Origin of the sequence: Burkholderia sp. Bp8998, from assembly GCF_003854235.1 — a bacterium.
In the GTDB taxonomy this organism is placed as follows: Bacteria; Pseudomonadota; Gammaproteobacteria; order Burkholderiales; family Burkholderiaceae; genus Burkholderia.
Genome location: NZ_QTQF01000022.1, coordinates 57,672 through 115,342, shown reverse-complemented (window position 1 = coordinate 115,342; position 57,671 = coordinate 57,672). Strand labels below are relative to the sequence as shown.

Below are 57,671 nucleotides of genomic sequence, written 5' to 3'. Positions count from 1 at the left end.
TCGAAATGCTCGTCGATTGCAGGTAGGTCCTTGAGAAAGGCCTCCGTGCGGCTCTGCTCCAGCGCGAGGCGCAGTTGCGCCTGTTCTTCCGCGAGCGTGGCGGGGGGCCGCAAGTCGGTAAAGGTTCGCGAAGGCGCTGCGTGCGATGACGCATTTGCAGTTAGCCGCGGCACGTGGACCGGCGGCCGGGGCCAGTCGATGTGCAGCTGTGCGAAGACCGAGTCACGGGTTGGCGGCATCGGCGCAGATGGCGACGCCGGGCCTGCGGCCGCAAACATCCGACTCGCGGCAGTCGCTTCGGCTGGAGGGCGTCGAATCGAAACCGCGGCAATCGCCGATGTCGCGGCGCCCGGACGCCCAGGGCGCAGCAGTGGCGCGGACAGCGCGCTGCGCTGCCGCGCAACGGCATCGGTGGCAGCGCGGGGCGCTGGCGCAGCGAGGCCGGCAAGCGGGCCGGCCGGCCGGTGCGTCGTACGGACGGTACGCGCGATCGCGTGCGCCTCGTGCATGGCCTCCAAGACCGGCAACAATGCACTGGTGATTCTGTTGACCATCGACGCTCCCCACCTCAAGATTTTCAGGCCGACCGGTTCCCGTCTTCAAAACAGTATCGAGCCGCTCGATACGAAAGGTAAGCACGCGCGCGTGCCGATACAATGCAAACCGCGACACCGGATCGTATTGCTTCGCAACCCGAAACATTGCTTCGCCGAGATTGCCATGTGCCCGGTGAGCGCCCCGATCCGCGTTCGGTCGAAACCACGCCGCGCGAATGCCGGCACCGGCGGTACGGCTCGCGCATACGTGCGGCCCGGCCGCCGATGCGCATGACGCGCGGCCGGACCGCGTCCCCGTCAGCCGCGGCCTAGCGCGCCGGGCGCAACGCGAAGCCTGCCAGCGCGCCGACGATGCACAGCGCGCCCACATAAATCTCCGGCGCCTGCGGGTTCGATTTCAGCATCACGGACACGAACACCGGCGTCAGGCCGCCGAACAGCGCATACGCGACGTTATACGAGAACGAGATCCCTGAAAAACGCACGACCGGCGGAAACGCCTTGACCATGGCTACCGGAATCGCCGCCACCGCACCGACGAAGAAACCGGATATCGCATAGAGCGGCAGCAGCAATGACGGATCGACGGCGAGCTGCCGGAGCATGAAAAAATACGACGCGCCGAGCAGCAGGCAGCCGCAAAAAATCGTGCGGGCGGTGCCGATGCGTCCGGCCACCGTACCGGCGACGATACATCCGATCGTCAGGCAGAGCGTCGCGGCCGAATTGGCCTGCAGCGCGAGCGCCGGCTCGATATGAAAACGCTTGGCGACGAGCGTCGGCGTCATCAGGATCACGACGACGATCGCGGCGGTCAGCGTCCACGTGAGCATCATCGAAACCAGCACGGCCCTGCCGTGATCGCGCAGCACCGCCTTCAACGGCACGTCGCGGGTCAGCGCCCGGCTGCGCTTCATGTCGATGAACACGGGCGTTTCATGGAGCCAGCGTCGCAGAAATGCGGACAGGGTCCCGAACAGCCCGCCGGCCACGAAAGGAATCCGCCATGCATACTCGCCGATGGCGGCATGCGAGTAGTGCTGGTTGATCCCCGCCGCGATCAGCGAGCCGAGCAGAATGCCGAGCGTGAGGCCGCCCGTCAGCAGGCCGCACGCATAGCCGACATGGCGCGGCGGCACGTGCTCGGACACGAACACCCACGCGCCGGGCACCTCGCCGCCCACCGCCGCGCCTTGCAACACGCGGCACAGCAGGAGCAGCACGGGCGCGGCCACGCCGATGGATGCGTAGGTCGGCAGCAACCCCATCATCAACGTCGGCAGTGCCATCAGCATCACGCTCATCGTGAACATGCGCTTGCGGCCGACGAGATCGCCGAAATGCGCCATGATCACGCCGCCGAGGGGGCGCGCGAGATAGCCGGCCGCGAACACCCCGAACGTCTGCACCTGGCGCAGCCAGTCGGGAATCGACTGCGGGAAGAACAATTGACCGATGACCGTCGCGAAAAACACGTAAATCACGAAGTCGTAAAACTCTAGTGCGCCGCCCAGCGCGGCAAGCACCAGCGTTCGGTGGTCGCCGCCTGTCAGCGGACGGGGCGGTACAGCCGGAATAGAAAGCGAGTCTGTTGAGTTCATCTGGAGGAGGTCTGGAGTCACGGACGGCGCGTCAAGCCAAGGACGTGCTACTTGCTCAAAACACCCGCGCGACTCATTTCATTCCGTCTTGCATCGATTTGTCGACGCGGCCGACGTCGCATCCGATCGAGACCGCGCTGTGCCAGCGACCTCGCAGCGCACGCGCGCTGGCATGGAATTCGCGCTCCGTGTGACGGCTTCGCGCCACGACGGACCGCCTCCGGGCGGACCGAGTAATAAAGAGGCAATTGCGCCGCAAATGGGCAGATGTGCTCTGCCCTTCCGGCTCGTTACACCATGCCATCACTTGAAACATCAACCGGATCTTCAGGGACACATGAAAGTCAATTCGTCGAATTCGGCTCCGTCAGTCGATGACGGGCAGCCCCGCCAGACAGGCACCGAAATGAACAACCGCCTCCAGATCATCGGGAGGAAATCGAACGGGCTTGCGCCCGCGCTAACGGGATTGGCTTCGAGGAGCCGCAAAATCGCACTAACGGAACGGCCATCTGCTTCGACCTCTCACGGCACTGCGTTTCACGCACCAGAACAGAATCCATTCCTGCAACCGGCGCATCGCGACCTGTTGAAATCGGCCACTGCCGAAATAGCTCACACCCTCGAAGATCTTGGCACCGGTCTGCTTGTCCATGGCAGCAAGCCGGGATGGTTTATCGAGCGGCACGATGAAAATTCGGGCTATACCGCCATATCGTCGCTGATGGAAAGTCCCCTACTGACGCTGCGTGATGGATTCACCCTGATTCGACTCGAATCGTCACCCGGATCATCCCGGGGCTTCTTCCTCATCAACAAAAAGAACCTGCACGACCTGGCAAACGAACCCCAAGCATATTCGTATTTTATTGATACTTTGTGCCCCGGTCAGAGACCAGCGCCGCATCGACTAGTAGACGAACACATCATTCCGGCGATAGCGCCCAGCGTCCTCGGTGACAGCGCGAAAGGTGAAGCGTTAATGGGTGTGGTGCTCGGCTTTGGTGTATCCAGCGCCCTCCAATTCAATTCGTTCACGCCAGAGGCGAAATTACAACGCTTGAAATGGCTAACCGGCAAGACTGCAGAATCGCACGCCAACCTTCAGAAAATGTCCGCTCTTCACAGAGTTTCAAACAAGCTGGTAAACAACACGGTGGTGCCACCTCATGTTCCATTGTTTATTCCAGCGGACGACCCCGTCACGACCGCCCTCGTCGACAAATATCACCAGGAAAGTGCCGCGCTGTACGACCACTGGAAATCGTTGAAGAAGACACCGCCATACAATGACCTGAAGAAGAACGAAATGATTGCCGCCGATTTTCTGGGACGCCTGTTCAAGGCCGTTCCCGCCAATGGCGAAGCGTCTGGCACGCGACCGAACATGGGCGCCTCGCGGAGGTAACCCGCCGCGAGGCCGGGAATAAACGGCGACAGGAGCGTGTTCTATATGGATACAAAGTCCCAACGGGCCTATCGCACGCGTGCACTTGCATCTGCCGCTGGGCGAGATGCCGCATCGCGACGCGTTGCGCGAAACGATGTGCGCGATCGTCGCCGAATGCGTCGCCGTCGCCGCGGCCGAAGGCGTGCATGTCGACGACGATCCGGCGGATATCGTCGCGCAGATCGAAGCGACGATTCCGCCGGGCCAGTATTCGTCGACAGCGCAGGATCTGGCGCGCGGCAAACCCTGCGAAATCGACTACCTGAACGGCGCGGTCGTTCGGCGCGGTCGGGCCGCACGCATCGGCACGCCGGTCAATCAGACGCTCTATCTGCTTGTGAAGATGCTGGGAGCGAAGGCCGCGGCGCGATCGTGACGTCCGACGATCGCGTGGGGCCGGCCGGGGCAGGCAGTCCCGTCGCATCGGTCGGCCGATCCGTGACGCCGGCCTCGAGATCGTCTGTCGGCCGCTGCCGCCGCGGCGACGCGCTCGCCGCACCGACGAAAGCCGGCAGCATGAACCCGATGGCCAGCGCGGCCAACACATTGGTCACCAGCGCGGCGTCTTTCGGACCGAGCTTCGCAGCCGGCCCGACCTGGCTGATCGCGCCTATCAGACCGAACAACGCGACGAAAAGCGATTGGCGTCCGAGCATGGCCCCCATCGCCTTGTCTGCGAAATCCTCCCGGCTCGCGCGGCCGATCGTGCGATCGTTCGGTCGATCGTCGCGGGCATTCGCGACAAAGGGAAGGTGCAGGTTGGCCGTCAGCTCGAGGTTCCCGACAGCCCGCATCCCCTCCTGCACGCCGCTCTTCAGCGTCGGGGCGACATCGAACTTGTCGAAAAATGCGGTGAGCGCGGGATAGCACAGCGCGTCCATCGTCTCGCCGAATGCGTTGGCGGCGGAAAAGGCAAGCAGGGAAGGCGTCGCGTGCGCGACCGATCCGGACACCGTCGCCGCGCTTGTGCCGGAGTGCGATGTGCCCACGCCCTGCAATGTATTGACCACGAACTGATTGATGCAATAGATCGCCGCGTCCGCCAGCACGGCGTTCCTGTTCGGCGCGATTTTTCCCGGGTCCCGATTGTCGCCGAGACGGACGAACACATTCAGCATATCGCGAGAGATCGGATACACCGTCGCCTTCGCCAACAGCGCAGCCGCGTCGCCGAATCCGCCCGTGGTGGCGGCAGCGACGCCGGCGCCCGATAGCCACATAACGTTGCTCGCCTGTCCAAACTTCGTCCAGGCATTCGTCCGCCCGTCCCTGCGTTGTTTCAAAAACACCAGCGCGTTAAGCAACGCAGTGGCGCCGAGAATCGTGCCGGATATCGCGATCTTGGTGGACTGGGGCGAATGCTCGAGCGATTTCGCGACCTCATGCCCACAGACTTCACGGAGATAGGTCGTCAACAGGGTAATGGTCCCTTCGCGCACAATTGCGGTGCCGATGTTGGTCGTCATGCGCCGAAGCGTCGGAAGAAGCTCTGCCGACAGCGCATGTTCCGCTAGTGACGGCGGCAGCGACTGCGCAGACACCGACCTCGTCAACGTCGACCCGGTCGACGGAGATGGCTGCCGCGTCGGTGACGCCTGCGGGGTGTGCGCTCGGGCCGGCGGTGATTCTGCGATCGTCTCCGACACGGACTCGCGCGCGTGTTGGGAAGAAACCGTCCCGGCCGGCTCTGCCGCCGATTTCGCCCATTCCGGCACGATGGGGACCGGGATGCCGGAAGGACCGCGCGGGTCGCGCGATCCGGCCGGCAGCAGTACCGCCGTCCTAGGCGGACGCTCGTCACCTTCCATGCGCTCGTTACGCTTTTCTGCACGCGGCTTGTTCGGCAATCGCGCAAAGCGATTCGGATGAAGTTCGCGGGTCCGCGGCGCCAAAGGCGTACTTCGGTCACGCTCGCCGCCGAGGCTCGATGTCTGCGGACGGTTTTGCGACAGTTCAGACAAGGCGGACGAGACACGACTGTCACGTCTCACCGACCTTTTGCCGGACGGACTCGGAGTGGTCGCCTCGTCCGAGTGTGCATCGACAGAAGCCGCGAACGACTGCGTCACATCAGCAGGTCTCATTGCAATGCCCCCCAAAATTGCCGCGTTGTCATGGGATTCAGCGAACAAACCGATCTGCGCCAGAACCGTCAAACCATGTCGGCACCGGTCGGCGCCGAGCGTCGCGGCTGGCCGTTTGCAACGTCGGCGATGGCTCCTGGTATGCGTGCGACGACGTCGCTGATTGGCTGTAGCACATGCGCCTGTGCTGCGCCGGGCAGTGCCTGCGCGGCCTGCCCGAGCGCGTGCAAATATTGCACACCGCGCCCGGCGCCCGCTGCCAGCAACCCCATCGCGCCGCCGAGCACCAACGTGACGCCATAACCGATTTGGGCATTGATCTCGCCAGCGGGCCGGGCGATCCGGTCGAGATCGGCGAGCGACGTGCTCTCCGATTGCGAAATCTGGCGCAGCATGCCGCTTTGCTTGGCGCGGTCGGTGGTAATCCACCCGTCCACATGGTTGGGCCCGCTGCCCACCCACCTTTCGGTCACCATCGAGGACAGCATGCTGATGACCTCGGTCGGCGTCGAGTACATCAGCGTAATGAGCTGTTCGATCGAGCTCGGGATGGTGCCCCTGTATTCGAGAACGGACAGGAGCGCCCCGAGCGTTGCGGCAATTTCGCCGCCGGTGGCCATCGAACGGATCGACGACCCGGTTCCACGGGCCGCGCGCAAGGTATTGAGCGCTTCGTCCTCGACGTGCTTGCGCGCATCGTTCGCGGCCGGCCGCGGAATCGTGTCGGCCCGGATCATGGCCATCTTGGCCTCGACCAGTTCATCTAGCTTCTTCTTGACTTCCAGCGGGACCATCGCGCCGGACGTCCATGTCGCGAGCAAGTTGGTGCCTTGTTTCACCGCCAGCAGAGCGAACGCAAGACCATGATTGCCGCTGTCTCTCGCCTCGATAGCCGCCTGGCGCACGACATTGTTCGGAATCGAACCGATGGCCGCGATCGAACCGGAATAGGCCGCGCCCTTCAGGTCGCCCAACGCCGTGGCCAGGTCGGGCGGCAGGAAGCGACCGCCCTCCATCACCGCCATCAGCCGCTGGATGACTATCGAATCGAAAGTTTCGGCGACCAGCGGTGTCAGCGAATCGAGGTAGGCGCCCCCTCGTGCCGCGGGTTCGCGACCTATGGCCTTCTTGACGCTGTTCCAGATGCCATAGTCGAAGGCCGCGCCGATCCCGCCGGTGCCGGCCAGGCTGGCGACCAGGCCATACGTCAATTCCTTGTTGAAGTCCTTGTTGGCAGCAAGCGACAGCAACGACATCGCGCCGAAATCGTGGCGGAATTTCGTTACCCGTGTGTTCCGCTCCGAATCGTCGGGCGGCGCCGTCAGCACGGATTGCAGACGGGCGCCCAACCCGCTATCCGGCGTCACATGAATGCGCAAGCCGATATTGCGCAGGAATTCGCTCGGGTGCTGGTTCGCCTCCGGCACGCGGGCCCCGGGCGTAAATGCGTCCTCCCGCTTGGCAATGGCATCGCGCAACAGATCAATGGCCAACAGCGGTTTGCCGCCTGCAAATTTCATGAACAGGCCCATCTTGTCCATCAGGTTCTCGTCCCATTCGACCTGGATGCGAGCCCCGTGCGGGGGCGTCAACCCGTTGACAGAGGGATCCAGGTGGGCGATGAGTTCGAGCATGCCCTGCACGCCCTGGTCGTCATCGCAACGCAGGTTTCCGTCCGTACCGACGCTCAGCGTGCCGCCGCACGGCGACGGCATCTTGAACGTGATCTCGTCGTCGCTGGATTCGGTGCTCGAATGAGAACGAGCGGCAGAGGGCGCGCGAGAGAGACTGCTCATTTCGATCGGCGATTCGACGTCGTGCACGCTCGTCGCATCGGCAGCGCCGTGCCGTCCCGTCGACGTCGAGCGACGCCTGGCGGGCGACGCGTTGCGGCGGCCGGCGCCGACGGTCGATGACGACAGTTGCGGGCTGCGCGACGGCAGCCTCGACAACGGCGATGACGCAATCTCCGGGCTCTTGTCCGTGGAGCGCCGTGTATCAGGCTGATGCGACGGCGCGTGCGATGCGTCACCATCTTGTACGAAATCGTGAGGGGTCGAGGCAGAGCGAATCGACGATGGCATGGCGAATGCACCTTGATGGAAGGATCGGAATCGATGGTGCGGATGCTACGTAGGCTGCCGTCGGCGTCGCGTCGGGCAGACGAAGCGGGATATCGATGCGCGAACGTCCGCCAACGAGAAGCGGCAGAATGCAGTAGATGCGCAGGCATCCAGCCGAAGCCGCCACCACGCCGGTTCGACGACCGACCAGCGCGTGGTTCGCACTGCCGACATTCGCCGGCATCTCGTTCGCATGGAACTCACCCGCTTCGCAAGCGTTTATCGAATCGCGGCGATGTTGGCTAGATTGTCGATGCGTACATCCGCCTGAAACACGGCAGGTTCGCACCTTTCCAACTCCAGTGAGAATGCCATGTCCGTCGAAATGCCCAATACTGCCAATACTCCGAACGTCGATGACTGGAACAAATCCATCTCGAACGACGCCAACAAGTACGGCGACAATATTCGGAAGTTCATTGACGACAATGTCAAGAAATACTCGAAGCAATTCACCGACGACATGAAGAACGCGATGACGCCGGGTGAAAACAACCCGCAGTACCAGTCGGCGCTGAAGGATTGGAGCAGCAAGAATCCGGACGCCGCCAAAAACTTCGACAAGAGCGCCAACGATCCGAAGCAGAAGAAGCAGGTCATCAATCAACTGCAGATGGCGATCAACAGGGGCGAGATCACGAAAGACCAGGCATCCAAACTGTTGACGCAAGGACCGGCGGCGCACGAGTACGATTTCTCGTCGAAAGGCCACAACGGTACGTCCGCCGGGGCTTACGCGATCGCGCATGAAACCGGCGGTGCACTCGACGGAGACTCCTCCGATCCGAAGAAAGCGGGCCGCGAATATATTGCGTCGCAAGTCTTCTCGTTCGGCGGCGCGTTCAAGAACCCGCTCAGTGTTGCGCTCGATCCGACCGAGAGCCATTCGGCCCAGAACATCATGAGCCCGTGGATCAGTCCGTTGAGCATCGGGGGACAATGGCTGGGCCAGTTCGACTGATAAAGCATGACGCTCGCGCGCGGTGCGCGCGAGCGTGCCTCCCCGAACGCACGACAGGGGCCGGCATGTTCGACGCCGGCCCCTCTCTACAGCACTCACGCGCTCCGCACGAACCGGATTCTCACGCGCTGGTGCCGCGTGCTTCTTCCGCGATCCGACGCTCGACGATCCGGCGTGCGCGAATCGCGCCTGCGTCGGTGGCGAGCAGTACCGGCCGCTGCGCCCAGAAATCCGTTACGCCCAACGCCGCTTGTTGCGCCTCGAGCATCGGCAGATCTTCATCGCGGAACGGCACCATCAGCCCGGCGACCGCGTAATCGACCAGCGCGCGCGCCGCGGGACCGAGCGCCTTCGGCAGACCGAACGCGAAGAAATAATGCGTGCTCGCGGCCGTCTCGGGCGTCAGCAGATGCGCCGAGCGCGATACCCGCCCGTGGGCCGCGCCGCTCGGGCACACCGCGACGTCGATCGCGAGCAGGGACGGCGGATCCCAGCGCACTTCCAGATGGCGATCCGCTCGCACGCCATCGGGCACGCCGAAGGCACGCGCCACGAACGCCGGCAACCGTTCCGCCTGCGTTCGCCTCGACGAGCGCACCGTGTCGCCGTCCTGCTCGACGCGGCCCGGATCGCGTGCGATCGCGTCGCTGCCGAGCGTGTCTGGATGCAGATACTGGAAATGGCTGAGGTCGAGCAGGTTGTCCACGCTCAACTGATAGTGCGCCCGCGTCAGCAGATAACCGGTGCTCACTTCGTTATCCTCTGGATCGATGAACGAGAAATCCGGCAAGGACGCACCCGCGTCGGCCAGCGCGGCGTCACCCATCCAGATCCACACTGCGCCATGACGCTCGATCACCGGAAAGCTGCGCACGTGCGCGGCAGCCGGAATGCGGCCGTCGCCGTGCGGATTGTGCGTGCAACGGCCCGTGCCGTCGAAGCGCAGGCCATGATAGGGACAGCCCACCGTCCCGTCGCGGACATCGCCCTTGTGCAGCGGCGCGAAGCGGTGCGGACAACGGTCCGACAGCGCGCGCGCACCATGCTGGGCGTCGCGAAACAGCATCACGGGGTCACCCAGCAGCGTGCGGCCGAACCCCTTGTCCGTCGACAGCTCGTGGCTCCATGCCGCGATATACCAGGCATTTCGAATGAATGTCATGTTTCTGGTCCTCTTGTCGCGAAGCGCGGCGGGCACTACCGCAAGCGCCGCGCGCTGTTTACGCTCACGGTTCGAATTGCGCCGGTCCGCCGCCCCATCGCGTCAACGTCTGCTGAATCCGGCGCACATAGGCATCGCGCAGCTTCGGCGTTTCGGAGTGGTAGGCGCCCACCGCTTCCCAGGTGTTGCCGTGCTTGAGCATCTGCTTCTTCAGTTGCCAGGCGGCCACGTAGATGTTCACGCACTCGTCGCGCAGCGACTGCGCATCGATGCCGAAACCGGCCAGCTCGCGCAGATGAATCGAGTTGATCTGCAGTTCCCCGATATCGATCGAGCCGTTGACGTTGCGATGCTCGGCCGCCGGGTTGCCGCGCGATTCGACCCAGGCAATCGCGCGCAACACGTGAGCACTGACGCCCTGATAGTTCGCCGCCGCGTCGAAGCAATCCGCGAACGCGCACGGGGTCAGGCAACAGGACAGCACGGCGGCGGCCATGCCGCGTGCGATGGTGTGACGGCCGCCGCGAGTCCATTGCCGCGACGGCAGGAAATATCGACGAGTCGTGTTGGATCCGATGGGTCGAATGGTCGGCATGGGTGCACGGCGCGCGCGCAGTCCGGTCCATGTCCGGTCGGCGCGCACGGACAACACACGCACCGTGCACCGTCGCCGTGCCGGATGAAAAGTAACCACGGCCGTGATCGACGTCCATCGCGCCACCGCCGCAACGTGCCGTGCGGTTCGGATCGGCGCGTGTCGCTTCGCGCACTCGAAGCCGCGAGCGGTGCTCGCCGCGACTCGATGGCCCGCCGTTCGGGTGACGCCACGAGACTTCGTCCCGCCGACACGACGAGCGGCCACGCGGGGCTATAACCGCGACACCCCTTTCCTGCGCTGGGAGAATCACGTGGCATCCATCAGAACCGTATCGCCGTCGCCCGGTAACGCCGAATCCATCGGGGACCATTCCAGACCCGGTAGTGCCGATCATTCGGACGGCGCCCCGCGATCTCCGCGGTCGCGATCGCAATCCATCTCGTCAGCGCTGATGAGCCTTCAACATGCACGAGCGGACAGCCCTTCGCGCAGCCGGATATCGGTGCGCCCGTTTCCGGCTGGCCGGGCAAGATCACTTGGCCCGTCGACGCCGGCGAACGACACACCTTCGATCGCCGCGCCGCGCCCCGTAAGGGCCAGCGACGCGGTTTCCTTGCAGGGCCTCGGGCATTATCATGCGCCTTCGCCCATGCGTCTGCGGCCGACGTCGGCACCTCCGAGGATGGACGCGGAATCGTCATCGATAGCCTCCGATCCGCCGCCAGCCTACACGCCGGCCTCGCCGCACCCGCCCGGAGAAACCGGGATCCGCTACGGTCCGCCACCGGGGTCGCCGCCGGGGTGGAAGGCCGAGTTCGATGGCGCTCAGCGCGACGGTCCGTCACCGGGGCGGCCGCCGGGGTGGAAGTCCGAGTTCGATGGCGCTCAGCGCTACGGTCCGCCGCCGGGGCGACCGGCCGAATCGCATTGGATGCCGCGGCGGTTATCGCAACTCGTGAACATGGGAGGCCAGATCGCCGACATCGCCCTGTCGACTTTCAACGCAATCCTGCAAATCCTGGTGAAGGGCGCACACAAGATCGAGGAGCTTTCGAAGAGGTAAGCATGCGCGACGCATCACGGATGCTTGGCGGGTGGCGCGTGGTGCCACGGCCACCCGCCGCGCTCGTTCGCGGCGTCGGAGCGGCCAGCCAACGGTAACAGAACGTCAAAGATCGCAGAGCACCCGGACCCCGGGTGCAACGATGTACTCGACAAATGACTGTCATCCGTTCGCACCTCAACCGCTTTTCCGACAGGAGCACGCCATGCTGTCCACCCTCTATTTCGCTATCGCATCGGCCTTGTCGTCGGCAGATACGTCGTCGACGTTCTGTACCAAGATGTTCGCGGGCCAGTTCCTGGATGCAGCGAACCTCGCCGCCCATCGCGCCGACACGGAACGGCCAGCGGGCGCGCCGGACGTCGAAGCATTGCAGGCGTATGCGGACGTCCAGCTCGTGCTGGGGCGCCATGAAGACGCGGAAGAAACGTATCGTCGAGTGCAGAAGGCGCTGACTGGCGAGCGCGTCGCGATCCGGGCGGCACTGAGCCGCAATGCAGCCTGGCAGGCACTGTTTCGCAACCGTTTCGGCACCGCGCTGATGTGCTTCAAGCGCATTGCCGACGAAGCGTCGCCGACGCAACGTCTCGAAAGCCTCGTCGGCGCGACGCTCGTGCTGTTCCATCTCGGCCGCCTCGACGGCGCACGCACGCGCCTCGACATGATGTCGGAGCTGGCCGTCGCCGCGCCGGACAAGCGCTGGCGCCGGCTGGTGGATGCATTGCGCCGGGATCTGCTCGCGCAATACCACCTGCGCGCTTGCGAGCCGATCGCCGACCACATCTACTGGCACTCGGGGCATCCGGTCGCCCTCGAGCCGGCGGCGAACGAGGTCGGCGGCGGCATGTCGACGTTGTCCGACGAACAGACGCCGATGATCGCCGTGCTCGCGCAGCGCGCCGACTATCTTCAGCAGCTGCAATCGCTCGCGCGCGGCAGCGAGGCGGTGCTGGAGCGCATCGAGGTGTATCTGCGCTGGAGCGTCGGGGCCGGACTGCACGACTACCATCGCGCGCTGCGCCTCGAAGTCGCGCTCGCCGCGCTGGCCGGCAACGCGACGCGGATCGCCGAAACGATGCTGCGCATGTTCAACGACACGTCGATGCCCGGCAACCAGCATGCGCGCTGGTATCTCGAGTACCTCTATTGCCAGTCGAAGGTTCGTCAGCAGCAGGGGCGTCTGCAGGACTATTCGCAGCTGTATGGCCGGTATGCGCTGCTCTCGATCAAGCACGTGCGCGAGGACGGCTCGCTGCTGTCATCCGCGTCCGGCGAGCGCGCCGAACCCGTCGCGGACGACATCAGCGCACGGTTGCCGGGAAAATATCGCCGCGCGTACCGCTACCTGACCGAATGTCTCGATCGCCCGGATCTGTCCGTGCGCGAAGTCGCCACGCATATCGGCGTCACCGAACGCGCGCTGCAGCTCGCGTTCAAGACCCATCTCGGCATCACGCCGAGCGAGCTGATCCGCCGCCAACGGATGGAGCACATTCGCGATGAACTGATGGCGGACGACACGCTGGCCCCCAGCGTGCTGCAAATCGCCAACCGCTGGGGCGTGCAACATCGTTCGACACTCCTGAACGGCTACCGGAAGATGTTCAAGGAAACGCCTTCCGAAACCTTGGCGCGCTGACGCGGGGCACGGCATGAATACCTTCTGTCCGCCGACGATCATCGAAACCGACGCGCTCCGCTTGCGGCCGTTTGTCGATGCCGATGCCGACGCACTCTTCCACGCGTTGCTCGGCGACCCCGCCGTCACGGAATGGCTGCCGTTCCCGACGCATCGCAACGTCGCGCAAACGCGCGCTTTCATCCGCCATTGCCGCCTCGGCTGGTCCAGCAAGACGCGCTTCACCTGGGCGATGGAGGACTTGCAGACCGGCCGCCTCGTGGCGGCGATCGATCTCGCGCCCGCGCCGCCGCGCGCCGAGATCGGCGTCGTCACGAGCCGCTGCGAAGGCCATCGGCGGCGACGCGCGGGGCTGGCCGCGCTGTTGATGCTGATCGACTGGCTGCTCACGCAGCCGCAGCTGTACCGTATCCACGCGTATTGCGCGCCCGAAGGCCCCGCGGCCAGCACGATGTCGCGGCTCGGATTCACCCTCGAGGCGAGGCTGGCCAACTGGGAGCCGCGCCCGAATCGCAACCTGGCCGCCTGCGACGCGCTGCTGTTCGCCATCACGCGTGGCGCCAACGATACGTCGTCGCGCATCGCGCGGCGACTGGCGTTGCGGCACGCGCCGTTCCCGGTCGTTCAGGACCGCCCCGAACCATGAGCGGCATCGCGTGTCGCGCGGAGCGGCGTGCTCACCGGCTCGTTCGTCGAAAATCCCATCGCACATGAGAACATCACCGCCCGCACAAGCCGATGCGATCGCGATCGGCGTGCCGGCCGCCGACGCCGAGCAGCGCGCGTCCCGATCCGTTTCTCGGCCGTCACGCGCCGATTCCCCCCCACACCTCGGAGGTCTTCAGCGACAACGACGCGAGACGTCGTCGCCTGTTTCGCCGGCTGACGACGCGCATGCCGCGCCGGCACCGCGCTCGAGCGCGGCTGCTGCATTCGCGCGGCCCGCAGGAATCAATCGATTCGCCGGTGCGAAACAGAAGCTCGCCGGATTGCGGAGCCGGATCGCCGAGCGGGTCAGCGGGTCGTCGGTGAAGCGTGGAATCGGGGATTGCGTCGACTTCGGGATGCTGCAACCGAAGATCAGTAACGGTCGAGGGAACGACGGCGCGACGACGATTACCGTCGGCAAGCGACATTTTTTCGTCCGGACGATGGCGCTTCAGTCCGCCGACGGGAAAGTGGATCGTATTCGGGTGATCGCCGAGCGCGCCGCCGAAACCGGAAAATCGGCCACATTCAGCGGGTTTCATCCCGTCACCGCGAATCTCACGCCCGATACGACGATCGAGCTTTTCAGTACGTCGAACGGCGAATGGGCCATGTTCGGTCAGCAACCCGCCAAGACGTCGGCCAACTGGCTCGCCGCGGACGCATTCGACGCGCTGGATCAGCCGGCCCGCTCCTCCGGGATCGTACGGATCGGGACGCGCGAGTTCTGCCAGGCCCGGCTGATGACCGTACCCGCCATCGACGGTCCGTGCGCGCCGGTCGTGGTCGAGCGGGTCGTCGGCACGAAGGCGGCCGCGGATCGGTATCGCTTGTTGGGCGCCGGTCTGAGCGCGGGCCGGACGATTCAGCTTGCCGGCCACGCCATCTCCGCCGATCCGTTCGAAACGGCGATCGTCGCGCAACTCGAACACCGCTGGGGCGGCTCGAACGGCCTCGATTCCGTGAAGGCCGCCGCGATCCATGCGTTCCGCGCCGGCATGCCCGCGCAAGAAGCGGTCGTGCTCGCCGAGCAGCTCGCGTCGGACCCGCGGACCGATCTCGGCGCTGACGGCCCGGCTGGCTATGCCGCGGCCGGCGCAAGCGCCGGATTGACGCGACGGGCCGGGTACGACCCGGCCACGGCGGCGCACGTCGCGCAGGCAGTCGTGCGCACCGCCGAATCGATGCATTCGCCCGGTCAGGATCATGCGACGGCCGGACGACTCGGCGCAATCGCGCAGGCTTACGACGACGCCACGCAGGGTCTCGCGAGCATGCGTGAAGCCGTCAAGGCCATGGACAGACGCGCACTGGGGCCGGACCTCACGGCAATCAACACGGCTGCCCGGGAACTGTTCATCGAGAAAATTCCCGCCGCGGACATCGCGAAGGCCGCGGATGCGGCAGCACGATGCGCGATCCAGACGCTGCGAGCCAACGCGAGCTGGACCGAAGCATCGCTCCGAAAAGCGGAAGCCGAGCTCTCTCGCGCGCACGCACAAGTGGCTGCCGTGGTGGCCAAGCAGCCGCAGGAGCAGCCCACGTCCCGCCCGAGTTGGCTGCCGCGTGCGCTGGCAGGCTGGCACGCGCCCACGATGTCGGCGGAGCGGCAGGATCGTCAGCACGTCGCGTACGAGAAGCGTCTCCTCCAGGAACGCATCCATCTTCTGAACGTGCAGGAAGCTTACGAAAAGGTACGGAAAAGCCACGACAACGCCGCGACGCAGGTCGCGCTCGTCGGTGACGATAACGAGCAACGGCTGCGTCGCGACGTCATCGTGCAGGCCCTGACCGACGCCCGCAACTCCGCGCCGAATCGGCACGGCGCCGCGATGGTCGCGGCGCGCGCGGCATGTGAAACGTTCGGCGCGGATGGCGACCAGGCAATGGCTCGCCGCGCGGCCGCGACCGCGCATCTTGCCGCGCTGGGCGGCGCAACGGATGAGGGTTCGCTGGTCGCCGCGCACCTGCTGGCGGCGCGCCGGGGTGCCGGATCCTCCGAACCGGCTGTTGCCCCGGCGCGGCAGCTGGCCTACGCGCAGGTGGCGAGCGCAGGCATCCCCGCCCCCGGCACACGGCCGGCCTGGACACTGGCGGCAAGTGCCGCGGCCGCCTTTCTCGGCGAGCATGGCACCGACACCAACACGGCGGCCTTGCTGATGGGCAACACCGTCACGCAACCCGGGCCGCTTCCGTCCACCAAGCCGACCGGCAACGATGCGCTCTATCGCATGATCGATTTGCCTTCCGCACTACCCGGGCCTGCTGTCGCACGGCCCACCTTCCCGGCGCACTACGAGGCGATCGAGTCAACGTTCGATGCGCGCACGGCCACACTGGTCAACGAGTGGAACCACGCCAGGATCAGGCAGATCGGCGATTCGGGGTTCCATTCGGAATCCGGATTGAATACCACCACCTACATCATCGAGGTGACGGGGGAGCGAGGAAACTACTGGACGAATTTCGAATGGTCGGCGAATGCCAACCAGCTCTATGGCGAGGTCACCGGTCGCGGTACTCGACGAGATCCGCAAACTGGTCGATTCTCGCGACGACGAACTGGCCATGACCCGGCTGCCCTACAGCGGCAAGGACAGCGGTTACATGCAGAACGTGGTGCCTGATTTCGAACGCAAGGTGGAAGAACAGGTTCGCCTATTCGTTCAGGGGCGTCTCAGCAAGCCGAGATTCATCAAGGAGATGGCGGGTCGCCACATCGACATGGCGGACAAGCTGGAACACGATCGCAGCCGGAAGAAGGCAATCATCCGGCATCAGATCGATTCCGCCGTGCGAATCGCTTCAGTTCTGGTAGGAACGGGCCTGGGCACCGCACGGGTCGCGGGCGCGTTCTAGTGAGCCATCGTGCCGGGCATCCGATGCCCGGCGACGCGTTCGGGGCAGATACGCCCCGCTGCCGTCAATGCCGCGCGTGAGGCGCCGCCAGCTCGCGAATCTGCTCGCCGATATGCACGAGCGCCACCTGGTCGCGCACCTCGCCGATGAACGTGCCGATCAGCAGCGCGATCGTGAGCACCGCAATCCCGCCCTTGACCGGCTGCGCGAGCGACACGAGATCGAGCTTCTGCGCGGTCTTGCTGACGAGGTTAATACCCACGTCGACGAGCAGCAACAGCAGCAGCGCGGGCGCGGCGACCTTCGCGACCGTTTCCATCAGCGAATCGGTCTGCTGCATCACGAACATCTGCACCATCGCGGCGGGCACGGGCGTCATGCTGTCGAGCGGCCACAGCCGATACGACTCGAACAGCGCACCGAGCAGCAGGGTCATCCCGCCGAGCGTCCAGAACGCGACGGACGCGCACTGGCTCATCAGCGTCGCCATCAGCGAGCTTTGCTGTCCCTGGCTCGGGTTCGACATCTGCACGTTGTTGTAGCCGGTCAGGTCGTCGATGTAGGTGCCGACCGATTCCGCGACCCAGAACACGGGCGATGCGACGAACGCCATCACGAGCCCGATCAGCGCCTCCTTCGCGCCGAGCAGCACGAGATGCCAGCCGCTCAATGCGGGCATCAGCGCCTGCTGGCCGAACGCGATGTACGCGCCCCAGAGCATCACGATCGCGTTGCGCGTCGTCCCTTGCAGAACCTGGTCGGACGTTGGCGGAAAGACGATCATGATGACCAGCAGGCGCACGCCGCACAGCCCGACCAGCGTGAAGAACTGCAGCAGCACGCCGCCGAATTGCGGAATACCGCTCTCGAATACGTTCATCCCTGTCTCCGCGTCAATGCATCGGGCCGCGCGCGCCGCCGCGACAGCATGCGTGCCACCACACCCTCTTCGGTTTCCTCGTCCAGCATGTCGTCTTGGTCCCGCTGGGCTTGCGCGTGCAGCGCGGCAAGACGCTGCTTGCAAAGCGTGATACGGGCGTCGTTGCGGACGATCGCCGCACGCGCCTCTACGACCTCTTCGTCGATGCGTGCAATCTCGTCGTGCAACGCGTTCCGCGTCACCTGCATCGAATCATGCTCGGCGGCGACGCGCGAACGCTGCTCCTGCCAGCCGAGCAACTCATCGATGCGCACGGGCCCGCCGCCGCCGACCAGGCGCTCGATCCGCTCGTCCTGACGCGCCAGTTCGTCGCGCACGCGCGCCATCGCGTGCTGATGCTCGTCGAGGCGCAACCGCGCGTCATCGAGCAGGTCGATGCGTGCGCGCAGTGTTTCGCGCAAGGTTGCGTCGAGGCGCTCGAGACGCCCCACCACGATCCGAAAGGCCCTGCTGCTTCGATCCTGCATCGTCCGCGCTCCATTCGATGGCCGGCCGTCGGCCGGGTCAATCCATGTACAGCTGACGCAGCGCATCGAGCGTGTCCGCCTGCCGGCTCGGCTCGTCGGTCCGCTGGCACAGGAACGCGTGGATCGCGTCGCGCTTGCGCACGGCCTCGTCGGCCAGCGGATCGCCGCCCTCGCGATACTCGCCGAGCTGCAGCAGCGTTTCGATGTCCCGGTATTTCGCCATCAGCTTGCGCACGTGGCCCGCCGCCTCGCGATGTGCCGGGTCGGTCACCTGCGGCATGACGCGCGACAGGCTGGCGCCGACGTCGATCGCCGGATACTGGTTGCGCGCGGCGATGTCCCGCGACAGCACCATATGTCCGTCCAGAATGCCGCGCACCTCCTCGGCGATCGGATCGCTGGCGGATTCGTCTTCGGCCAGCACCGTGTAGAGCGCCGTGATCGAGCCGCGCTCCGACAGGCCCGCGCGCTCCAGCAGACGCGGCAATTCGGCAAAGATCGATGGCGGGAAGCCGCGACGCGCCGGCGGTTCGCCGGCGGCCAAGCCGATCTCGCGCTGCGCGCGCGCGAACCGCGTCAGCGAGTCCATCATCAGCAGCACGCGCTTGCCCGCGTCGCGGAAATACTCCGCTATCGCGGTCGCCGCGTACGCGGCCTTCACGCGTTCGATCGACGATCGGTCCGACGTCGCGCAGACGACGATCGAACGGGTCATGCCGGCCGTACCGAGAATCTGCTCGACGAACTCGCGCACCTCGCGCCCGCGCTCGCCGATCAACGCGATCACGTTCACGTCGCAGTCGGTGCCACGCGCGAACATGCCCATCAGCGTGCTCTTGCCGACGCCGGCTGGCGCGAAGATGCCCATGCGCTGCCCTTCCCCGAGCGTCATCATGCCGTCGACCGCGCGCACGCCGGTGGCGAGCGCACGCTCGATCAGCGGCCGGCTCATCGCATTGGGCGGGGGCGCATAGATCGGCCGGAACGCGTTCGCATCGATCGGCCCGCGGTGATCGAGCGGCGCCCCGAGGCTGTCGATCACGCGACCGAGCAGCGCGTCGCCCACCGGTACCTCGAGCGGGCGGCGCAGCGCCACGACGCGCGTCTCGCGCGACAGGTCCGCAAGCTGCCCGAACGGCGACAGCAGCGCCGTGTCGCGTGAGAAACCCACCACTTCGGCGAGTTGCATCAACACGCCGCGCGGGGTCTGCAACTCGCACAGCTCGCCGAGCCGCACATCGATGCCACCGACCCGGATCAGCGTGCCGATCGCCTCGAGCACCTTGCCGCTCGGCCGCGCGGCGCCCTCGCCAAGCTCCTGTGCGAGCGAATCGGCGAACGTGTGCAGCCGCGCGAACTCGTCGGCGTCGTGCCCGAACGCCGTGTACGCGCCGTCGGGCTTCATGCGAACTCCCGTTCGGCGTCGGGCTGCGGTTCGCCCGCACCGTACGACGGATCGTCGCGCAACGGATCGTCGCGCATCGGGTCATCGGCCTCGACGTCGGTCCCGGCATCGGCCCGCTCCTCCAGCCCTTCGGGAACGGCGGCGGCCTCGTGCGTCGGTGCGCCGGCGTCCTCCGTGCGCTGCAGCGCGCGCGTGACCGCGAGGCGCACCGCGTCGATCTGCGCGCCGAGGCTCGCGTCGATCAAGCCGATGTCGGTTTCGCACACGCAGGCGCCGGGCTCGAGCGCGCGGTCGGCGATCACGGTGATCGGCACGGGCCGGCCGCGTTCGTGCCAGCCGGCCGCCGCCCGTTCGAACGCGGCGGCCGCAAGCTCGCGCTGGTCCGGATGGACGCGCACGCGCAGATGGCAGCTCGCGTCGACGATGCGATCGACGGAATCGGCCGCACGCGCGAACAGCGCCTCCGGCCGCTCGCTCGCGACGATATTTTCGACGGCCAGCACGACGATGTCCGCCATGCGCCGGCGCAGCGACATCTCGAGATCGCGGCGCCGCGCGAGCGATTCGGCCGTCTCCCGGTACCACTGCGCGAGCGCGTCCTGACGGCCGGCTTCATAACCGCGCCGCTGGCCGGTATCGAATTCGTCCTGCGCGCGGGCGCGGATCGCGTCCGCCTCGGCGCGCGCCGCCGCGACGATCCGCCCGGCTTCGTCACGCGCGGTCGCCAGCACATCGCGCTGCCGTTCGCGCAGCCTTGCATGGCCATCTTCGAGATCGACCAGCTGCGCGAACGCCTCGCGCCGCACGATGTCGCCGTCCACGCCGATCGCCTGCGGCGCGGCCTCGGCAGCCGCTTCGTCGTGCGCATTTCTCAACCAGATGACCATGTCTGCTCCTGATAGAAGTCCGGAAGACGGGCAACGACCTGCATCGCGTCGTCACGGTGCCCGGCCGCGTCGCATGCGCCCAGCCACACCGGCGGCTGCGCATCCCGGCGCCACACGAAGCGAAGCAACGCGAGCGGCGACGACGCATCGCACCAGCCGGCGTGCGCGAACAGGCAGAATCCTTCCCACGCGAGGGTCGGCATGTCGAGTTCACCGAGCGGCGCCATACCGTGGTCGCGCATCAGCCGATCGATGCCCGGCGGATTGCCGACTTCGATCAACCATCGCAATGCGGCGAACCCGCGGCGCCCGAGCCAGCCGGCGATCTGCTCGCGGCTGTCGCGATCGACCCAGTAGCGCAATTCCGCGCGGCGAAAATGCAGCGCTCGCAAGCACAGCGCGCCCAGCGCGTCCTCGATCGGCAACGCCGCGAGCGCGGCGCTCTCGCAGCGAAACGCATCGAGCGGCGGCGGCGGGCAACCGGCCGCCGCGAGCCACGCATGCGCGATCCGCGACGTGTGCGGACTCGCTACGCCGCGCGCGTCTCCCAGCATCGCCAGCGCATCGTGCAGCCAGCCCGGGTCCATCCATGCGAACAGCGCGCCGCGATTGCGCTCGTAGCCCGTCAGCCGCGCCGCGAGCGTCGTCGCGACGCTGCCGTAACGTTCGATGTCGCGCATGGTCTGGTCTCGCGGGGAAAGTGGCATGGTACGCGCCGCGTCAACGCGACGTCCTGCCCGGCATGGCCTGCCTGAGCAGCCCGCCGATCGCGGAGAGCGGCCCCGCCTTCGCCGGCGCATCGCGGCTCGCGCCGGTCGCGCCGGTCGCGCCATGCTCGGTCTGAGCCGCTGCAACCGACACGCGGCGCCGCTTCGTCACGACGAGCACCGCCCCGCCCGTCACGAACAGGCCGGCGGCGAGCGCGATCATCGCCAGGTTGCCGGACGTCTTGTCGACGGCCACCGCCTCCATCGGATCGGCCGGCACCGACGTGACGCTCACCTGCTCGTACGACAGTCCCTCCACGCTGTGCACGACCAGATTCTTGATCTGCGGCGTGAGCGTCCCGAGGTTGGCGTCGGGCCGATACTTGATGAAGACCGACGCGGACGACGGCTTGACCTTGTTCGACAGCGGATCGTTGTCCGGCAGCACGATATGCACGCGGGCGATCACGACGCCGTCGATCCGCGACAGCGTGTCGGACAGTTCCTGCGACACCCCGTAAATGAATCGCACGCGCTCCTCGATCGGCGTCGACACGAGGCCGTCCTTCTTGAACAGCGCGCCAAGGTCGTCGTAGCGCCGCGACGGCAGGCCGTGCTCGCGCAGCACGTCCATCGCGTGCACGATATCGCTCTCTTCCACCTTCGCGCTCCAGGTCTTGCCGCCGTCGGCGCTCACCTTGTGCGCCCCGACGCCGGCCTGCATGAGCGTCGCGACGATCTCGTTGCAATCGCGTTCGGAAAGATTGCCGTACAGCTCCTTCTCGCATCCGGCAAGCGACATCGACAGGACCAGCATCGCGCACAGCGCGGCGCCACGCATCGACCGGCGTTTCGGTTCGGCACCCAGGTTCATGTCATTGATTCTTCATCAGGGTTTCGATCGCATCCTTCGAGGACGTGACCACACTCATCTTCATCTGCATGTCGACCTGCAGGCTCGCGGCCTCGATCTGCAGCTGGACCACCGAGGCCGTCAGTTCCCCGGGCGACATCGCGTCGACGTTGTGGATCATGTACAGCATGTCGTTCGACACGGTCTGGAACGCCGCGTCCTCGCCGCGCACGATCTCCGAGATCATCGTGCCCGCGCTGTCGCCCGTGCCCGACGACGGGCCCATCACGCCGCGCTGCATCATCGCCTCGAAGCTGTCGGCAACATGCGCCGACACGGGCGCAACGTGGACGTCGGGCTGATGCGGGATCGAAGTCGGCTGGATCCGCATCATGTCGAGCATCAACGACGATAAAGCCTGATTCATCGCATTCTCCTGTGCAGGCCATCAAAGGCGCAGATACTGCCCGTCGAACATCGGCGGTTCTGTCGCAGCCGAACCCGATGCCCCGTTTCCCGCTTCACCCGACACCGACTCCGCCCGCAGCTGCCTGAGTGATTCGGGCTCGACGAATTCGCCGCTGGCGAGCGCGTACTCGCCCGCCTGTTCGACATCGTTGCGGGCCATCACCGCATGAACGAGCATGCGCGCTTGCGGCGTCACGCCGTCGTCGTCCAGCAGCTGGTTCGCGACGATGCGCCAGTCGGCGTCGCCGCTCGAACTGAGGCAGTAGATCAGCATCGCCTTGCTGCCGGGCAAGCCTACCGACTGGTCGACGAGCGCGCGGAAGATCGCGGTCGCCTCCCGCCAGTTGCCGCGCACGACGTGCACGAAGCCGTCGAACAGGTGGAGTTCCGGCAGATTCGGGCGCATCACGTGCAGCGCCTCGAGAAGATGCTCGACGTCGTCGACATCGATGCGCGTGGTCGGGAACTGGTCGACGACCGACATCCTGACGATCTCGACGAGTGCACCGAACAGTTCGTGCGTGCATGTCGGGTACTGATGTATCTGGTTCATGTTGGCGTTCCGGTGAATAAGCGGTCTGGATCGCGGCCTGGGCCGGTGGAGACGAAAGTAGCAAACGCGGCAGGGTTTGCCCGGTGCCGGAGGCGAAGCGAGCGGAACGCATGCGAAGCGCGGCGGCGGCGAGATCGATCGGCCGCCGCGGCGCGCGCGCGGATGAAGCGCGGCCCGTGCCGCACCGTGCCGTGCATTCGGCGGGCCGCTTCGCGGCTGCCGGCGCGGCTTCGCTTTCGCGGTTCGCTCACCGCGCGGCGACGACTATCGTGCGTGCCATTGCCTGAACGGGCCGCACGAATCGACGCGACGATGAGCAACAAGACGGAAAAACCGACAGCCAAGCGACTGAAAGATGCACGCGCCAAGGGTTCGGTGTCGAAGAGCACCGATCTGGTCGGCGCCGCGTCGCTGCTGGCCATGCTCGTCGCGTTCCACACCGCCGGCTTGTGGCTGTTCGATTCGCTGCGCGAGGCCGTTCACGCGGCGCTTGACTTCACCGCGACCGATCGTTCGCCGCAAGCGCTCGACTCCGCGCTGTTCCACTTGTTCGGCATCGGCGTGTCGATCTGCGTCCCGCTTGCGGCCCTCGGCATGCTGGCCACCGCGCTGGCTTCCGCGATGCAGGTGGGTCTGAAGGTGTCGCTGGAGCCGGTGATGCCCAAGCTCGATGCGATCAGCCCGGCGGCCGGCATCAAGCGGATCTTCTCGAAGCGTTCGCTGATCGACCTGATGAAGATGACGCTGAAGGCCCTGGTACTGGGCGCGGTGCTGTGGAAGACCATCGCCGGCATCTTGCCGCTCGCTGCCGCAGCCTTCTACGAACCGCTCTACCGGCTGTCGGCCGTGTTGTGGTCGGCGCTCCTGACGGTGCTGTCGGTCGCGTGCGTGACGTATCTCGTGATCGGCATCGGCGACTGGAAACTTCAGCACGTGCTGTTCCTGCTCTCGCAGCGCATGACCAAGGACGAGGTCAAGCGCGAGCACAAGAACCAGGACGGCGATCCGAAGATCAAGCAGGAGCGCCGCAAACTCGCGAAGCGGATGATCAATGGCGATCCGCGACCAGCGGCCGTCGCGGGCGCGAACGTGATGGTGGTCAACCCGACCCACTATGCGGTCGCGCTGCGTTACGCGCCCGCCGAACATCCGTTGCCGGTGATCGTCGCGAGCGGTGTCGATGCCGACGCCGGCGAATTGCGCCGGCTCGCCAGCCTGTACGGCGTGCCGATCGTCGCGAATCCGCCGCTCGCACGCACGCTGCACCGCGTCGGCGTGAATCATGCGATTCCCGAGGACCTGTTCGAGGTGGTCGCGGCCGTTCTGCGCTGGGTCGGCTCCGTGGGCGCCGCGCACCCGCCGGATGACGGCGCATCGTCCGACACCTGTTCCCGTTCCTGATCCTGCCCCGGAGGTCTTCCATGCTGAAATCGCTCAAACTTCCCGCCAGCGGCGAAATCGGCATTGCCGCGCTGATCGTCGCGATCATCTCGCTGATGATCCTGCCGCTGCCGCCCGACATCATCGACGTGCTGCTCTCCGTCAATATCTGCCTGAGCGTGACGCTGTTGATGGTGACGATGTACGTGCCGACCATCACGTCGCTCTCGTCGTTTCCGTCGGCCTTGCTGTTCACGACGCTGTTCCGGTTGTCGCTCAACATCGCGTCGACCAAGTCGATCCTGCTGCATGCCGACGCCGGTCACATCATCGACAGTTTCGGCGAGCTGGTGGTGGGCGGCAACCTGATCGTCGGGCTGGTCGTGTTCGTGATCATCACGACGGTTCAGTTCATCGTCATCGCGAAAGGCTCGGAACGCGTGGCCGAAGTCGGCGCGCGCTTCACACTCGATGCGCTGCCCGGCAAGCAGATGAGCATCGACGCGGACCTGCGGGCGAACCTCCTGACGCCCGAGGAGGCGCGCCGCAAACGCGCGCGGCTCACGGTCGAAAGCCAGCTCTACGGCGGCATGGACGGCGCGATGAAGTTCGTGAAGGGCGACGCGATCGCGGGCCTCATCATCACGCTCGTCAACATGGTCGCCGGCATCGCTGTGGGCGTGGCCTATCACTCGATGAGCGCCGCCGACGCCGCCAACCGCTTTTCGATTCTGTCGGTCGGCGATGCGATGGTATCGCAGATCGCATCGCTGCTCATCTCGGTCGCGGCCGGCATCATGATCACGCGCGTGTCCGACGAAACCTCGGAGGGCGGCGGCCGCTCGCTCGGCGACGAGCTGATTCGCCAGATGGCCGGCAACGCCCACGCGATGTGGTTCGCCAGCGTGCTCCTGCTCGGCTTCGCGATCGTGCCCGGCTTCCCGTGGCCGCTGTTCCTGCTGCTGTCGGCAATCCTGGCGTTCACCGGCTACCGGATTCATCGCAAGGGCGCGCACGACGAGCAGAGAGGCGAGAAGGTCGCCGCGCTGCAACGTGCGGGAGCAAAAGGTGACGCGCCGAGCATCCTGCCGCGCGCGCCCCAGTTCGCGAGCGCGATCGGTGTGCGGCTCGCGCCCGATCTGGTCGCCCGGTTGTCGCCCGCCGCCCTCAACCTCGCGTTCGAGGCGCGGCGCGCGCGCCTGCAGGAGGAAATCGGCCTGCCGTTTCCCGGCATCACGATGTGGACCAGCGACGCGCTTGCCGCGCATACGTATGAAATCCTGTTGCAGGACGTGCCCTACGCGCGCGTGCAGATGCCGGCCGGCAAGGTGATGCTCGCGCAGGCGCCCGCGGATTCCGCACTCGCGTCGCACTGCGAAACGGCCGGGCCGGCCGGCGGGCACGCACAAAGCCACTGGCTCGCAGAACGCGACGTGCCGCCGAACACGACGATCTGGCGCACCGAGGAAATCGTGGCCAACGAGACCGTCGATCTGCTGCGCACGCACGCGCATCTCTTCGTCGGCATCCAGGAAACCCAATGGGTGCTCGACCAGCTCGGCGCCGACTACCCGGGCCTCGTCGCCGAAGTCCAGAAGGCCCTGCCGCTGCAACGCATCGCGGACGTGCTGCGTCGCCTGCTCGAGGAGCAGCTGTCGATCCGCAACGCGCGCGGCATCATGGAAAGTCTGGTCGTGTGGGGACCGAAGGAGAAGGACACGCTGATGCTGGTCGAATATGTACGCGGCGACCTCTCCCGCTACATCGCGTACCGGGCGAGTCGCGGCGCGCCGGCGCTCGATGCGGTGCTGTTCGGCAACGACGTCGAACAGTTCATTCGCCAGTCGATCAAGCAGACGCCGACCGGAAACTTCCTCGCGCTGTCGCCCGACCAGATCCAGCAGCTCTGCACGAGCATCGCCGAATACGCGGGCGAGCTGCCGCGCGACGGCATCGCGCTCGTCACGTCGATGGACATACGCCGCTACGTGCGCCGCATGATCACCACCCGCTTCGCGTGGCTGCCGGTCTACTCGTATCAGGAGCTGGCCGAACACGTCGAACTGCGTCCGCTCGGACGGATCACGCTATGACGGAGGCGCGGTGACCCCTCCGATTGTCAACCCACGCATCATTCCGGCGCCCGACGCCGACGAGATGCCGGCGCGCCGGCCCGCGCCGGGCGGGCAGCGCGCCGGTATCGACTATGCCGCGCTGGTTCGCCGCGCGCGGCTGCGCGGCGAAGACCGTGCGGGCCGCGGCGCCCGCACGCCGCACGACGTGCCGCCGGACGCGGCCCGCGAAGCGCCGGCCGAAAGCCAGGCGCGCGACGTCGACGACGCCGCGCCGCCCGATCGCACGGCGCCGGCACCGGTCGACGCGCAGGCCGACGCGCTGCGCGAACGTCATCTCGACGCACTGGCCGCGCCGTTCCTCACGGCGCTGTCCCGGCAAGAGGCGCGCGTCGCCGGCCTGATGCATTTCCTCGCCGACAGGATCGCCGATTTCTGCACCGACGAGGCCGTGACCGCGCACGGCAACTGGTCGATTCACCTGCGCATCGACCCATCGCTGCTGCCGGAATGCACGTTGCATCTGACGCTTTCGCATTTCGACCTCGTGCTTCGTTTCGAAACGTCGTCGGAGCCGGTCCGCGCATTAATCTGCCGCCACGAAGACACGTTGAAGCAGCGCCTCGTATCGCTCCTCGCGCATTTGAGGATGCCGCGGGAAGTCGCGATCGAAACCCGATGATCCGCCGCGCGACGCGGAAAACCGACACGCATCGCAACGGACATCCCGCGCCGCGACACAACAGAACCGGAAACAAAATGCCCCAGCCAGATGCAATGGTCAAAAGCCTCGCCGATTCGATCGGCGTGTTGCCGCAGTTCGATTCGCACACGGCCCGCCTGCGCCGGCTGTTGTGCGATGCCCGGATCGCCGCGCTGCTCGCGCATGAGTTCGACCTGCAGGATTGGGACATCACCGAAGCCGCGCCCGCGAACTGGCAGATGCCCGGCTCGCTCGAGCTGCACTCCAACGGCACCGCCGCCGCGATCGCGATCGATCTCGCGTGCTACCCGGCGCTCGCGAGCATCGCGACCGGCTCGACGATGTCCGAGGACGCCGCACTCGCCGCGTCGCTCAGGAATGCCGTCGCCGCGATCATCTCCGAGCCGTTGCTCGACGCATTGAAGACGGTCGGCCTCGCCGATGCGCACGTGACGGAACTGCGCACGGCCCCCGCCGTCCGCGCGGCGCTCGCGCTGCGCTTCACGCTCGACGGCCATCGTTTCGAATGTGTGCTCGACCGGATCGCCCCCGCCTGGATCGACACGATGGAGCGGCGCATCGCGCCGCAACGCGTGCCGTTCGCCAACTGCATCAGCCGGATCGCGATACCGGCCTCGCTCGGTATCGGCGAGCGGACGCTCAGCGTGCAGACGTTGAACGGGCTGCGCTCCGGCGACGTCGTCCTGCGCGTGGCGCCCCCGGCGCTGCGCACGCTGCTCGACGTGCCGCAGCAGGCAGACCACGTGGACGTGTATCTCGGCGCTCCCGGCGCGCGCAGGTTTCACGTTCGCGCGACGCTCGACGGCTCACGACTTGTCATCAACACGGACCCTCAAATGACCCAGGAAAATTCCCGCACCGACGCCACGCTCGACGGTGGCGATCTCCCCGTCGCCGCGTCGATCGACGATCTGGAGCTACCCGTTCGCTTCGAGATCGAGACCATCACGCTACCGCTCGTTCAACTGTCCGCGTTGCGCTCCGGTTACGTGCTCGAGCTCCCCGGCACGGTGCGCGACGCACGCGTGCGGCTGCTCGCCTACGGCCAGGTGATCGGCACCGGCGAGCTCGTGACCGTCGGCGAGCACCTCGGCGTGCGCATCGTTCACATGGCGAACGGTCATGATTCAGTTCAGTGACTTCACCGGTCTGCTGATCGCCGTGCTGGCGATCAGCCTGGTGCCCTTCATCGCGATGGTCGTCACTTCGTACGCGAAGATCGTCGTGGTGCTGGGCCTGTTGCGCAACGCGCTCGGCGTGCAGCAGGTGCCGCCCAACATGGTATTGAACGGCATCGCAATCCTGGTGTCGCTCTACGTGATGGCGCCGATCGGCATGAGCGCGATGCAGACGCTCAGCCACGAGCAGGTTTCGCCCGAACCGTCCCAGGCGATGATTCAGGCGTTCGGCGCGGCGCGCGAGCCGTTTCGCGCGTTCCTCAAGCAGCATGCACGCGAGCGCGAGAAACTGTTCTTCCTGCGCTCCGCGCATGTCGTGTGGCCGCAGGCGATGGCCAACCAGCTGCACGAGGACGATCTGATCGTGCTCGCGCCGGCGTTCACGCTTTCCGAGCTGGCCGACGCATTCAAGATCGGCTTCCTGCTGTACATCGCGTTCATCGTGGTCGATCTGGTGATTGCCAACATCCTGCTCGCGATGGGCATGAACCAGCTTCAGCCGACCAACATCGCCATCCCGTTCAAGCTGCTGCTGTTCGTCGCGATGAGCGGATGGTCGACGCTGATCCACGGCTTGATTCTCACCTACCGATAAGGCGGCGCCGATGAATACCGACGACCTGATTGGCCTGACCACCCAGGGCATGTTGCTCTGCCTCTATGTGTCGCTGCCGACGATCGCCGTGTCGGCGCTGGCGGGCTTGCTGATCTCGTTCGTGCAGGCGATCACGTCGCTGCAGGATCAGTCGATTTCCCACTGCTTCAAGCTCGTGGCGGTGCTGGCCGTGCTGGCGCTGACCGGTGCCTGGGGCGGCGCCGCGATCCTGCGCTTCGCCACGCAGCTGATGACCACCGCGGTGCCGTCGTGAGCGTCTCCCGGATCCCGTCGCGCCCGAATCAGGCCGCGCTCGACGAGCAGGCGCGCATCGACGACGCGCAGCAGCATGCGCTGCATGCTCATCACGCGCGCCGCAAGGCACGGCAGTACCGTCACAGCACGTTTCGTCACGGCACGCGCACGAAGACCCTGCACGGCGCCGCCAAGGCCCAGCACCTGCTGGCGCGCATGAGCGCGTCGGGCGTCACGCACCGGCGGGTCGCCGCGTTGCACCGCGATTCGGACGGCAGGCGAGGACGCGACGGCAGCTCGCATCAGCAAGGCAAGCAGCAGCAAGGCCGCGACAAGGAGCGCCGGCAACAGCAGGGCCGGGAACAACAGCAACAGCAGCAACAACAGCGACGTCAGCGACAGCGCGACGGGCGACCGGGCCCGCCACCGCGCGCGGCGAAGGAGACCGACGCGTTTGCCATCCGGCGCCGAAGTCCCGTGAGCAGCGCCCATGCGTCGGGCGGCGGCGAACCCGTGTCGGATGCCACGCACACGGACATGCACGCACCGGATACCGCGGCGCTCGGCTTGCCGATGTTGCGCGACGATGCGTTGCGGACCGCCTCGGCCGACCGCTTCTTCTCGATCGGCGAATCGCTGCGCCAGGGCGCGACCGCGCAACCGTCGCGGCAGGCGCTGTCGACCACGCTCGACCTGTTGCACGCGCGACGCGACGCGAATTTTCTCACCGGGTCGTTCGACGACAACCTCGCGGCCGTGCGTGAGGACCTGATCGACTCGCAGGCGCGCCTGGGCGGCGCCCGGTCCGGCGCACGACCGGGCGATCGGCAGGCGAGCTTCAACGCGTTGCTGCCGCTCATGGTACTGAGCGCCCGGCGCCCGCTCAGCGGCACGCTCGCGGAGCGCTCGATGCGTCACGTGCAGGTGCTGCTGCGCACGCCGGCGCCGCGCGCGCCCGGCAACGCTTCGGACCCCACGCAATGACTTCGCGCGCACGCCGCCGGCGCCCGAGCGCGTGTCTAGACTGACGTCAGGCTTGCTCGGCACCACGCGATTCGATCTCAACGCTCAACGAACCCGGACTCCATCGGCATGAAAATCCTGCGCATCCTGACCGGCACGCATGCAGGCATCCAGGCGCGGCTCACGCCGGGCCGATACCGGATCGGCAAGGACGACGACACCGACATCTGCATTACCGACTGGGACGACGACGAAATCGTCGTCGACATCGACGATGCCGGTATCGTTCGCGCGCAACACACGCCGGGAGCGCCGGCTTCGTCGGACGATGCCGACGCGCCGGACGCCAACCCGGTCGTGGTGCTGATTCCGGACTTCGTGCCGTTTCCGTTCGGCATGACGGTGCTGTGCTTCGGCAACGAAGACGCCGCGTGGCCGCCCGACATCCAGCTGCTCGCGAGCATGTACAACGGCGACGCGGCCGCGTCCGCATCGCGACCGACAGCGTCCGGCCAGGTCGCGCCGAATTCGGCGCGCCGAACGGTGCGTGTGATCGGCGCGGGTGCGATGCTCGTTGCGTTCCTGACAGCGGGCGCAACCCTCGTCTACGCCCGCCTGTGGCCGTCGCCCGGCGCGACGGGGCCGCGCACCGCGGCCGCGCTCGCGCAGCAGATCAACGCCGCGCTGCACGACGCGAAGCTGGCCGATCTGCATGCGCAGGATCACGGCGCCACGGTCGTCGTCGACGGCATCGTGTCGACCTCCGCCGACGACGTCGCCGTGCGCACGCTGCTGGCGCGGCTCGGCGGCAACGTGGCGCGTGCGTACGACGTCGCACAGTCGGATGTCGCGAGCATCCAGGATTCACTCGGCATCGACGGGCTTCGCGTGTCGTACGCCGGCGGCGGCGTCTTCTCGATCAACGGCGCGGTTCCGTCGCTCACGCAGTTCCGCGACGGCCTGAACCGCCTGCGCGCCGATCTCGACGGCAACGTCAGACGCATCGATGTCGATGTGACGGAGGCCCCGTCCACGATTCCGTCGCTGGTCTATACGTCGATGATGGCCGTCGGCGACACCCGTTACGTGCAGACGCCGGATGGCGTCAAACATCTGTTTCCGGGCGCGCCGCCCGACCTCGGCGATGGCGCGACCGTCATGCGCGAATCGGTCACGCCGATCCGTGCGCAGAACCGCTGACGCGTCGCCCGCTCAGCTCGCCCACGTTTGTCACCCACAGGAGTCCGATCATGTACCAAGACCTCGAAGCCATTCGCGACGATCTCAAGCAGTTGCAGCGCACGCTCGAATCGACCGACGGCGCGGCGCGCATCGACCAGGCGTTCGACAGCTGCGCGAAGCGCGTCAGCGATGCGACGAGCGCGTGCAACGACATGCAGGATCGCGCCGCGCTTCAGAAAATCTATCGGGGCATGGTCGCCGCGCGCAGCATCGTGCAGCAACTGCGCGAGCTTCCGCCCGAAGATCACGCGTCGTTGCACTGAACGGCGTCGCTCGACTGAAATCGTCCGGCACGCGCCGGGCAACGGATGTAGCAAGCAGGAAGCAGGGAAGGCAGCAGGCAGGAAGCAGCCGGTGCATGCCGGCAACGAAGCGGTAGGCGAATCGACGCCGTCCGCGCGATCTTGATCATTTCTTTAAATAGAGGAGTACTACCATGTCTTTTGGACCGATGGCCGGCGCGGCAACCGGTGCGGCAGAGGGCGCCACCAGCGCACTGATTCCGGCGATGATTCAGATGGCCATGATGCAGGTGACGATGTCACTCGTCATGTCGGTCTTGAACCTCGCCAAGACCGCCGCGGATGACGTCGAAAACGCGGCGAAGAAAGGCTGACGGCCGACGCGGCCGGCGTTCGTGCCGCGCGCACGGCGCCGGCTGCTTCGGTATCGCGTTTCCGTCCGCACGATCGACCTTCCATCGACACCACCCGGCATGAGCATCGAGCTATACGCGGAAGTCGTTCGCGACGTGTGCAGCGTCGTCGGCCTGCCCGACCCGGATCACGTGCTGAGCACCCGCACGATCGAGGTCGAAGGATTCGAGGTACAGCTGGATCACTTCGAGAACGATCCTCAGGCGATGTACGTCAACTTCCACTACGGCACCGTCAGCGCGGGGCGCACGCTCGTCGTGTTCCGGCTGATGCTGGAAGCGAACCTCGTGATCTACGCGCAGGACCAGGCGCAGCTCGGCATCGACACCGACACGGGCGGCATCGTCCTGATCGTCCGTCTGCCGCTGGAACACGACGTCGACGGCCAGGTCGTCGCGGATCTGTTGTCGCATTACGCGGAACACGGGCGCTACTGGCGCAGCAACATCATCGAATCCAGCGACGAGATGTTCGAAGGCATCGTCGCCGGCGACTACTTCTGGCTGCGCGCGTGACGCCGCGCACGCGGGCCGCGCCGTGACGACATGGCATGCGATACGCGGCGTTTCGCCCTACCCAACCTGACGATTCCCTGCGAGGTTCCTTCATGACCATCATCGAGCCTGACGACGCCGCCCTCGCATCCGCGCCCGCGAGCATCCGGCAGTTTCTCGCGCGCCGGAGCGCCGCCGGCGCGAAGCGCCTCAGCGATTTCGACGTGCCCAACGCACGCCAGTGGTTCGACTACTACACGCGGCTCGGCGACATCCAGGCGCGCCCCGTCCATCGCATCGAAGACGTCCGGTTCGACGCACGCGGCGGCCGGCAGCTTCCCGCGCGCATCTACTATCCCGCCGAGCCGAGCCTCGACGCGCTCCTGCCCGCCCTGCTCTATTTCCACTCGGGCGGCTACGTGGTCGGCGGGCTGGACACGGCGGACGCCGTGTGCCGCATGCTCGCCGCCGACGCGCAGTGCGCCGTCGTGTCGGCCGGATACCGGCTCGCACCCGAGCACAAGTTTCCATGCGCGGTCGAGGACGCGGTCGATGCGCTGCACTGGCTGAAGCGCGCCGCGATCACGTTCGGGATCGATCCGGCGCGGCTCGCGATCGGCGGTGAAAGCGCCGGCGGCACGCTGGCGGCGATTTGCGCGGTCGAGGCCCGCGACGCGGGCATCGCGCTTGCGCAGCAACTGCTGATCTATCCCGCGCTCGCGGCCGGGCTGGACACGGACGCCCATCGACGCTACGGCGACGGGTATTTTCTGTCGCTCGACCTGATTCGCTGGCTGCGCGAACAGTACCTCGTCACGCCCGACGACCGACACGACTGGCGTTTCGCGCCGCTGGACGGCGAGCGCAACGCGCCCACCGACTGGCGCGGCCTCGCACCGGCCTGGATCGTGTCGGCCGAATTCGATCCGCTGCGCGACGAGCATGAAGCTTACGTCGACCGGCTTGCGTCCCATGGCAATACGGCGGCGCTGCGCGTGTATGCGGGCATGATCCACGGCTTCTTCTCGATGGGAACGCTGGTGCCGGAAGCGAGCGACGCGCATCGCGATGCCGCCGACGCGTTGCGCGCGGCGTTGTCCGACGAATGACCGGCCCGATCGAAACAACGTCCATGACCGACCCGATCGATCACGCGCATCGCGATGCGGCCAGCTTGCTGCCTTCGATCCTGGGCAACGGCGATGCCGATCCCTATCCAGTCTATGCACGGCTGCGACAATCGGCGCCCGTCTATCGCGATGCGAGCGGCAGCTGGCTCGTCTCGTCGCATCGGCACGTGCTCGACGTGCTGGGCGATCGCACCTTCGCCTGCCTGCCGCCGGCGTTCGACAACTCGTACGCCGACCCGCTCGGGTTCAAGGACACGATCCTGTTCCGCGACGGCAATGACCACGAGCGCCTGAAACGATTGCTGGCGCCCATGTTCTCGAAGTCGCGCCTGATCGCCGTGCAGCACTACATCGACGCTCAGGTGGCCGCCCTGCTCACGCCGCTGCATCGCCGCACGCGCTTCGACCTGGTTGCCGATCTGGCACGCGAGCTGCCGGTGCGAACCGTCTGCTTCCTGCTCGGCTTTCCGGAAAGCGCGGCCGATGCCTACCGTCGCGCGTCGCAGGGGGCGTGGCAACTGATCAGCTTCATGCGGCTGAACCCCACGGAACACCGGCAGGCCGTCGCGGGCGCGGAACGCTTCCTGCTCGACATCGACGCGTGCATCGACGCTTGCCGCGACGGCGGCGACCCGACCCATCCGCTCGCCGATTTCCTCGCACTCGAACGGCGTGGGGAAATCAGCCGCCGCGAGATCGCGATGAACGTTCTGCTGCTGTTCATCGCCGGATACGGCACGACGCTGCTGTCGATCGGCAACAGCATCGCCGCGGCACTCCAGGCCCCCGAGCAATGGCAAGCGCTGCGCGACAATGTCGGCCTGGTGCCGCGCGCGGTTCGCGAACTGCTGCGCTACGATCCCGCGGCGCAGGCGCTGTTCCGTTACGCGCAGGCCGACGCCGAACTCGGCGGCCACCGGATCCGGCGCGGCGATCAGCTCATCCTGCTGCTCGGTTCCGCCAATCGCGATCCGGCCGAGTTCGCCGCGCCCGACACGGTCGACTTTCATCGCGCCGACGGACGCAGCCTGACCTTCGGCGCCGGGCCGCACGGCTGCATCGGCGTCGCGCTCTCGCGCATGCAGCTCGAAGCCGTGTTGCGCGGCCTGCTGACGCACATCCCCGACCTTCAGCTAGCGAACGACGATGCGCGGCGCATTCAACTGGGCGCGTTCCACGGCTATGCGCGACTCGGCGTCGAGCGCCCGGCCGGCTGACGATGCGTGCTACGCCCGTTCGGCGGCGAGCCGCGCGAGCGCCGCGACAATGCCCGCGCCATAGGCCGGATCGGCCCGCGAGCAGTTGTCGATGTGACGCTGCCGGATCTCCGCCGGCACGCCGGCGATCTGCCGCGCGGTGGTATCGAACAGGCGCTGGCGCCGCCGTGCATCCATCAGCCGGAACAGATCGCCCGGCTGCTGATAATGGTCGTCATCGGCGCGATGGTCCCAATGCGCGGCCGCCCCGTCGAGTTCGAGCGGCGGTTCGTTGTACTGCGGCCGGTCCGACCACGCGCCCTTGCTGTTGGGCCAGTACGACGGCGCGCCGCCGAGATTGCCGTCGGTGCGCATCGCGCCGTCGCGGTGATAGCTGTGGAACGGGCACTTCGGCGCATTCACCGGGATGTGCCCGAAGTTGACGCCGAGCCGATATCGCTGCGCATCGCCATAGGAAAACAGGCGCGCCTGCAACATCCGGTCCGGCGAATAGCCGATGCCCGGCACGACGTTCGCGGGCGAGAACGCGGCCTGCTCCGTCTCGGCGAAGAAATTGTCTGGATTGCGGTTGAGCTCGAATTCGCCGACCTCGATCAGCGGAAACTCGCCCTTCGGCCACACCTTGGTCAGATCGAACGGGTTGAACCGGAATGCCTTTGCCTGCGCGTCGGTCATCACCTGGATATACAGCGTCCAGCGCGGGAAATTGCCGGCTTCGATGCTGTCGAACAGGTCGCGTTGATGGGTTTCGCGATCCGTGGCGATCAGGGCTTCGGCCTGCGCGTCGGTCAGGTTCTCGATGCCCTGCTGCGAGCGGTAGTGGAACTTCACCCACGTCCGCTCGCTCGCCGCGTTGATCATGCTGTAGGTGTGACTGCCGAAGCCGTGCATGTGACGGTACGAGCGCGGAATGCCGCGCTCGCTCATGACGATCGTCACCTGGTGCAGCGCCTCGGGCAGCAGCGACCAGAAATCCCAGTTGTTTTCCGCGCTGCGCATCCCCGTGCGCGGGTCGCGCTTGACGGCATGATTGAGATCGGGAAAGCGCAGCGGATCGCGGAAGAAGAACACCGGCGTATTGTTGCCGACCAGGTCCCAGTTCCCTTCCTCGGTGTAGAACTTCAGCGCGAAGCCGCGGATGTCGCGTTCCGCATCGGCCGCGCCGCGCTCGCCGGCCACCGTCGAGAAGCGCACGAACATCGGCGTCTGCTTGCCGATGTCGGAGAACAGTTTCGCCTTCGTGTAGCGCGAGATGTCGTGCGTCACGGTGAAGGTGCCGTATGCGCCGGCGCCCTTCGCGTGCATGCGGCGCTCCGGGATGACCTCGCGATCGAAATGCGCGAGCTTTTCAAGCAGCCAGACGTCCTGCAGCAGCGCGGGCCCGCGCGGGGCGGCCGTCTGGATGTTGACGTTGTCGCTGACCGGTGCACCGTTCGCGTGAGCAATTTCACGCGGAACCGAATTCTCTGACATGTCCGATTTCCCCCACCCTTTATGTACCTTCAATTCGTCGATCGCGCGATCCCGTCTCGGGTTCGGAGATCGCGCGTCGTGCGGACGGCCGTCGGCCGGTCCTAGGGGGAAGTAGAAAGCGGCGATGTGTCGGGGATTTGTCTGGCTTGTATCGGTTTGTAGCAGCGGATCGGGCAGTAGTCGGGTTCGAGGAACGCTGCATGAATAGCCACGGCCCCCGGCACAAGGCGGTCGTGAGCGGCAATCATGCAATCGCGCGTGCGCGCGGTGCGGCAAGGCGTTTTCGCGCGCGCCGCGCGCGTCACTTGCCATCGAGAACATTCGCAAGCGACGTGCGTCGTGGCGTACCACTGCCGCCCGCCATAGGGGCGGAACTGCGCCGTCTCAGAGTGACGTTGTCTTCCGGTCCCTCGAATGATTGACTGCCGCGCGGCGTCCAGGTTTGTTTCATTGCGACGTTGCATTTTGTGTACATGTCAATCAGTTGCTCCTTGTCCTTCACGATTGTCCATCCGAACTTCGCGACATACATCGCCAGCGGAAAGCGCGGTTCCGCCACGGTTCTCTTCAACTGCGTTCCCGATTCCTCCGCCTTCGTATAGGCGACATAGTTGACTTGCGGGCCATGCTTGACGAGATTCATGCTCGGATCGCTGCGCGGGCGGCGACTGCTGTCCGCCGCGCTGATCGCGGCATTGATCGCGTCGATCAGAAACGACTCCTCGGGACTATTCGAAGGAACGGTATGGGGCTGGCCCGCCAGAGAAAACAGATCATGCAGATCGTAGTCCCCCGTCAGGGGCAACTGTTCCCAATCCTTCACGGCCTTCAGGGTTTCGAGGCTCGCGTCGACGTTCGAAAAATCGACGTGATACTGTTGCTTTCCATTGGATCCATACTCAAGCGCCGCGCCAAGCGCCTCCTTCTCGGGCTCTTCCGATACCTCGAAACCCGCCACTTTCCGGCCCATGACGAGCGCACCCGATTGCGTCTCTGCGTTCAGCGTCGCCACATATCCGAGGATGTTCGCGTTTTCGGCGTCACGCAGGATCCGCTGGGCAGTGTCGGAAGGAAAGGCTCCACTGATCGAGCTTGGCTTGAGTGTCTTGTCGAGCGTGTCATGCCCCTTCGCCTCGGCACCCGCGGCAATCTTCCGCAACGTCCATTCTCCGGCGTGGCAAAAGCTGCAGCCGGCGTTCATGGTCCGCATCGCGATCGAAACCGCGCGCACATGCTCGGCAAGCATGAAACCTCCATCCGCCACCGCCTGTTCCGATAGCGTCAGCGGGTGCGCGGTTTGAAATTCGGCCTTTACCTTATCCATGATCAACTTGATGCGGGCGCCACGCCCCGGCACGCCGGAAGGCGACGAACTGCCAGACAGGAGATCCACCGATGCCTTGCGCGGCGGCAGCGCCCGCAACGGATGAGCGACTTGAGATGATCCCCCTTCGGCCCGCGTGGCCGCCGCGGGCTGCGCCGTCTCGCCGAAGCTGAACCCGGCAAACTGTGCGTTAATTTCTGCTTGCGTAATATTCATATCAAAAAATTCCTGTGAAGTATTGAGAGCCGGCCCGTCGTCACATTTCCGGATTGCCTGCCGGTTACCGAAACGTTGACCGGAGTCCGATCCTTTGATGCAAAAGCAGGCGGGCACCCGACAATATTGGTGTGTCATCGGCCGGCCTGATGCTGATCGACCTGCCGCGGCACCAGCAGCACGATCCGCGTGCGCTGCGCGTCCGTCGGCTCGAGCATGACGATGCCTTGCGTGGGGGCCAGCGTCATCCGGGCTGCCTGAACGTCGTCGCGCACCCGCCATTCGACGGCAAGCGTCGTTTCCGGCCGTGCGGCGTTCGCGCCCGACGACGGCACGACGACGAGCGACAGATCCGCCGCGGCTCGCGCGGCGCGCAACGAATCATCGCGTGTGAGCGCCGCGTTTTCCGCCACGAACGGCGTACCGGCGCGCTCCCGGAACGCAACGGCCGCGCCGTCGTAGGTCGCGAGCGACTGATCCAGTTCGATGCGCGCGCGCTGCGCGGCGCTCAACTGGCCGATGCCGCGCCGCAGCGCGTCGCCATCGGCCACGAGCATGGCCGCACTGTTCGACGCGATGCCGATCGCACTGAGCGATTTCCCGAGTGGCAGACGCGCCAGATCGAACGCCGCGACATCGGCCATCAACGTGTCGACGACAATCGGCTTCGGTCGCACATCCAGCCTGGCGAGCACACGCAGGTCACGGGCGAGCCGCTCGGGGCGATCGCGCACGAGCACGGTGTTCGTGCGCGCATCGGCGCTCACCACGGGCAGCGGCGCCTCGTATTCGACCGCGCCCAGCGCGACGGCATCGGCCGGCGCGAATTGCGATCGCGCGCGCGCCGCCACCCCCTCCACCGTGATTTGCCGGCCGTCGACCACGGTAACGCGATCGGCGGCCGTGCCGACCCGCAGCGCGACGGCACGCACCGCCGTCGTCACGCGCCGTCTCGCGCTGCCGTCGACCTGCCGCGCGGCGCGCTCGACGCGCTCGAGGTACGCGGGTGGGCCGTTAACCGTCACGATCGCGCCGCCCGCGCCATTGACGAGCGGGAAGCACGGGCTGGCCGCACCGCTCTTCGTGAGCAACGCGCGCAGCACGGCGGGCTTCGCGAAGTTCAGGCGCAGCGTCAGCGTGCGCCGCGCGCCCAGCGGGCTGACGTACAGCACGGTGCCGTCGAAGTACGTGTCCAGTTCATGGTTGCGCGCGAGCCGTTCGACGAAGTCCTGAGGCGACGCATCGAAACGTCCGTCCAGGCGGCCCGACACGCGGCCGTCGACGAGAATCGGTACGCCGGCCGCGTCGGACAGCGCGCTCAGCGCATCGGCGACGCTCGCCCCCGGCGTCTCGTAGTGGAACCGGGCGAGATGCCATGAGGGTCGCGGCTGGCGTGCACATGCCGATCGAGACGGGGCGGCCGCCGCGCTTCCCGCGTAGGCCGGCGTGCCGGGCAGCGACACGCAGAGCAGCGCGACCGTCGCCGCGACCGCCGCCGTTCGCGCGACACGCAGAAGGAACGCGGTCCATGACGGTCGACAAACGCGGCACCATCGACGCACGCATTCCCGCAAGCGGACCATGTCAGTCATCACCGCCGTGCTCGAGGCGCTGCGGCGGTTCCTGAACGCGGCGGTCCTCTCGCGAGCCGGCTTGCGCCGCGGCGTACGCGAGCGCATCCGCGCGCTCGAGCGCGCTCAGGCCGCTGCCGGTCGATAACCCGCCGGGAAGCCGGCCGGTATTGCGTCGCGCGGACAGGCACGGCAGACGCATGACGAAATCCGTCCCGGCGCGCGGGTTGGCGCGGGCCAGCAGCGTGCCGCCATGCAGATTCACGATCCTGGAGGTCAGCTTGAGACCCAGCCCCGACCCCGACGACGAGCGATCCGCCAGTGCTTCGAAGTCGCTCATCACGCGCTGCGCGGCGATTCCCGGCAAGCCGCCCGCCGCGTCGCCGATCGTGACGACCGCGAAACCGTCCTCCGCATTCACCGACACGGTCACGGCGTTGCCCGGCGTGGAAGCCCGGATCGCGTTGTCCACGAGATTTTGCATCGCGCGCGCGACGAAGGTGCGCACGCCCGTCATCCAGATACGCGCGTCTTCCACCATCCACAGTTGCAACGGCACGCCGCGATAGACGGCCGCGACATCCTGTTGCGCGATCACGCTGCGAAGGGTTTCGCACAAATCGAAGCGCGCGAGGTCGCGACGCTGCAAACCGCTTTCCACCGACGTGAAGATGAATTGATCGCCAAGCGACAACGCGTAGCGGGCCAGCTCGCCGATCCGCGCCATCCCGCCGCACGCGTCGAACGCGGCCGGATCGGTCTCGTGCAGCTGGGTCATCGCGAGAATCGAGTTCTGCGGCGAACGCAGATCGTGCGACATGAAGCGCAGCGACTCCATGCGCTGGTCGAGCGTGCGGCGCATCCCGGTGACGTCCACCAGGACGAAGGTCGTCGCGATCCGTCCGCCGCCGCTGGCCTGATTGCGCGCCAGCCAGATCCAGGTGTCGCCGACCTGGAATTCGACACCCTGGCCGCCCGCGTCTTCCGACGGGCCGGCGTCCTCCGTCTGCGCCGGCTCGGCGGCGTCGGCGATCCCGCATGCCCGCAGCAGCGCATCGAGCGACGAGCCGACCACGATCTCCCGTTGCAGCAGGCGCGCCGCGCCGGTGCTCGCGAACAGCACGCGGCGCTCGCGATCGACTGCGATCGTTCCCCACGGCTGGCTGTCCAGCAGCGCCGCCAGCTCGTCGCCGGCGATGCCGCGCGCGTCCGTGCCCGCCGCCGCGCCCGGATGCGAAGGTGCCGTCATGTCGTGCTCGTCGGGTTCATGCGCCGCGGCCCGCTTCACAGGTCGATGATCCGCGGCGTCAGCAGGAACAGTCGTTCCATGTGACTGTCATCGCGATCGGTATAGCGGAACAGGCCGCCGATGAGCGGGATCTTCGACAGCAGCGGCACGCCGGTGCGGCCGCGCGTGCGACTGTCGGTCTTGTAGCCGGCCACGAGCAGCGCCTCGCCTTCGTTGACGAATGCGGACGTGTTGATGTTGCTGCTGGTGATCACCGGAATGTTGTCGACCGACTGACCGCTCAGTTGTCCGTCCTGGATCGCGACATCGAGCTTGATCTGCCGGCGGCCGTTCTCCTCGACCACCATCGGCAGCACGCGCAGCGACACGCCGGTCGACACGCTGAACAAGCTGGCCGACGTGTAGCCGGACACGCGCACGAAGAACTGCGTTTCGTTGTTCATGTCGGCCTCGATGTTGTCGAGCGTCGCGACTTTCGGGCTCGCCTCGATCCTGGCCTTCTTGTCGGCTTCGAGCGCCGACACGTTGGCCAGCAGATAGCGGCCCGCGTTGCCGATCACGGTGGTCAGTACCGCGCCCGCCGGCGCGGCCGCCGCCGTCACGCCGCCGGCCAGCGTCGTATTGCCGAAGTTCGGTGCGAGCGTGCCGTTGTAGGTGTTTTGCGTGCCGAGCCCGCTACCGGTCTGCAGATCGACATGGCTGTTGTGCGCGGTCCAGTTCACGCCGAGTTGCGCGAGCGCACCTTCGTCGACCTCGAAGATGTGCGCCTCGATCTCGACCAGCCGCGGCTTCACGTCGAGCAGCGAGATCAGGTCCGGATACTGATACATGCGGTCGGGCGTATCGCGGATCAACACGGAGTTGGTGCGCTGATCCGCCTGGATCACCGGCAGATCCTCGTCCTTCTGTCCGATTCCGCCGACCGCGGGCAACCCGCCCTTGCCGGCAGCACCGGCAAGCGGTGCGGACGGCCGGCCGGTCAGGCCCGCCAGCAAGCCCGCCGCGTTGCCGCCGGCGCCGCCGTTATAGGCGCCGGCCTGCCCGCCGGCCGGCAGCGGCGGCATCAACGCCTGGCCCGCGCCGCCGCCCGATACGTCGTTCAGCGCGTTCGGGCGCTGCACGTTCGACACGTTCGTGGCGTTGCGGGTCGGGTCGGCCGGAGACGTGACCGCCCCCTGGTTCGGGTGATAGATATTGTTCAGGACCGTCGATACGCCCGGCAACGTGTAGGACGCGCCGTCCGCGTTGAACGAGCGGTCCATCGACCACGCATGCTTGAGACGGAACACGCGCACGACGGTGCCGGCACGATGCGAGGTGCGCGAATCCAGCCGTGCCGCGACGTCGGACACGAGCTTCACGTAGTTCGGCGGACCGTTGACGATCGCCGCGCCGTGCGCGTCGTCGTAGGTGATCTTGAAGCGCGCATCCGCGACCTGCATCGCCGCGAGCGTGTCGCGCAACTCGGCCGTGCCCGCGTGATCGAGCTTGACGAGCGTGCTCTTCATCTCCTCCGGCAACACGATGTCGAGCACCTGGCCGTCGAAATACCAGACGAAGCCGAACGACGACGCCAACGTGTCGAGGAAGCGCTGCGGTGTCATGTGGAACTTGCCGGTCACGCTGCCCGTGATGTCCTTCGAGATATCGGCGGGAATGTTCTGGCTCGCGGAGAAGTCGCGCAGGACTTCCTTGATGTCCTTGGCGTCGGCGGAGTAGTCGATCTGCGCGGTCTGCCAGCGCACCGGCGCGGCCGACGCAGCAAGGCAAGCCAGTGTCGACAGGGCGAACAGCATCACATGGAGAATTCGTTTCATGGTCGGCGTCGTAAGGGGTGGCATCACTCTGACCACATGATTGGCGGCAGCCGTCACAGCGTCAACGCGCGATCGCCATCGTCGCCGCGCAGGTTCCGATCCGTGGAGGGAAATTCGCGGTACGCGGACTGCGTCGCCTCGATGCAATCGCGTCGACACGATTCGTACGCTCAGTAATACGTGTTCACGTTCCATCCACCCACGACGGGCGTGTTCGGAATCGTCTGGTTCTGTTCGCCGCAGTAGGAACTCGTCCATGGCGTCGTCAGTGCGTTGTAGGTTGCCCAGTTGGTCAGGATCGCAATCTGGTAATCGCCGGCCGGCAACGCGTGATTCAGGGTCGTGCTGATGCCACCCGAATCGTCCACCAGCGTCGGCCCCTGCGCTTCGGTATGCGCGACGGAGCGATTCGACGCATCGAGCACGTCGACATCCTGCGACACCTGTGCGCGTGCGCCGCGCGCGGGGCCGCACAGGCTGTCGTTCAGATGCGCCCATGAGGAAACCGAAACGATGCCGGGTTTCGTCAATCGAACGGGAATGATCCGCGAATAGGTGAACGTGCCGTTCGTGCCATTGAACGCGAACGGCGGCGCGTAATAGTTGGCCGACGGCGGGCCCGCGCAGTTCGCATAGTCGGTCGCGCCGGGCGACGCCATCATGATCTGGCATTCCGTCAGGGTGGTGCCCGGCAGGATTTCGGATTGCGTCTGCCAGATGCCGTTCTGACAGGACAGCACGCGGCCCTGGGCGTCCGTGGTGACGGGCGTCGTGTTCGCCGTGTCCGGCGTGCACGCATTGCCCTGGGCCTGCTGGTTGCCGAGAGCGAGATTGCCTTGCTCGTCGACCGCCAGCGCCTGCCACGCGGTGCCGTTGAACGTGTAGGCGCGCCCGGTGTTGGTCGTCATCGCGACGTCGCCGATGCGCGGATCGGGCACCGTCGACGTATCGCCGAGGTCGCTCGCGGACGCCACGGGGTCGCGCCAGTGCCGCGAACCGACGGGCACCCATTGACCGTTACGGCAGGTCACCACGTTGCTGCCCGCGTCGGCGGCGATCGCCCCGGCCGCCGCCGTGCACGGCGCGTAGTCGATCTGTTGCGCGAGCACGATCGGCACCTGCATCGCATTCGCCGCCGGATTGCCGGGCACGCCGACGCGATAGAGAAAGTCCGCGGTCTGCCCGTTTCCGGTATCGGGAAAGATTTCGCTGGCCAGGTGGCCGGTGCCCGTCTTGGTCGACGAACACGCCGCGTTGGCGGGATTCGGCACGGCGATGCGCCAGGACCCATACGCGCCGATCGCCGCACCCGTGCCGTTGTTGGCGGCCGGAATGGAGCCACCGCCGGCCCCCGCGTTCGCGGCGATGTAGCCCAGTTGCGCGTCGGGAACCGGCGTGCCGCCTTCGGTGACGAGCAGGCCTTGCAGCTGTCCGCCGGCCGATGCATAGAGCAGCAGGCACGGCGTCTGTCCGTATGCGTTCTGCTCCCCCACCCCGTCGGGCAGAAAGCTCGCCAGCTGATAGGGTGCACCGCGCAGCTTGATCACCACGGGCTTGTCGGGCGTCACGGCGGCCGCCAGCGCGACCGCATTCTGCTCGATGAGCTGCGCGGCGGCCTGCGCAAGCTGCGACTGGTAGTGGGCCGTCTGCTGGCCGCGCGCATCCTCGAGCGACGTTCCGATCATCGCGATGATGCCGGCGGTCACCGCCGACACGATCGCGAGCGTCGCCAGCAATTCGATGATCGTGAACCCGCGTTGTCGATTCGCCGCGCGCTTCATGTCGTGTCGGATCACGTTCACCAGGCCTGTGCCATCCACACCGGCATGCCGCTCGGCACGGCCCGGGACAGCGCCGCAGGCAGCGGCACGGCCGGGTTGCCGCGCGACACCACCATGCCGTCGAGCGCGACGCCGGCCAGCGCAGAACCGCGCGACAATCGCTCGATCGCCGTCACAGCAGGGACCGCGGCCGCCGACGTTGCATAGATCACGACGAGACTGCCCGGCGCGTCCGCATTCGGCGCCACGTAGTTGTGCCACAACGGATCGATGGTTTGCGGCGCCAGCAGCGGTCGCAGCGCCGCGTCGGTCACGCTCCCTTCGAATTCCGGATGATCGAGCGCGTAGCGCACCACCGCGTCGCGGTACGTGCTCATGCTGTGCGCCAGCGCGAAGCCGGATACCGACATCGTCGCCGGTTGGTAATCGGCGTCGATCAGCGCGTACATGCCGCCCAGCACGCCGAAGACGAGCGCGACCCAGATCGCGATCACGTTCGTGCCCCTCCGGTTGCGCGCGCAAGCGTCAGCGGCGCGAAGCCACGGCGAGCCGCGCCCGGGCGTTCCAGCCAGGACCACCGGCCACGAGCGGCACCGCGCGAACATGGGTAGGCCATCGGTCAGGTCGACGTCCATACGATCGTATTGGCCGTATCCGAGCTGCAATCCGTGGCCGCGAGATCGGGCGACACGGGCATCGCGGTTTCGGTCTTGCCGTTGATGGCAATCGATACCCAGTTGCCGCCTGCGGTGACCGCATTCACGCACACGCTGCGCGGCACGTTGTCGTAGGTGATCGTGAAGGTGCTGCCGGCACCGGCGACGGCCACGGCGCCGTTCCAGGTGTTCGTCACGGTGTTCTGGTCACCGGACGGCGTGAGCGTCGACGGAAAGACGCCCGCGCTCGCCAGCACCGAATTGCCGAGGTTTCCGTATCCGCCAGGCTGCCCCATGTACAGCTTCTTCACACCGCTCTGGATCGCGCTCACCTGCTCATTCACCGCATTGGTGCTCGCGCTGTTGAATGCGCCGTTCAGCAGCGCGATCGCACCGATCACCACGATCGCCGCGACCCCGAGATACGAAATCGCCTCCAGCAGCGACGCGCCGCGCTGCGATGCGCGGGAGCGCCCGGTCCGCGCGTTCGGTGCGGCCGTCGTGTTCGAGTTCGTGAATGGGTTCATATCGTCCTCGCCTCGTGTTGAAACAAACCTCAATGCAGCGATCTCGTCATCGCAGCAATCTCCTGCTGAATGCCGAAAAAGCCGGTGATCAGTACGCTCAGCAGCATCGCCAGCAAGACGATGGCTGCGCCGTTCAGCACGCGCATCTGCGCGGCGATCCGCTCCACGCCGGCTTCCATCCATTCGTCCGCCATCGTCTTCAGCGCTTCGGCGAAGCCCTTGTACTCCGCATAGACGCAGAGGTCGTCGACGATCTCGGCGGATGGAAAGCGATAGCCGGTAAGCTTCATCGCCTCGCCGACGTTCAGGCCTGACTTGACGCCGAACAACGTGTCGTCGATCCGGTCGCGCAGCCACGGCTTCGCGAGCGACGAGAGCCGCATCAACGATTTCTCGACCGTGAGGCCGGCCGCCTGCAACGACGCGAACGCCGTGAGAAAACTGATGCCGACCATCAGCCGATAGACGGAGTAAGGCGGATAGCGATCGAGTGCGGTGCGCAGCCGACCCGACCAGTGCGGCATCGAATGGATCAGCAGCGCGATGCCGGCCAGCAGGCCGGCGACGCCGTAGCCGAGCCACTGCGTGGTGAAGCTCGACAACAGGTACAGCAGGTGGGCCGGGCCATGCCAGCGCTGCGGCGGCACGATCGCGGCGAATTGCGGAATCACGTGCGCGCCGAACAGATACAGATAAACGAGCGTGATGCCGAACAGCGCGACGGGATACGCGATGCCGCCCACGATCGCCGCGCGGATGCGGCGCTGCGACACCACGATCGCGACCAGCGAACGCAGCGCGGCTTCCACGCGGCCGGACTGCTCGCCGGCCATCACGACCAGTCGCTCCGCCTGCGGCACCCAGCCTTCCATCCCTTCTGCGAGCGTGCCGCCGTTCTGCACCGCCTTGCGCCATTCGCCGAGCATGATCGCGGCCGGCTCGTTCGGCTTGCGCCCTTCATGCGCCGCGCGCAGTTCGAGCTCCTCCAGCACTTTCAGCAGCGGCAGCCCATTCGACAGCATCTTCTCGATCTTCCGGTACACCCTGAGGCGCGCGTCGGGGCCTGCCTGCAAGCGCGCCCAACGGCGATTCAAGTCAACGCGCATGGGTCCCTCCGCCGGCCGCCGCGTGCAACCGTGCCGGTTCGACACGCGGCACGAGCGGACCAACCACGCGCTCGGCCACCCGCGGATCGACCAGGCCGGCCGCGACCTTGGTCAGTGCGTGGTCGACGAGCGTTTGACCGCCCAACTCCCTGAGCCAGTAATCGGTTGCGCCGGACTTGTCGCCTTCGCGCAGGAGCGCGAAGAAGCGCGCGTCCGTGCACACCACTTCGGCCACCACGGTGCGGCCGACGGTGCCGCGCCCGGCGCACTGCACGCAGCCGTCGCCCTGCACGCAGACCTGGTCATACGCACTCCCGACCGCCCGCAGCACGCGCGCGGCCAGCGCCGCGTCGCGCGCGGCCGCGCTGTCGCGAAACCGCACGCGGCAATGCGGACACGTGACCTTCACGAGACGCTGGCTCACCAGCCCCGTGACCAGCGTTTCGTCGGTCACCATGCGCAGCGGCAGGCCGAGATCGACGAGGCGATCGACGATCGCGAGCACACCGCTCGCATGCACCGTGGTCCATACCTGGTGGCCGGTCATCGACGCGCGCAGCACGCCTTGCGCCGACGCGCGATCGCGTACCTCGCCGATCATGATCGTGTCCGGGTCGAGCCGCATCGCGTTGGCGATCGCGGCGGCGAACGCGAGCGAGCGCGACTCCTCGGTCGGCGCATTGACGACCGGCGTCTGGACCGCGCCGTTGATCGGATACTCGACCGGATCCTCCACCGTGATCACGTGCGTGCTGCCGTTGTTCTCGCTGATCAGGCCGGCCAGCACGCGCTGCAGCGTCGTCGATTTGCCGGATCCGGTCGGTCCGCTGAAGATCGTCAGGCCGTGCGGCAATCGGCTCAGCGCCAGGATCTGGCCGGCTTGCAGCGCGGTGAAGCCGAGCCGCTCGAGGTCGGCCGATTCGCCGGCATCGTTGTACAGCAGGCGCAGCACCATGATGCTGCCGGTGCTGGTCGGCGCGGTGGCGATGCGCACGCCGAACAGCTGCTCCGGAAGCTTGTCGCGCTCGCCGATGCTGGCGTCCTGTCGCTCGCTCGGCTTGTACGTGTTGTCCGACACGCTCGCCATCGCCGAATACAACGTGGCAAGCAGGCGCGTGCCGTGCTCGCGGGGCTGCTCGCTGACCCGCACCAGCTCGTTGTGGATCCGGAACAGGATCTCGGTGCTGAACTGCTTCACGCGTATATGGATGTCGGACGCACGTTCCCGGCAGGCCTGCGCGATGAGGTCCTTCGCGACGACCTGCATGGCGGTATGGTCAAGCCGTTCCGCCGTGCCGTCGCGGCGCATGCCTTCGTACGCACGGCGCACCTCATCGAGACTGACCGCGTGCGCGCGATACGCGAAGTTCAGGCGGTCCAGACGCGCGCGGTACGACAGCACGAACGGACTCATCTCGTGGCCCTCCGCGACGAGCAGGCGGCCGTCGTCCAGCAGGCACAGCAGCTTGCGCTCCTCGGTGCTCGCCGCCCACGGCCCGACATCGGACAACGGGCAGGCGGCGCGGACGTGGCGCCCGGCGGGCACGTCGCCCGGGCCCGCCGCGGTTCCGATGTTCGTGGGTTGCATCGAGTCACTCCCTCGCCAGTGCCGGATTGCCGGGCGGCAGGCCCGGCACGCCCGGGCCACCCAGGCCACCCAGGCCGCCGTTCGCCGGCGGCAACGAGCCGGTCGACGCCCCCACTGCTGTGCCGGGCCGCAAATGCACGACCCGGTCCCGCCTGCGGCCGATCACCTCGCCGGCATTGACCGACACGATCCGCAGCCCGTCGGGCAGGATGTCGCCGGCGCGGGCATCGAACTGCTGGCCGTCCGCGCCTTGCAGCGTGGCCGACAGATTTCGTCCGAGCCCTTCGATCGCGATCACGCGCGGCACGTCGGCGCCGCCGTCATCCCCCGGCCGGAAACGGCCATTGCTTCCGATGCGCGACAACGCCGCGGCACGCTCGGCGACCTGGGCCTGCACGTCGAGCTTCCTGAGTTCGGCTTTCAGCAACATGGTTTGCTCCTGCAGACGGATCAGTTCGTCGGCGGTGCGCCGCTCGGATGCGGGCGCCTCGCGCACCGGCGGTGCCGATGGCGGCGCATCCGCGGCCGCGCGGCAGCCGGCGGCATGCACGAGACATCCGGCGAACGCCGCGGCGCCGAGCACGATCCTGAAGTCACCTGGCATAGACGGTTCCTTGCGCGGACCAAGCGCCCGCCTGATAAGTCAGTTTGTCGAGCCGCACGCCCGGTTCGTCGAGATAGCCGGCGAGCACGACGGGCGGCATCACGCCGAGGTTCGCCTGCAGCCGCGACGCATGCCACGCACGCCCCGGTCGGTCGGGCCGGGAAAATGTCGAACGCGCGCCCGGCGGTTCGTCGGGAAGGGGCGCGAGGGAAAGCGGTATTTCGAATTGCTGAAACCGGGCGATCAGCCGCGCATCGATATCCGTGCGGGTCAGCAGCGGATCGTCACCGGCCGCGGCGGGCACCGGCACGTTGCGCACGAGCGACGCGTGTTCGCCCGTGCCGTCGATGCGGGCCTGCGGCTCTCCGGCAAGCAGCAGCGCAACCGTCGAGCCGTTGCGCGACCACAGGTAGGTGACGCTGCCCGCCTGGCAAACGAATCGCTCGAGGTCCCAGCCGCCCGGTGCGAGTTCGGTGAAGTGATCGAGACAGGTGCGCGCGAATTCCGAAGGCGCGGGGACGCCGGCCCACGGGCGCGCCTGCGCAGCCGCGTCGGTCGCCTGCGCGCCGGCCCGCTGGAGACGCGCACGCTCGGCGGCGAACGCACGCGCGCGCTCGGCTTCGAGTACGTGTTGCCGGTGCGCGAGCCAGCCGTATGCGGCGGCGCCGGCGCACGCCAGCACGGCCGCCGCGAGACCCAGCGTGCGCGGCGACACACGATGCGTGACGGGCCGCAGGCGGGCCCAGCCGGGCACATGAACGCGCTCGCCGCGACGTTTGCCGAGCAGGTCCTCGATGCGGCGCGGGTAGACGTTGTGAAACCCCATCGCATCGATTTCGTCGTCGCCGATCACGACGTTCCATCCGCCGAGCGAGTAATCGGACGTCAGGCGCTCGAACACCTCGTCGCGGCTGCCGACCCAATCGCCGTTCGGAAGAAACGATCCGTCACGCACGGCGAAGTACGCCCAGCGGTCATCCGGCAAGCGAAATGCGCCGAGCCAGTTGGGTGCGCTTTGCTGGCGCCCGTCATAGAACGCACCCTGCAGCGCGATCGTTCTCGACACGATCACGCCGAGCGACGCGACGCCAGCCTGCACCCCGTCGTGCGGATTGGCAAAGCCGGCGGCCGCCACGCCGCGGTCGATGCGCAGCACCATCAACGCGAAGTCGAGCTTCTTCGCGAGCTCGTGGCCTTCCTTGCGCAGTTCGCTGCGGCGCGACAGCGACTGCCAGAACAAGCCGCATACGAAACGCTGCCGGCCGATCTGAACGATTTTCGTAGCCATTACCGGTTCCCGTGTGCGCGACGCCGTTCAGGAGCCGTTCATCGCGACCGGCGTGATCAGGATCACGATCGCTTCGCGCTGCCGCGACCCGTCGAAGCCGCCGCCCAGCAGATAGTTCTGCGGCGCACCGACGCCCCGTTGCGCCAGATCGTCGTTGACGCCCTCATAGCCGCTCAGGATCAGTGTCTCGCCCGACTTCATCGACACGCGTTGCAGGAAATTGCGCGTGTCGACCTCCGGCACCTGAATCGACTGGCCGTTGCCCGCCGGCACCGTCCTGAGCTGGATCAGCGACGAGATGTTCGTGTAGAACTGGAGCAGCACCGTGCTGTTTTCGAGGATGTGCGGCAACAGCGTCATGTTGAAGCCCGTCGTGACGGTGCCGGGCACCAGCGCGGTGGACGAGCCGACGTTCGCGGTGTTGGTCGTCGACACCGATGCGAGATAGCCCTGCTGCGTCGCGACCTGCAACGGCACGGGCTGGTTGTTCAGCGTCGTGATCGACGCGGACGTCTTGCGCCGCACCTTGCCCTGGCTCGACAGCGCCGAGATGATCGCCTGCGTGCCCGCCGCGCGGCTGTTCGGCGTGATCACTTGCGCGGCGAGCGACACCGGATTGGTGGCCGTGGTGGGAAAGACGCTGGTGATCGTGAAGGCCGTGCCGAGCGCCTGGTACACCGCCGTCCAGTTGATTCCGTAGCTGTCCTGCGCGGATTGCGCGACGGAAAGCACCGTGACGTTGATCAGCACCTGCTTCGACAGCGACGTATTCTGGGCGCGCATGAACGCGGCGACGCGATCCAGCACGTCCGGCGTGTCCGTGACGGTAATCGAGCCCGTCGCCGGCGACGACACGACGTGACCGTAGTGCGACAGCATCGCCTGGATCGACGCGCGCAGGCTGTTGAACACCGACAGCTGCGAGTTCACGACGGTGTTCGCCGTGTTGTTCGAGGTGACGGTCGCCGTCCCGTTGCCCGTGCCGCCGCCCGCACCTGCGCCCGCGCCGGTCGCGGCCGTTCCCGCCTGCCCGTAGCCGCCTGCCTGCGCACTCGACCCGTCGCTGCTTGCACCGCTCACTACGTTGGCATTGACGGTGGCATCGCCCGGAATGGCGCTGACCTGGAACGTCCTCGTATCGGTCACGAAGAATTCGATCGCGCCGTCCGCGTATTTCCACGAGACGCCGAAGCGCGCCGCCGCCGTGTCGAGCAAGCCGCGCAGATCGCCGTCGCGATACACGATGCGCGTACGCTGCGATGCGCCCCACGGCCGCGCGCCGGTCTCTCCCGACAGGCCCGGCACGGTCGGCAGCGGCGGCGGCGAGGCCCCGAGCACCGGCACCGACGGCGCGGCTGCGGGCGCGGGCTGCGTGCCGGCCGCCGCGTCGGGCGCGACCCGCGTCGCGATATGCGAAAGACGCGACACGTGCTCCGCGAATTCGCGGAGCGAGCCGACCTCCCGATCGAAGGTCGCCGGTTGCGAGAACACGGTCGGCAGCGCGCCTTCGCGCGCCAGTTGCATCGGTGTGCCGGACAGCCAGATCCCGTCGCTGACGATCACGCCGTCGGATGACTCCGCGACCTGCGCACGGCCATCGCGTGTATCGGCGAGCACGCGTTGCGTGCGCGCATGATCGCGATCGATCGCATTCGCGAGATGTTGCGGAAGCCCCGTGCAGCCTGCCAGAAGGACCGCAGCGAACGCGTATGCCAGCACCGAACCCCGCATCAACCCGCTCCTTTTGAAACGATCCGAAGAACCTTGTTGCCGCGATAGAGAATGGCCTGGATCGGCGCATTCGAGTGCGCGAGCGCGCCGACGACCGAGCGCAACGCATCGTCGAACGTGCCGGTCACGCTCGCCTCCGCGTCGATGCCGAAATCCGCGGGCGCTTCCCACACGAGTTGCCAGCCGGCTGCCTGCGCCCATCGCGCGAGCGCGCTGCGCATCGTGCGGTCAGACAGCTCGATCCGCCACGTCCGCCGCGTGTCCCGCTCCGGCTGCGCGGCGCGCGGCGCATCCGGCTCATTCGCGAGCGTCGGCGATGCGCCGGCCCGTGCGTCCGGCACCGTCGCGGCCGACATGGGCGCGAGCGTCCCTTGCGCGTCGCGCGCGTCACGTGCGTCGCCTGCATCAGGCAGCGCGACGTGCGCCGCGGATGCGCAGGACGACCACGCGGCGCCGAGCGCCGACAGCAACACCATACGAGCCACGACCATGCGCATTGCGTTCCTGACCTCATCACGATGGCGATGCGCATTCGCATGCGTCGCCGCTTGCCTGCCCTGCGCCCGCATCGGCATGACACTGGACATCCGGCCGGCGGGCTGACACGATGACACCCTCGTTACCTTGTCGATCCGACTCTTGCCATGACATCGCTTCCCAACGAGCTGCGCGACCTGATCCGCGAAATTCTTCGTCTCGTGGACGAGAACCAGGTATTCACCGACCTCCACATCGAACAGGATCGTCCGATCATGATCAAGACGCCGCGCGGCTGGGAAGAGGCGCCCGGCGGCCCGGTGCTGATCGACGAGATGGCGCCGCTGCTCGCGTCGATCGACGAACAATGGGACACACGCCTTGCCGAGGGCGCGCTCGACCGGCCGTTCGTGCTGACACGCTGCCGGCTTCGTTGCCACGTGTTTCGCACGTCGTCCGGACGCAAGACCGTCATTTCGATCCGCCGCCTGCCGCTCGAACCGCTGCCGCTCGACAAGCTCGGCCTGCCGGCCTATATCCGCACCATGCTCGACAGCACCCGGGGAATCGTGTTGATTACGGGCCCCACCGGCTCCGGCAAGACCACGACCATCGCGTCGCTGCTCGACCATCTGAACCGCACGCGCAACTGCCATATCGTCACGATCGAACAGCCGATCGAATACGGACTCGAAAGCAATCAGGCAATCATTTCGCAGCGCGAAGTTCCGACCGACACGCCGAGCTTCTCGTCCGGCATGCGCGAAGTGATGCGGCAGCGGCCCGACGTGATCATGGTCGGCGAGATCCGCGACAGCGACACGGCCGAAGCCGTTCTGCAAGCCGGTGAATCGGGCCACCTCGTCTTCGCCACCATGCATACCAGCAGCGCGCTCAATACGTTGACGCGCCTGCTGTCCTTCTTCCCGCCGGAGCAACGCGAGCGCTACGCCGCATCGCTCGCCGGCTCGTTGATCGGCGTAATCTGCCAATGCCTGATACCGAGCGAAGACGGCAGCCAGTTCGTGCTGGCGAGCGAGCTGCTGTTCAATCACAACCAGCAGATCAGCGCCTTGCTCGTCGATCCGGCGAAGATGGTGTTTCTCGCCGACTTCCTCCGACGCAAGGAAGACAACATGTCGCGCTCGCTCAACGATCATCTCGCGCAACTCGTCGCGAAAGATGCGATCTCGGTGCGCGACGCGCTACGCGCCGCCTATCAGCGCATGGAGCTGCACGAGCAACTTCAGTCGTCCATGAATCGGTGAAGCGATTCTCGCCTTTCGCGTGCGCCGGATTTTTATTGTTTGACAATCTGTTACATTCCGGCGCGCTGCCCGACAACCGTCGCGGGCCGCTATGCTAGCCGTGCCCGCGGTGACGCTAGAGCGCGTCGGTGCCCGCTTCGTCCAGGCTGGCGCCCGCGGCGCTCGCCGCCGGCGTGCGGCGGCCATTGACAAATACGGACCGATGCAGCAGATCGCCGAGCGCGCGCAGCGGTTCGGTGAGATCCGCGACACGCATCGATGATGCGCCGGCGAGCGCGCGCTCCACGGCGTTCGCCCAACGTATGCGACGTCATCTCCGCGATCCTGCCGCAAGCGCGCAGCACGAGCTGTATCTGCTTGCCGAGGTGCGGACTCACCTGGCTTGTGTCTCCCGCGATGGACGCGTCCCGCATGCCGAGCGCCGCACGATGGAGCGCTTTCGCGTCGCCGTCGTGATCGCCCGCGGTCTGGTCGATATCCTGTGCAATCGCGGCCATCACAGTTCGGATCGTCGAACGCCACTTCTGCCGTGTTTTTCCGGGGTGTCACATTCGATCAATACGATCGATTCGAATCGTTCGCCTATTCGCTACGCATATCGAATTGATCCAACCCGACCATGACCGCCATATCGCCCGCCCATTCGTCGATCGAGCTCGATCGTCTCGCCTCGCCCACGGACACGCACGCCGATAACGGCGCCCGGCCCGCCAAAAGTTCGCCGACAAGCTCGCCAAAAGGTTCACCGCCCACCTCGGGTGTCGCCACGCCTCTCGCGGGGTTGTCGCAACGCGCGTCGTCGCCGGCGCCCTCTGCGAAGTCTGGCCGGCGAACGAGCGTGCCCGCTTCGACTGCTTCCGACGCGCGCCACGCCTCCGGCACCGTCGATGCGGCGCATACCCGCCCGTCGGGCGAGCTCGTATCGATGCCCGGTACGTACGCCCACGACATCGACGAGCTCGACAGCCCCGCGGCCGCTCGCGCGACGCCGGTCGATCTGCCGCGGTTGCAGCGGGCGCTCGACCGGCAGAAGAATCGCGACGTCGATCGGGAAGCGCTCGCGCGCGTCCTGCAGACGGTTCGATTCAACCCGCTTCACCGAAGCGACCCGAACTCGCCATCGAGTCACAAGGAACTCGTCCGCCATATCTCCGATGAAACGCTTCAGGAGTGGTACACCGCGTTGTCCGTCACGCCGGATCAGGTTCGTGGAATGGAAAGCGCCGCATACCGGGCCGGATTGCAGATCCCTTCCAGCAGCACGATCTTCAACATCGTCAGCTATATCGCGACGCCGCTGGCGTTCGCCCATGCGCGCAACCCGTGGCACTCCGTGATCGCCAGTCTTCTGCTGGCCGCATTTCAGCCGCTCGTTACGGCTCCGGTCCAATCGCTCGTCATTGGATCGATCGACTATCGCCGGCGGCTGAACCACGGCGAAATCAAGCTGGACAAGACCACCGTCAACTCGAGTACGACACAGGCGAAGATCAAGCAGAAGATCGATGCCGGCATGGAGTCCGTGCGAAAGAGCGAAGCCGCCGTGGCCGCACTGTTCGCCCGTCATGGTCTGGTCGCGGCGGACGGGACGATCGATCCGGCGAAAATCGACGCGTGCAGCCTGTCGAATGCCGAAAAGGATGCGCTCTCGAACACGTGCAAGGAACACCTCGCGCAGTTCGTCACGCTCTGTACGTTGACGGATCAAATGCAGGCGCTCGACGGCGCGCACGAACGCCAGCGGGAATCCACCCACTGGCAGATCGCTCCCCGCACCGTTCGCTCGGGCAGCGGCATCGTCGCGCCGTTCATCCGCAAGCCCGGTGTCGACGTGGCGGACTCCTGGGTCGGCAAGGTCTTTCCTTACAAGGCTTCCCGGTACGGCGTGACAGGGGTATCGGTGTTCATTGCCGCGACGGCGCTGATTGCCCAGCACTTCGCTGCAGCGAGGGACGAAGTCAACGGGCTGAAGCTCGAGCACAAGCTCAACATGCTGCACGCCGATCTGTTCGAGGATGGGAAGGCAGATATTCTCCATCGATGCGGAACCATCACGGCGGCCGATCTCAGCATCGAGAAATGCCGGAACATGGTCGTGTCGGCGGAAGCGAACATCGTGCAGCGCGTGGCCGACCGCCTCGACGCCAGGCTGTCGAAGCTGCGGAACGAACGTCGAAACGAACCGCAGATGCAGCAGACGCGCCCGGTCACGCCCGAGGAACTCGAGGAGGGGCGAGGCACGCGCATTCCCGAGCTCGACGCCACCATCGCCGCATACGAGCGGGATGTCGGCAATCTTCGCCGCCTGATCGTGACGGACAACCTGCACGAGGACACGCGCGCACTACTGGGCGATGCGCTGAATGGCTCGCATGCGTTCGCGTGGGAAGAAGCGGTCGCCAAGCTCACGAAACCCCTCGAGTTCACGTCGCAAGTGTCGCAGCGCCTCGGCCAGACCTTTACCCTCGGCGTGGCGGGAAGCGCGGGCGCGCTGGCCGGCGGGCGCGTCGTCTCCGCGGCGCTGAAGGGCAGCGACCACATCCCGCTCCAATTTCAGTTGGTGCTTGCGCTCGCGAGCGCGCTGATCGGGTTCATCGCGGCGTCGACCCAGGGGATGGTGACCAATATCAAGAATCGCCGACGCGAGGCCAGTCCGGACGATGGCGCAATGAGTTTCGGCGAGCAGACGCTACGCGGCGTGGGGGCGCCGATCGAATGGATCGGCAATTCCATCGCAAGCCGGCGCGCAATCGCGGATGCCAGCCAGGTCGTCGCGGAACTTCAGCCACAGGCGCGGCAAATGGCCGCCAGCGTCAACCGGCTGCTCGCGCCGACGCCTGACGCCCCCCGCGAACCGTGACGCATCGGCATGCCGGTCGCGACGCGCGCACGGTGTCGCCGCCGCGAACGCTCAGCTCGCGATCGCCGGGCCGGCCTGCTGCAACTGTCCGAGCATTTCTTCCATGCCGTTGTCGGCGATCCGCTTGCCGATCGCGCCGAGGTCGGTGTCGCCGGGCGCGGCGATCAGCGCATAGGTGACACTGGCACGGCGCCACGTCACGACCTCCATGCTGCCGACCTGTTGTCGGGCGAGCGCCGTGTCGGGCCGCTCGTCCTTCATCACGCACAGCGCCACGGGCAGGCCTTTTTCGGGGAGATAGACGATCTGCACCAGCGGTTTGTGATTGAAATTCAGCCGCTGTATGCGCTTGAAGGTCAGCCCGACCGAGCGCAGGTCCGGAATGCGGATCCGCAGCCCGTCGTCGCGGCGAATGTTTTCAACCATATGCGCCGCGGTCGCAAGATTCGACGAATCGAAAGCAACCGTGTCGCGCGTATAGAGCCGTTGATAGTTCACGGCCGCCATGATCCACGGGGACATCTGCGTTCGCGCGGTCATCAGCGCATCCTGCGGCGCGAAGTGCAGGACGGCGCCGCCGCAGAACGCGCCCGCGACGAATGCGGCCGCGAGCCACGGCACCATCGTGCGAACGCGCGAGCGAACCGGCGCGGACGATGGCGCGCGCGCGTCGGGCCGCGGCGCCGGCGCCTCCGCGCGACGCGCGCCGCCGCCCGCGGACGGCACCGAAGGCCCGGTATACGCCCGCGCGATTTCAGCGACCTTGCTGACCAGGCTCTGCGGCAGCGGCGGCCATTCCTGGCGCTGGAACGCATACTGATAGGGCAACACCGATGCTTCGAACAGGGCAACCCGCCTGGCGATATCGGCCGACGTGTCGATCGCCCTGTCGACTTCCTCTCGCTCGCGCGACGTGAGTTCGCCATCCACGTATGCCATGAGCAGGATGTCGTCCATTTTCATGCCCCCTGATCCTCACTCTTCGCTGCGCCCTTCATGGGTCGTTCCTTTCCATCGCTGAACAGGGCGCCGATCGTCTGACGGGCACGCGAAAGCCGGCTCATGATCGTCCCGATGGGTACGCCGAGCGCCTCGGCCGCTTCGCCATAGCTGAGCCCCTCCACCGCCACCAGCAACATGACCA

General features: G+C 66.6%; 54 protein-coding genes (2 of these 54 cut by a window edge). 23 read left to right on the top strand and 31 right to left on the bottom strand.

Annotated elements, in window-relative coordinates:
* Positions 1-554: the 5' end (the start) of a hypothetical protein gene (locus DIE06_RS22010; protein ID WP_124663160.1), read on the bottom strand. It extends 556 nt beyond the left edge of the window; 554 of the gene's 1,110 nt are visible here — the first part of the coding sequence; the start codon lies at positions 552-554; its stop codon lies off the left edge, out of view.
* A 311-nt stretch (positions 555-865) separates the two neighbouring features.
* Positions 866-2,158: an MFS transporter gene (locus DIE06_RS22005; RefSeq protein WP_124663159.1), complete on the bottom strand. Its 1,293-nt coding sequence runs from the start codon at positions 2,156-2,158 to the stop codon at positions 866-868.
* Between the two features lie 337 nt (positions 2,159-2,495).
* On the opposite strand from DIE06_RS22005, the gene DIE06_RS22000 reads away from it, so the two are divergent.
* A complete protein-coding gene (locus DIE06_RS22000; protein ID WP_124663158.1) occupies positions 2,496-3,566 on the top strand; it encodes a hypothetical protein in 1,071 nt (356 codons plus the stop codon).
* Between the two features lie 85 nt (positions 3,567-3,651).
* Positions 3,652-3,984 (top strand): ketopantoate reductase family protein, encoded by a 333-nt coding sequence (locus tag DIE06_RS21995; protein WP_260433695.1) that lies wholly within the window; start codon positions 3,652-3,654, stop codon positions 3,982-3,984.
* Here DIE06_RS21995 and DIE06_RS21990 read toward each other — a convergent pair.
* Both DIE06_RS21990 and DIE06_RS21985 read right to left on the bottom strand, forming a co-directional pair.
* Positions 3,923-5,764 carry a hypothetical protein gene (locus DIE06_RS21990; RefSeq protein ID WP_124663157.1) on the bottom strand — a complete coding sequence of 614 codons (1,842 nt, stop codon included), beginning with the start codon at positions 5,762-5,764 and terminating at the stop codon, positions 3,923-3,925. The two genes, DIE06_RS21995 and DIE06_RS21990, sit on opposite strands and share 62 nt — an antisense overlap.
* Positions 5,761-7,776: a hypothetical protein gene (locus tag DIE06_RS21985; protein ID WP_124663156.1), complete on the bottom strand. Its 2,016-nt coding sequence runs from the start codon at positions 7,774-7,776 to the stop codon at positions 5,761-5,763. Before DIE06_RS21985 ends, DIE06_RS21990 begins: the two co-directional genes overlap by 4 nt.
* A 352-nt stretch (positions 7,777-8,128) precedes the next feature.
* On the opposite strand from DIE06_RS21985, the gene DIE06_RS21980 reads away from it, so the two are divergent.
* Entirely contained in the window at positions 8,129-8,776 is a 648-nt protein-coding gene (locus tag DIE06_RS21980; RefSeq protein ID WP_124663155.1) for a hypothetical protein, read from the top strand.
* 121 nt (positions 8,777-8,897) lie between these two features.
* On the opposite strand, the gene DIE06_RS21975 is transcribed toward DIE06_RS21980, so the two are convergent.
* A complete protein-coding gene (locus DIE06_RS21975) occupies positions 8,898-9,938 on the bottom strand; it encodes an aromatic ring-hydroxylating dioxygenase subunit alpha (protein WP_124663154.1) in 1,041 nt (346 codons plus the stop codon).
* A gap of 64 nt (positions 9,939-10,002) precedes the next feature.
* Positions 10,003-10,533, bottom strand: a complete 531-nt coding sequence (locus DIE06_RS21970; RefSeq protein ID WP_409364510.1) for a lytic transglycosylase domain-containing protein — start codon at positions 10,531-10,533, stop codon at positions 10,003-10,005.
* Between the two features lie 685 nt (positions 10,534-11,218).
* Between DIE06_RS21970 and DIE06_RS21965 the strand changes: the two genes are divergently transcribed.
* The 5 genes from DIE06_RS21965 (at position 11,219) to DIE06_RS21945 (ending at position 16,805) form a co-directional block, all read left to right on the top strand.
* On the top strand, positions 11,219-11,599 hold the full coding sequence (locus tag DIE06_RS21965; protein ID WP_124663153.1) for a hypothetical protein: 381 nt from the start codon (positions 11,219-11,221) through the stop codon (positions 11,597-11,599).
* Between the two features lie 205 nt (positions 11,600-11,804).
* A complete protein-coding gene (locus DIE06_RS21960) occupies positions 11,805-13,238 on the top strand; it encodes a helix-turn-helix transcriptional regulator (protein WP_124663152.1) in 1,434 nt (477 codons plus the stop codon).
* Between the two features lie 13 nt (positions 13,239-13,251).
* Positions 13,252-13,884 carry a GNAT family N-acetyltransferase gene (locus DIE06_RS21955; protein ID WP_124663151.1) on the top strand — a complete coding sequence of 211 codons (633 nt, stop codon included), beginning with the start codon at positions 13,252-13,254 and terminating at the stop codon, positions 13,882-13,884.
* Between the two features lie 64 nt (positions 13,885-13,948).
* Positions 13,949-16,573, top strand: coding sequence for a hypothetical protein (locus DIE06_RS21950; protein ID WP_124663150.1), 2,625 nt, complete (start codon positions 13,949-13,951; stop codon positions 16,571-16,573).
* A complete protein-coding gene (locus tag DIE06_RS21945; RefSeq protein WP_221624062.1) occupies positions 16,554-16,805 on the top strand; it encodes a hypothetical protein in 252 nt (83 codons plus the stop codon). Before DIE06_RS21950 ends, DIE06_RS21945 begins: the two co-directional genes overlap by 20 nt.
* A 64-nt stretch (positions 16,806-16,869) precedes the next feature.
* Here DIE06_RS21945 and sctT read toward each other — a convergent pair whose 3' ends face one another.
* From sctT to DIE06_RS21905, 8 genes are read right to left on the bottom strand one after another with little or no spacing between them, the layout of a single operon-like run.
* Positions 16,870-17,685 carry a type III secretion system export apparatus subunit SctT gene (sctT, locus tag DIE06_RS21940; protein ID WP_124663148.1) on the bottom strand — a complete coding sequence of 272 codons (816 nt, stop codon included), beginning with the start codon at positions 17,683-17,685 and terminating at the stop codon, positions 16,870-16,872.
* A complete protein-coding gene (locus tag DIE06_RS21935; RefSeq protein ID WP_185733446.1) occupies positions 17,682-18,212 on the bottom strand; it encodes a hypothetical protein in 531 nt (176 codons plus the stop codon). Before DIE06_RS21935 ends, sctT begins: the two co-directional genes overlap by 4 nt.
* Before the next feature lie 37 nt (positions 18,213-18,249).
* Positions 18,250-19,617, bottom strand: a complete 1,368-nt coding sequence (gene sctN, locus DIE06_RS21930; RefSeq protein ID WP_124663146.1) for a type III secretion system ATPase SctN — start codon at positions 19,615-19,617, stop codon at positions 18,250-18,252.
* Complete coding sequence (sctL, locus tag DIE06_RS21925) at positions 19,614-20,504, bottom strand: type III secretion system stator protein SctL (protein ID WP_124663145.1); 891 nt, start codon at positions 20,502-20,504, stop codon at positions 19,614-19,616. Before sctL ends, sctN begins: the two co-directional genes overlap by 4 nt.
* On the bottom strand, positions 20,489-21,184 hold the full coding sequence (locus tag DIE06_RS21920; RefSeq protein WP_185733445.1) for a type III secretion protein HrpB4: 696 nt from the start codon (positions 21,182-21,184) through the stop codon (positions 20,489-20,491). The genes sctL and DIE06_RS21920 overlap by 16 nt, the downstream gene beginning before the upstream one ends.
* A 40-nt stretch (positions 21,185-21,224) precedes the next feature.
* Entirely contained in the window at positions 21,225-22,085 is an 861-nt protein-coding gene (sctJ, locus tag DIE06_RS21915) for a type III secretion system inner membrane ring lipoprotein SctJ (protein ID WP_124663143.1), read from the bottom strand.
* Between the two features lies 1 nt (position 22,086).
* The gene (locus tag DIE06_RS21910) at positions 22,087-22,491 is read right to left on the bottom strand and encodes a hypothetical protein (RefSeq protein ID WP_124663142.1); all 405 of its coding nucleotides are present in this window, start codon (positions 22,489-22,491) and stop codon (positions 22,087-22,089) included.
* Between the two features lie 21 nt (positions 22,492-22,512).
* The gene (locus DIE06_RS21905; RefSeq protein WP_124663141.1) at positions 22,513-23,085 is read right to left on the bottom strand and encodes an HrpB1 family type III secretion system apparatus protein; all 573 of its coding nucleotides are present in this window, start codon (positions 23,083-23,085) and stop codon (positions 22,513-22,515) included.
* Between the two features lie 312 nt (positions 23,086-23,397).
* Between DIE06_RS21905 and sctU the strand changes: the two genes are divergently transcribed.
* The 13 genes from sctU (at position 23,398) to DIE06_RS21840 (ending at position 34,991) form a co-directional block, all read left to right on the top strand.
* Positions 23,398-24,486: a type III secretion system export apparatus subunit SctU gene (gene sctU / locus DIE06_RS21900; protein ID WP_124663140.1), complete on the top strand. Its 1,089-nt coding sequence runs from the start codon at positions 23,398-23,400 to the stop codon at positions 24,484-24,486.
* A gap of 20 nt (positions 24,487-24,506) precedes the next feature.
* Positions 24,507-26,558, top strand: a complete 2,052-nt coding sequence (gene sctV, locus DIE06_RS21895) for a type III secretion system export apparatus subunit SctV (protein WP_124663139.1) — start codon at positions 24,507-24,509, stop codon at positions 26,556-26,558.
* A 10-nt stretch (positions 26,559-26,568) separates the two neighbouring features.
* Positions 26,569-27,219, top strand: coding sequence for a type III secretion system protein SctP (sctP, locus tag DIE06_RS21890; protein WP_124663138.1), 651 nt, complete (start codon positions 26,569-26,571; stop codon positions 27,217-27,219).
* Between the two features lie 77 nt (positions 27,220-27,296).
* A complete protein-coding gene (gene sctQ, locus DIE06_RS21885; RefSeq protein ID WP_185733444.1) occupies positions 27,297-28,400 on the top strand; it encodes a type III secretion system cytoplasmic ring protein SctQ in 1,104 nt (367 codons plus the stop codon).
* Positions 28,384-29,034, top strand: coding sequence for a type III secretion system export apparatus subunit SctR (gene sctR / locus DIE06_RS21880; RefSeq protein ID WP_105832293.1), 651 nt, complete (start codon positions 28,384-28,386; stop codon positions 29,032-29,034). The genes sctQ and sctR overlap by 17 nt, the downstream gene beginning before the upstream one ends.
* Before the next feature lie 10 nt (positions 29,035-29,044).
* A complete protein-coding gene (gene sctS / locus DIE06_RS21875) occupies positions 29,045-29,308 on the top strand; it encodes a type III secretion system export apparatus subunit SctS (protein ID WP_043188506.1) in 264 nt (87 codons plus the stop codon).
* Positions 29,305-30,273, top strand: a complete 969-nt coding sequence (locus DIE06_RS21870) for a hypothetical protein (RefSeq protein ID WP_124663136.1) — start codon at positions 29,305-29,307, stop codon at positions 30,271-30,273. Before sctS ends, DIE06_RS21870 begins: the two co-directional genes overlap by 4 nt.
* A 108-nt stretch (positions 30,274-30,381) precedes the next feature.
* Positions 30,382-31,452, top strand: coding sequence for an HrpD5 family protein (hrpD5, locus tag DIE06_RS21865; RefSeq protein WP_124663135.1), 1,071 nt, complete (start codon positions 30,382-30,384; stop codon positions 31,450-31,452).
* 50 nt (positions 31,453-31,502) lie between these two features.
* The gene (locus DIE06_RS21860) at positions 31,503-31,757 is read left to right on the top strand and encodes a type III secretion system protein (RefSeq protein WP_124663134.1); all 255 of its coding nucleotides are present in this window, start codon (positions 31,503-31,505) and stop codon (positions 31,755-31,757) included.
* Positions 31,758-31,930: 173 nt separating this feature from the next.
* Complete coding sequence (locus DIE06_RS21855) at positions 31,931-32,110, top strand: hypothetical protein (protein WP_124663133.1); 180 nt, start codon at positions 31,931-31,933, stop codon at positions 32,108-32,110.
* A gap of 99 nt (positions 32,111-32,209) precedes the next feature.
* The gene (locus DIE06_RS21850; RefSeq protein ID WP_124663132.1) at positions 32,210-32,665 is read left to right on the top strand and encodes a molecular chaperone Tir; all 456 of its coding nucleotides are present in this window, start codon (positions 32,210-32,212) and stop codon (positions 32,663-32,665) included.
* Between the two features lie 92 nt (positions 32,666-32,757).
* On the top strand, positions 32,758-33,753 hold the full coding sequence (locus DIE06_RS21845) for an alpha/beta hydrolase (protein ID WP_124663131.1): 996 nt from the start codon (positions 32,758-32,760) through the stop codon (positions 33,751-33,753).
* 23 nt (positions 33,754-33,776) lie between these two features.
* Positions 33,777-34,991 (top strand): cytochrome P450, encoded by a 1,215-nt coding sequence (locus tag DIE06_RS21840; protein ID WP_124663130.1) that lies wholly within the window; start codon positions 33,777-33,779, stop codon positions 34,989-34,991.
* Positions 34,992-35,000: 9 nt separating this feature from the next.
* On the opposite strand, the gene DIE06_RS21835 is transcribed toward DIE06_RS21840, so the two are convergent.
* The 14 genes from DIE06_RS21835 to DIE06_RS21770 form a co-directional block, all read right to left on the bottom strand.
* Entirely contained in the window at positions 35,001-36,464 is a 1,464-nt protein-coding gene (locus DIE06_RS21835) for a catalase (RefSeq protein WP_124663129.1), read from the bottom strand.
* 301 nt (positions 36,465-36,765) lie between these two features.
* Positions 36,766-38,004, bottom strand: a complete 1,239-nt coding sequence (locus tag DIE06_RS21830) for a hypothetical protein (RefSeq protein WP_124663128.1) — start codon at positions 38,002-38,004, stop codon at positions 36,766-36,768.
* 134 nt (positions 38,005-38,138) lie between these two features.
* Complete coding sequence (locus DIE06_RS21825; protein ID WP_185733443.1) at positions 38,139-39,596, bottom strand: hypothetical protein; 1,458 nt, start codon at positions 39,594-39,596, stop codon at positions 38,139-38,141.
* Positions 39,589-40,824 carry a HAMP domain-containing sensor histidine kinase gene (locus tag DIE06_RS21820; protein WP_124663126.1) on the bottom strand — a complete coding sequence of 412 codons (1,236 nt, stop codon included), beginning with the start codon at positions 40,822-40,824 and terminating at the stop codon, positions 39,589-39,591. The genes DIE06_RS21825 and DIE06_RS21820 overlap by 8 nt, the downstream gene beginning before the upstream one ends.
* Before the next feature lie 35 nt (positions 40,825-40,859).
* Positions 40,860-42,641: a type III secretion system outer membrane ring subunit SctC gene (sctC, locus tag DIE06_RS21815; RefSeq protein ID WP_124663125.1), complete on the bottom strand. Its 1,782-nt coding sequence runs from the start codon at positions 42,639-42,641 to the stop codon at positions 40,860-40,862.
* A 170-nt stretch (positions 42,642-42,811) separates the two neighbouring features.
* Complete coding sequence (locus DIE06_RS21810) at positions 42,812-44,443, bottom strand: prepilin-type N-terminal cleavage/methylation domain-containing protein (RefSeq protein WP_260433684.1); 1,632 nt, start codon at positions 44,441-44,443, stop codon at positions 42,812-42,814.
* Positions 44,440-44,916, bottom strand: a complete 477-nt coding sequence (pilM, locus tag DIE06_RS21805; RefSeq protein ID WP_124663124.1) for a type IV pilus biogenesis protein PilM — start codon at positions 44,914-44,916, stop codon at positions 44,440-44,442. Before pilM ends, DIE06_RS21810 begins: the two co-directional genes overlap by 4 nt.
* 125 nt (positions 44,917-45,041) lie before the next feature.
* Entirely contained in the window at positions 45,042-45,605 is a 564-nt protein-coding gene (locus DIE06_RS21800) for a type 4 pilus major pilin (RefSeq protein ID WP_124663123.1), read from the bottom strand.
* A gap of 29 nt (positions 45,606-45,634) precedes the next feature.
* Positions 45,635-46,711 carry a type II secretion system F family protein gene (locus DIE06_RS21795; protein ID WP_124663122.1) on the bottom strand — a complete coding sequence of 359 codons (1,077 nt, stop codon included), beginning with the start codon at positions 46,709-46,711 and terminating at the stop codon, positions 45,635-45,637.
* On the bottom strand, positions 46,701-48,299 hold the full coding sequence (locus tag DIE06_RS21790; protein ID WP_124663121.1) for a GspE/PulE family protein: 1,599 nt from the start codon (positions 48,297-48,299) through the stop codon (positions 46,701-46,703). Before DIE06_RS21790 ends, DIE06_RS21795 begins: the two co-directional genes overlap by 11 nt.
* Before the next feature lie 4 nt (positions 48,300-48,303).
* Positions 48,304-48,882, bottom strand: coding sequence for a type IV pilus biogenesis protein PilP (pilP, locus tag DIE06_RS21785; protein WP_185733442.1), 579 nt, complete (start codon positions 48,880-48,882; stop codon positions 48,304-48,306).
* Between the two features lie 10 nt (positions 48,883-48,892).
* The gene (pilO2, locus tag DIE06_RS21780; RefSeq protein WP_124663119.1) at positions 48,893-50,191 is read right to left on the bottom strand and encodes a type 4b pilus protein PilO2; all 1,299 of its coding nucleotides are present in this window, start codon (positions 50,189-50,191) and stop codon (positions 48,893-48,895) included.
* A 27-nt stretch (positions 50,192-50,218) separates the two neighbouring features.
* On the bottom strand, positions 50,219-51,922 hold the full coding sequence (locus tag DIE06_RS21775) for a PilN family type IVB pilus formation outer membrane protein (protein ID WP_124663118.1): 1,704 nt from the start codon (positions 51,920-51,922) through the stop codon (positions 50,219-50,221).
* Positions 51,922-52,413 (bottom strand): toxin co-regulated pilus biosynthesis Q family protein, encoded by a 492-nt coding sequence (locus DIE06_RS21770; protein ID WP_260433678.1) that lies wholly within the window; start codon positions 52,411-52,413, stop codon positions 51,922-51,924. Before DIE06_RS21770 ends, DIE06_RS21775 begins: the two co-directional genes overlap by 1 nt.
* 153 nt (positions 52,414-52,566) lie before the next feature.
* On the opposite strand from DIE06_RS21770, the gene DIE06_RS21765 reads away from it, so the two are divergent.
* The gene (locus DIE06_RS21765) at positions 52,567-53,667 is read left to right on the top strand and encodes a type IV pilus twitching motility protein PilT (RefSeq protein WP_124663116.1); all 1,101 of its coding nucleotides are present in this window, start codon (positions 52,567-52,569) and stop codon (positions 53,665-53,667) included.
* A 115-nt stretch (positions 53,668-53,782) separates the two neighbouring features.
* On the opposite strand, the gene DIE06_RS38385 is transcribed toward DIE06_RS21765, so the two are convergent.
* Entirely contained in the window at positions 53,783-53,953 is a 171-nt protein-coding gene (locus DIE06_RS38385) for a hypothetical protein (protein WP_185733441.1), read from the bottom strand.
* 333 nt (positions 53,954-54,286) lie between these two features.
* Here DIE06_RS38385 and DIE06_RS21760 point away from each other — a divergent pair, with 333 nt between their 5' ends.
* Positions 54,287-56,527 (top strand): hypothetical protein, encoded by a 2,241-nt coding sequence (locus DIE06_RS21760; RefSeq protein ID WP_124663115.1) that lies wholly within the window; start codon positions 54,287-54,289, stop codon positions 56,525-56,527.
* Between the two features lie 51 nt (positions 56,528-56,578).
* Here DIE06_RS21760 and DIE06_RS21755 read toward each other — a convergent pair whose 3' ends face one another.
* The gene (locus DIE06_RS21755; RefSeq protein ID WP_124663114.1) at positions 56,579-57,490 is read right to left on the bottom strand and encodes a zf-HC2 domain-containing protein; all 912 of its coding nucleotides are present in this window, start codon (positions 57,488-57,490) and stop codon (positions 56,579-56,581) included.
* Positions 57,487-57,671, bottom strand: the 3' end of a protein-coding gene (locus tag DIE06_RS21750) for an RNA polymerase sigma factor (protein WP_124663113.1). 364 nt of this gene lie beyond the right edge of the window; the window shows 185 of its 549 coding nt (coding positions 365-549); the start codon falls outside the window, past its right edge; it ends in the stop codon at positions 57,487-57,489. Before DIE06_RS21750 ends, DIE06_RS21755 begins: the two co-directional genes overlap by 4 nt.

Coding starts and splice junctions, on each gene's coding strand:
- DIE06_RS21860 (WP_124663134.1), top strand. CDS start 31,503: ATGTACCAAGACCTCGAAGCCATTCGCGACGATCTCAAGCAGTTGCAG.
- DIE06_RS21775 (WP_124663118.1), bottom strand. CDS start 51,922: ATGCGGGGTTCGGTGCTGGCATACGCGTTCGCTGCGGTCCTTCTGGCA.
- DIE06_RS21960 (WP_124663152.1), top strand. CDS start 11,805: ATGCTGTCCACCCTCTATTTCGCTATCGCATCGGCCTTGTCGTCGGCA.
- DIE06_RS21760 (WP_124663115.1), top strand. CDS start 54,287: ATGACCGCCATATCGCCCGCCCATTCGTCGATCGAGCTCGATCGTCTC.
- DIE06_RS21945 (WP_221624062.1), top strand. CDS start 16,554: ATGCAGAACGTGGTGCCTGATTTCGAACGCAAGGTGGAAGAACAGGTT.
- DIE06_RS21850 (WP_124663132.1), top strand. CDS start 32,210: ATGAGCATCGAGCTATACGCGGAAGTCGTTCGCGACGTGTGCAGCGTC.
- hrpD5 (WP_124663135.1), top strand. CDS start 30,382: ATGAAAATCCTGCGCATCCTGACCGGCACGCATGCAGGCATCCAGGCG.
- sctC (WP_124663125.1), bottom strand. CDS start 42,641: ATGAAACGAATTCTCCATGTGATGCTGTTCGCCCTGTCGACACTGGCT.
- DIE06_RS21820 (WP_124663126.1), bottom strand. CDS start 40,824: ATGACGGCACCTTCGCATCCGGGCGCGGCGGCGGGCACGGACGCGCGC.
- DIE06_RS21770 (WP_260433678.1), bottom strand. CDS start 52,413: ATGGTCGTGGCTCGTATGGTGTTGCTGTCGGCGCTCGGCGCCGCGTGG.
- DIE06_RS21830 (WP_124663128.1), bottom strand. CDS start 38,004: ATGAATATTACGCAAGCAGAAATTAACGCACAGTTTGCCGGGTTCAGC.
- DIE06_RS21910 (WP_124663142.1), bottom strand. CDS start 22,491: ATGAATCAGGCTTTATCGTCGTTGATGCTCGACATGATGCGGATCCAG.
- DIE06_RS21755 (WP_124663114.1), bottom strand. CDS start 57,490: ATGAAAATGGACGACATCCTGCTCATGGCATACGTGGATGGCGAACTC.
- DIE06_RS22005 (WP_124663159.1), bottom strand. CDS start 2,158: ATGAACTCAACAGACTCGCTTTCTATTCCGGCTGTACCGCCCCGTCCG.
- DIE06_RS21935 (WP_185733446.1), bottom strand. CDS start 18,212: ATGCAGGATCGAAGCAGCAGGGCCTTTCGGATCGTGGTGGGGCGTCTC.
- DIE06_RS22000 (WP_124663158.1), top strand. CDS start 2,496: ATGAAAGTCAATTCGTCGAATTCGGCTCCGTCAGTCGATGACGGGCAG.
- DIE06_RS21835 (WP_124663129.1), bottom strand. CDS start 36,464: ATGTCAGAGAATTCGGTTCCGCGTGAAATTGCTCACGCGAACGGTGCA.
- DIE06_RS21905 (WP_124663141.1), bottom strand. CDS start 23,085: ATGAACCAGATACATCAGTACCCGACATGCACGCACGAACTGTTCGGT.
- DIE06_RS21790 (WP_124663121.1), bottom strand. CDS start 48,299: ATGCAACCCACGAACATCGGAACCGCGGCGGGCCCGGGCGACGTGCCC.
- DIE06_RS21965 (WP_124663153.1), top strand. CDS start 11,219: ATGGACGCGGAATCGTCATCGATAGCCTCCGATCCGCCGCCAGCCTAC.
- DIE06_RS21825 (WP_185733443.1), bottom strand. CDS start 39,596: ATGACTGACATGGTCCGCTTGCGGGAATGCGTGCGTCGATGGTGCCGC.
- sctQ (WP_185733444.1), top strand. CDS start 27,297: ATGCCCCAGCCAGATGCAATGGTCAAAAGCCTCGCCGATTCGATCGGC.
- DIE06_RS21765 (WP_124663116.1), top strand. CDS start 52,567: ATGACATCGCTTCCCAACGAGCTGCGCGACCTGATCCGCGAAATTCTT.
- sctL (WP_124663145.1), bottom strand. CDS start 20,504: ATGGTCATCTGGTTGAGAAATGCGCACGACGAAGCGGCTGCCGAGGCC.
- pilO2 (WP_124663119.1), bottom strand. CDS start 50,191: ATGGCTACGAAAATCGTTCAGATCGGCCGGCAGCGTTTCGTATGCGGC.
- DIE06_RS21855 (WP_124663133.1), top strand. CDS start 31,931: ATGTCTTTTGGACCGATGGCCGGCGCGGCAACCGGTGCGGCAGAGGGC.
- DIE06_RS21840 (WP_124663130.1), top strand. CDS start 33,777: ATGACCGACCCGATCGATCACGCGCATCGCGATGCGGCCAGCTTGCTG.
- sctN (WP_124663146.1), bottom strand. CDS start 19,617: ATGAAGCCCGACGGCGCGTACACGGCGTTCGGGCACGACGCCGACGAG.
- DIE06_RS21950 (WP_124663150.1), top strand. CDS start 13,949: ATGAGAACATCACCGCCCGCACAAGCCGATGCGATCGCGATCGGCGTG.
- DIE06_RS21980 (WP_124663155.1), top strand. CDS start 8,129: ATGTCCGTCGAAATGCCCAATACTGCCAATACTCCGAACGTCGATGAC.
- DIE06_RS21970 (WP_409364510.1), bottom strand. CDS start 10,533: ATGCCGACCATTCGACCCATCGGATCCAACACGACTCGTCGATATTTC.
- DIE06_RS21800 (WP_124663123.1), bottom strand. CDS start 45,605: ATGAACCCATTCACGAACTCGAACACGACGGCCGCACCGAACGCGCGG.
- DIE06_RS21795 (WP_124663122.1), bottom strand. CDS start 46,711: ATGCGCGTTGACTTGAATCGCCGTTGGGCGCGCTTGCAGGCAGGCCCC.
- sctV (WP_124663139.1), top strand. CDS start 24,507: ATGCTGAAATCGCTCAAACTTCCCGCCAGCGGCGAAATCGGCATTGCC.
- sctU (WP_124663140.1), top strand. CDS start 23,398: ATGAGCAACAAGACGGAAAAACCGACAGCCAAGCGACTGAAAGATGCA.
- DIE06_RS21845 (WP_124663131.1), top strand. CDS start 32,758: ATGACCATCATCGAGCCTGACGACGCCGCCCTCGCATCCGCGCCCGCG.
- sctS (WP_043188506.1), top strand. CDS start 29,045: ATGAATACCGACGACCTGATTGGCCTGACCACCCAGGGCATGTTGCTC.
- DIE06_RS21985 (WP_124663156.1), bottom strand. CDS start 7,776: ATGCCATCGTCGATTCGCTCTGCCTCGACCCCTCACGATTTCGTACAA.
- sctR (WP_105832293.1), top strand. CDS start 28,384: ATGATTCAGTTCAGTGACTTCACCGGTCTGCTGATCGCCGTGCTGGCG.
- DIE06_RS21955 (WP_124663151.1), top strand. CDS start 13,252: ATGAATACCTTCTGTCCGCCGACGATCATCGAAACCGACGCGCTCCGC.
- sctJ (WP_124663143.1), bottom strand. CDS start 22,085: ATGAACCTGGGTGCCGAACCGAAACGCCGGTCGATGCGTGGCGCCGCG.
- DIE06_RS21975 (WP_124663154.1), bottom strand. CDS start 9,938: ATGACATTCATTCGAAATGCCTGGTATATCGCGGCATGGAGCCACGAG.
- sctT (WP_124663148.1), bottom strand. CDS start 17,685: ATGAACGTATTCGAGAGCGGTATTCCGCAATTCGGCGGCGTGCTGCTG.
- DIE06_RS21920 (WP_185733445.1), bottom strand. CDS start 21,184: ATGCGCGACATCGAACGTTACGGCAGCGTCGCGACGACGCTCGCGGCG.